This window comes from Chryseobacterium gambrini (genome assembly GCF_900156825.1).
Taxonomy (GTDB): domain Bacteria; phylum Bacteroidota; class Bacteroidia; order Flavobacteriales; family Weeksellaceae; genus Chryseobacterium; species Chryseobacterium gambrini.
The window spans coordinates 1-57,671 of the sequence record NZ_FTOV01000018.1; the positions used below are offsets into that span (position 1 = coordinate 1).

The 57,671-nt window shown below is 38.9% G+C and carries 38 protein-coding genes (1 of these 38 running past the window's edge); 1 reads left to right on the forward strand and 37 read right to left on the reverse strand.

Going from position 1 to position 57,671, the window contains the following annotated elements; translation table 11 throughout:
* Nucleotides 1-436: 436 nt before the first annotated feature.
* The 11 genes from BW951_RS20170 to BW951_RS20220 form a co-directional block, all read right to left on the reverse strand.
* Nucleotides 437-1,492 (reverse strand): UDP-glucose--hexose-1-phosphate uridylyltransferase, encoded by a 1,056-nt coding sequence (locus tag BW951_RS20170; RefSeq protein WP_076396212.1) that lies wholly within the window; start codon nucleotides 1,490-1,492, stop codon nucleotides 437-439.
* On the reverse strand, nucleotides 1,476-2,660 hold the full coding sequence (galK, locus tag BW951_RS20175) for a galactokinase (protein ID WP_076396122.1): 1,185 nt from the start codon (nucleotides 2,658-2,660) through the stop codon (nucleotides 1,476-1,478). Before galK ends, BW951_RS20170 begins: the two co-directional genes overlap by 17 nt.
* A 112-nt stretch (nucleotides 2,661-2,772) precedes the next feature.
* Nucleotides 2,773-3,726: a transketolase family protein gene (locus BW951_RS20180; RefSeq protein WP_076396124.1), complete on the reverse strand. Its 954-nt coding sequence runs from the start codon at nucleotides 3,724-3,726 to the stop codon at nucleotides 2,773-2,775.
* A 544-nt stretch (nucleotides 3,727-4,270) separates the two neighbouring features.
* The gene (locus tag BW951_RS20185) at nucleotides 4,271-5,116 is read right to left on the reverse strand and encodes a transketolase (protein WP_076396126.1); all 846 of its coding nucleotides are present in this window, start codon (nucleotides 5,114-5,116) and stop codon (nucleotides 4,271-4,273) included.
* A gap of 5 nt (nucleotides 5,117-5,121) precedes the next feature.
* Complete coding sequence (gene fsa / locus BW951_RS20190) at nucleotides 5,122-5,775, reverse strand: fructose-6-phosphate aldolase (protein WP_076396128.1); 654 nt, start codon at nucleotides 5,773-5,775, stop codon at nucleotides 5,122-5,124.
* 289 nt (nucleotides 5,776-6,064) lie between these two features.
* On the reverse strand, nucleotides 6,065-8,095 hold the full coding sequence (locus BW951_RS20195) for an alpha-glucuronidase (RefSeq protein WP_076396130.1): 2,031 nt from the start codon (nucleotides 8,093-8,095) through the stop codon (nucleotides 6,065-6,067).
* 168 nt (nucleotides 8,096-8,263) lie between these two features.
* Complete coding sequence (locus tag BW951_RS20200; protein ID WP_076396132.1) at nucleotides 8,264-9,238, reverse strand: glycoside hydrolase family 43 protein; 975 nt, start codon at nucleotides 9,236-9,238, stop codon at nucleotides 8,264-8,266.
* A 182-nt stretch (nucleotides 9,239-9,420) separates the two neighbouring features.
* The gene (locus BW951_RS20205) at nucleotides 9,421-10,542 is read right to left on the reverse strand and encodes an endo-1,4-beta-xylanase (RefSeq protein WP_076396134.1); all 1,122 of its coding nucleotides are present in this window, start codon (nucleotides 10,540-10,542) and stop codon (nucleotides 9,421-9,423) included.
* A 261-nt stretch (nucleotides 10,543-10,803) separates the two neighbouring features.
* Nucleotides 10,804-12,258: an MFS transporter gene (locus tag BW951_RS20210; RefSeq protein WP_076396136.1), complete on the reverse strand. Its 1,455-nt coding sequence runs from the start codon at nucleotides 12,256-12,258 to the stop codon at nucleotides 10,804-10,806.
* Nucleotides 12,259-12,381: 123 nt separating this feature from the next.
* On the reverse strand, nucleotides 12,382-14,295 hold the full coding sequence (locus BW951_RS20215; RefSeq protein ID WP_084196499.1) for a sialate O-acetylesterase: 1,914 nt from the start codon (nucleotides 14,293-14,295) through the stop codon (nucleotides 12,382-12,384).
* A 138-nt stretch (nucleotides 14,296-14,433) separates the two neighbouring features.
* Entirely contained in the window at nucleotides 14,434-16,809 is a 2,376-nt protein-coding gene (locus BW951_RS20220) for a glycoside hydrolase family 127 protein (protein ID WP_076396140.1), read from the reverse strand.
* A gap of 541 nt (nucleotides 16,810-17,350) precedes the next feature.
* On the opposite strand from BW951_RS20220, the gene BW951_RS20225 reads away from it, so the two are divergent.
* Nucleotides 17,351-18,037 carry an NUDIX hydrolase gene (locus BW951_RS20225; protein ID WP_076396142.1) on the forward strand — a complete coding sequence of 229 codons (687 nt, stop codon included), beginning with the start codon at nucleotides 17,351-17,353 and terminating at the stop codon, nucleotides 18,035-18,037.
* 5 nt (nucleotides 18,038-18,042) lie between these two features.
* Here BW951_RS20225 and BW951_RS20230 read toward each other — a convergent pair whose 3' ends face one another.
* From BW951_RS20230 to xylA, 26 genes are all read right to left on the reverse strand, one after another.
* Entirely contained in the window at nucleotides 18,043-18,369 is a 327-nt protein-coding gene (locus tag BW951_RS20230) for a DUF4260 domain-containing protein (protein ID WP_228427578.1), read from the reverse strand.
* A gap of 85 nt (nucleotides 18,370-18,454) precedes the next feature.
* Nucleotides 18,455-19,036: a Crp/Fnr family transcriptional regulator gene (locus BW951_RS20235; RefSeq protein ID WP_076396144.1), complete on the reverse strand. Its 582-nt coding sequence runs from the start codon at nucleotides 19,034-19,036 to the stop codon at nucleotides 18,455-18,457.
* Nucleotides 19,037-19,122: 86 nt separating this feature from the next.
* The gene (locus BW951_RS20240; RefSeq protein ID WP_076396146.1) at nucleotides 19,123-20,850 is read right to left on the reverse strand and encodes a sodium:solute symporter family transporter; all 1,728 of its coding nucleotides are present in this window, start codon (nucleotides 20,848-20,850) and stop codon (nucleotides 19,123-19,125) included.
* A 3-nt stretch (nucleotides 20,851-20,853) separates the two neighbouring features.
* A complete protein-coding gene (locus tag BW951_RS20245; protein ID WP_076396149.1) occupies nucleotides 20,854-22,014 on the reverse strand; it encodes an aldose epimerase family protein in 1,161 nt (386 codons plus the stop codon).
* Nucleotides 22,015-22,034: 20 nt separating this feature from the next.
* On the reverse strand, nucleotides 22,035-23,531 hold the full coding sequence (gene araA / locus BW951_RS20250) for an L-arabinose isomerase (protein WP_076396151.1): 1,497 nt from the start codon (nucleotides 23,529-23,531) through the stop codon (nucleotides 22,035-22,037).
* 225 nt (nucleotides 23,532-23,756) lie between these two features.
* Nucleotides 23,757-24,455 (reverse strand): L-ribulose-5-phosphate 4-epimerase, encoded by a 699-nt coding sequence (locus tag BW951_RS20255; protein ID WP_076396153.1) that lies wholly within the window; start codon nucleotides 24,453-24,455, stop codon nucleotides 23,757-23,759.
* A 362-nt stretch (nucleotides 24,456-24,817) separates the two neighbouring features.
* Nucleotides 24,818-26,515, reverse strand: coding sequence for a ribulokinase (locus BW951_RS20260; protein WP_076396154.1), 1,698 nt, complete (start codon nucleotides 26,513-26,515; stop codon nucleotides 24,818-24,820).
* Nucleotides 26,516-26,733: 218 nt separating this feature from the next.
* Nucleotides 26,734-28,716 carry an alpha-L-arabinofuranosidase C-terminal domain-containing protein gene (locus BW951_RS20265; protein ID WP_076396156.1) on the reverse strand — a complete coding sequence of 661 codons (1,983 nt, stop codon included), beginning with the start codon at nucleotides 28,714-28,716 and terminating at the stop codon, nucleotides 26,734-26,736.
* Nucleotides 28,717-28,762: 46 nt separating this feature from the next.
* Nucleotides 28,763-31,399, reverse strand: a complete 2,637-nt coding sequence (locus BW951_RS20270; protein ID WP_076396158.1) for a beta-glucosidase — start codon at nucleotides 31,397-31,399, stop codon at nucleotides 28,763-28,765.
* A 200-nt stretch (nucleotides 31,400-31,599) separates the two neighbouring features.
* Nucleotides 31,600-34,329 carry a T9SS type A sorting domain-containing protein gene (locus BW951_RS20275; RefSeq protein ID WP_076396160.1) on the reverse strand — a complete coding sequence of 910 codons (2,730 nt, stop codon included), beginning with the start codon at nucleotides 34,327-34,329 and terminating at the stop codon, nucleotides 31,600-31,602.
* Between the two features lie 262 nt (nucleotides 34,330-34,591).
* A complete protein-coding gene (locus BW951_RS20280) occupies nucleotides 34,592-37,114 on the reverse strand; it encodes a glycosyl hydrolase 115 family protein (RefSeq protein WP_076396162.1) in 2,523 nt (840 codons plus the stop codon).
* A gap of 243 nt (nucleotides 37,115-37,357) precedes the next feature.
* The gene (locus tag BW951_RS20285; protein WP_076396164.1) at nucleotides 37,358-39,295 is read right to left on the reverse strand and encodes a glycoside hydrolase family 97 protein; all 1,938 of its coding nucleotides are present in this window, start codon (nucleotides 39,293-39,295) and stop codon (nucleotides 37,358-37,360) included.
* 2 nt (nucleotides 39,296-39,297) lie between these two features.
* Nucleotides 39,298-40,665 (reverse strand): glycoside hydrolase family 43 protein, encoded by a 1,368-nt coding sequence (locus BW951_RS20290; protein ID WP_076396166.1) that lies wholly within the window; start codon nucleotides 40,663-40,665, stop codon nucleotides 39,298-39,300.
* 81 nt (nucleotides 40,666-40,746) lie between these two features.
* On the reverse strand, nucleotides 40,747-41,832 hold the full coding sequence (locus BW951_RS20295) for an alpha/beta hydrolase-fold protein (protein WP_076396168.1): 1,086 nt from the start codon (nucleotides 41,830-41,832) through the stop codon (nucleotides 40,747-40,749).
* 298 nt (nucleotides 41,833-42,130) lie between these two features.
* The gene (locus BW951_RS20300) at nucleotides 42,131-43,741 is read right to left on the reverse strand and encodes a glycoside hydrolase family 43 protein (RefSeq protein ID WP_076396170.1); all 1,611 of its coding nucleotides are present in this window, start codon (nucleotides 43,739-43,741) and stop codon (nucleotides 42,131-42,133) included.
* A gap of 64 nt (nucleotides 43,742-43,805) precedes the next feature.
* A complete protein-coding gene (locus BW951_RS23155; protein ID WP_262487845.1) occupies nucleotides 43,806-43,931 on the reverse strand; it encodes a hypothetical protein in 126 nt (41 codons plus the stop codon).
* 23 nt (nucleotides 43,932-43,954) lie between these two features.
* On the reverse strand, nucleotides 43,955-45,673 hold the full coding sequence (locus tag BW951_RS20305; RefSeq protein ID WP_076396172.1) for a glycoside hydrolase family 43 protein: 1,719 nt from the start codon (nucleotides 45,671-45,673) through the stop codon (nucleotides 43,955-43,957).
* 128 nt (nucleotides 45,674-45,801) lie between these two features.
* Nucleotides 45,802-47,091, reverse strand: coding sequence for an MFS transporter (locus tag BW951_RS20310; protein WP_076396174.1), 1,290 nt, complete (start codon nucleotides 47,089-47,091; stop codon nucleotides 45,802-45,804).
* 1 nt (nucleotide 47,092) lies between these two features.
* Nucleotides 47,093-47,731: a bifunctional 4-hydroxy-2-oxoglutarate aldolase/2-dehydro-3-deoxy-phosphogluconate aldolase gene (locus tag BW951_RS20315; RefSeq protein ID WP_076396176.1), complete on the reverse strand. Its 639-nt coding sequence runs from the start codon at nucleotides 47,729-47,731 to the stop codon at nucleotides 47,093-47,095.
* Nucleotides 47,728-48,735, reverse strand: coding sequence for a sugar kinase (locus tag BW951_RS20320; RefSeq protein WP_076396178.1), 1,008 nt, complete (start codon nucleotides 48,733-48,735; stop codon nucleotides 47,728-47,730). The genes BW951_RS20315 and BW951_RS20320 overlap by 4 nt, the downstream gene beginning before the upstream one ends.
* Nucleotides 48,736-48,737: 2 nt before the next feature.
* Nucleotides 48,738-50,156, reverse strand: coding sequence for a glucuronate isomerase (gene uxaC / locus BW951_RS20325; protein ID WP_076396180.1), 1,419 nt, complete (start codon nucleotides 50,154-50,156; stop codon nucleotides 48,738-48,740).
* Nucleotides 50,157-50,174: 18 nt separating this feature from the next.
* Entirely contained in the window at nucleotides 50,175-50,990 is an 816-nt protein-coding gene (locus tag BW951_RS20330; RefSeq protein WP_076396182.1) for an SDR family oxidoreductase, read from the reverse strand.
* Nucleotides 50,991-51,109: 119 nt separating this feature from the next.
* Nucleotides 51,110-52,288, reverse strand: a complete 1,179-nt coding sequence (gene uxuA, locus BW951_RS20335) for a mannonate dehydratase (RefSeq protein WP_076396184.1) — start codon at nucleotides 52,286-52,288, stop codon at nucleotides 51,110-51,112.
* An 89-nt stretch (nucleotides 52,289-52,377) separates the two neighbouring features.
* Nucleotides 52,378-54,321, reverse strand: a complete 1,944-nt coding sequence (locus tag BW951_RS20340) for a RagB/SusD family nutrient uptake outer membrane protein (RefSeq protein ID WP_076396186.1) — start codon at nucleotides 54,319-54,321, stop codon at nucleotides 52,378-52,380.
* 11 nt (nucleotides 54,322-54,332) lie between these two features.
* Entirely contained in the window at nucleotides 54,333-57,212 is a 2,880-nt protein-coding gene (locus BW951_RS20345) for a SusC/RagA family TonB-linked outer membrane protein (protein WP_076396188.1), read from the reverse strand.
* Nucleotides 57,213-57,306: 94 nt separating this feature from the next.
* Nucleotides 57,307-57,671 carry the 3' portion of a xylose isomerase gene (gene xylA, locus BW951_RS20350; RefSeq protein ID WP_076396190.1) on the reverse strand. It continues 964 nt past the right edge of the window, so the window shows 365 of its 1,329 coding nt (coding positions 965-1,329); the start codon falls outside the window, past its right edge; it ends in the stop codon at nucleotides 57,307-57,309.

The following is a 57,671-nucleotide window of genomic DNA, read 5'->3' on the forward strand; positions in this document are numbered from 1 at the left end:
TTTTCCTGTTCTTTTATTTTAAACACTTGTTTACGAAAATCTAAACTATAACTCATACAGCTAAGATAAGACTTTTTATAATGAGTCCGCTATATTAATACATGAAAATCCCTTATTTATTTTTCCATTCATGACGGAAGATGTTTGCATTCCATAGAAAGACTATCCTTAGAGCATCTGTCGAAATTCTACGGATTGATTGATTCTTATTTCTACACAGATTCTGCTCTTAAAGAAGCAACATTCTTTTTACTTTAAACAATTTTACTCTTAAGTTTTTTAGGCAATAATCTGTTTAAAAGCTAATTCTCCCAATATAATATCGCTTACAAATTCATTCCGAACTATAAATGGATGCTATTTACTTATTCATGATTTCCAGCAATTTACAAAAATAGCTTTGCGCATAAATTCCTTTTAAGAAATATGATCTTTTTTAATCAAAATTTTTATTGTTCTTCGTACAGGAAAGACTTTTTAATATCTCTGCACTTTGCTCCGGTGTGATATCACGCTGAGCTTCGGCGAGCATTTCATAACCGACCATAAATTTTTTCACTTCTGCACTTCTCAGCAAAGGCGGATAAAAATGCATATGAAAATGCCACTCCGGATGAGATTCTCCGTCGGTTGGCGATTGATGAATTCCCGCTGAATAAGGAAAGGAAACATTAAAAAGGCGATCGTATTTCGTCGTTAGATCTTTTAAAATTGATGCTAAAGATAATTTTTCGTTTTCGGAAAACTCAAGTAAATTTTCAGTTTTTCTTTTGCTTACAATCATCGTTTCGTAAGGCCATATTGCCCAGAACGGAACTAATGCAGCAAAATCTTCATTTTCTAAAATGACTCTTTCATCGGCTTCCAACTCTTTTTTTACATAATCTTCTAAAAGAGAAGCACCGTTTTTTTCAAAATATCTTTTAAGATTTTCCTGCGTTTTTAATACAATAGAAGGAATTGAAGACTGTGCCCAGATCTGACCATGCGGATGCGGATTGCTGCAACCCATCACCTGACCTTTATTTTCAAAAATCTGAACGTGATTGATGTAATCGAGATTTCCCAGTTCCTCATACTGTTTCTGCCACACATCAACAACAGTTTTAATGTCATTAACTTCCATATCGGGCAACGTAAGACTATGATTTTCCGAAAAGCAGATAACCCGGTTAATACCTCGTTCAGGTTTTAATAAAAAGAAATCTGAAGTTTCACCAGAAAATTCAACATCATCTTTCATTAAGGAACCAAAATCATTATCAAAAACATAAACTCCCTGATAATCCGGATTTTTTTCCCCATTAATCCGAATGTTTCCCGAGCATAAATAACAATTCGGATCATGAGACGGAAGCTGTTCCCATGACGTTTTTTCGGTCTGTCCCTGCCAAGGTCGGTTCGCTCTTTGCGGAGAAACCAGAATCCATTCATCCAAAAGCGGATTGTATCTTCTGTGAGGATGATTTTTTTGATTAAATGATGATTTCATTTCTCTGGTATTCATTAATTCCGTCCGATATTTTTACTTTGTAAATTTTCATCTCGATATTGTACGCCTCTTTATATTGAACAGTGATATTTTCAATAACCTGATTTACATTTTCATCTTTAATAAGATTGATGCTGCAGCCGCCAAAACCGCCTCCCATAATTCTTGCGCCTAAAACGCCTTCTTCTTTCAACGTTTGTTCAACCATAAAGTCGAGTTCATCACAGCTTACTTCAAATTCAGTCGAAAGTCCGGAGTGGGTTTCGTTCAAAAGCTGTCCAAGATATTCTATATTGCCTTCTGACAAAGCTTTTGCTGCTTTTTTCACCCTTTTAATTTCCTTGAGAAGATAAAAGCATCTTCTGTAGGAAATCTCCCCCATTTCTTCTCTTGCCTCATTCAGCATTTCAAAACTGAAATCTCTGAATTTCTGTACTTCAGGAAATTTTTCACCCAAGATTTTTTTACCGTTGTCAACATCTCTTCTTCTGTCATTGTAGCCGGAAGTAAGATGGGTATGTTTTACACAACTGTCGAAAAGAACCAGACTGCAACCTTCCATATTGGCTTCAAAATACTGATGTTCCAGAGAGTTACAATCCAGCATCATCACCTGATGCTCTTTTCCGAAGACTGACGAAAACTGATCCATAATTCCGCATTTTACCCCTACAAAGGTATATTCAGATTGCTGACCAATGACCGCTATTTCTTTTTTATTTAAATTTAAATCGAAAATTTCGTTGAGAAGATAAGCAAATCCACATTCTAAAGCTGCTGAAGAAGATAAGCCTGAACCCATCGGAATCGTACTGCTAAAAGCAATCTGTAATCCTCCGACTTCTTTTCCAGATTCCTGAATGACATTGAAAACACCCAACAGATAATTCACCCAGGTTTGCGAAACCGGAAACTGCTTTTTATGAATGTCAAAACTGAAAGAATCATTAAAATCCTTCGCAAAAAAAGAAATTTCGGCATCCTCTGTTTTTTTTACAGCAAAACAAATGTACTTATCAATAGCTGCAGGAAGAACGAAGCCGTCGCTGTAATCTACGTGTTCTCCAATGATATTGATTCGTCCCGGCGCGAGAAAAATTCTTTCAGGTTCTGACTGAAAAAATGCCCGAAATGCGTCTTTTGTGTGATTGATTAAATTATCCTGCATACCTGACTGCAATTTATGATTTTAAATTTTTTTGTCGCGAATTCACGAATAAAATTTGTCTTTTTCTCTAAAAAATCGTGAGTTGTGCCAAAAATTTAAATCAAGCAATTGTCTATTTTCTCTTCATTACTTTTTTCACCGCTTTAACAATATCATTGGCAGTTAATCCGTATTTTTCCATCAGCTGATCCGGTGTTCCGCTTTCCCCGAAGCTGTCGTTTACAGCAACATATTCCTGAGGAGCAAGGTATTCTGTAATCAAGAGCTGAGCGACACTGTCTCCCAATCCGCCTAATCTGTTGTGTTCTTCCGCAGTTACCACACAGCCCGTTTTTTTAACGGAGTTAAGAATTGCTTCTGTATCTAATGGTTTAATGGTGTGAATGTTAATAATTTCAGCATCGATTCCCTGCTCTTCCAGAATTTCTCCGGCTTTAATGGCTTCCCAAACCAAATATCCTGTTGCAATGATGGTTACATCTTTTCCTTCATTCACCATCCATGCTTTTCCAATTTCAAATTTTTGATTTTCCTCCGTAAAAACCGGAATTACGGGACGTCCAAAACGCAGATAAACAGGACCTTCGTAATCTGCAATAGCAATGGTCGCCGCTTTCGTCTGGTTGTAATCGCAGGTATTGATCACCGTCATTCCCGGAAGCATTTTCATTAATCCGATATCTTCCAGAATCTGGTGGGTTGCACCGTCTTCACCTAACGTTAAACCGGCATGGGAAGCACAAATCTTCACATTTTTTCCGGAGTAAGCCACCGACTGACGAATCTGATCGTACACTCTTCCTGTAGAAAAGTTGGCAAAAGTTCCCGTGAAAGGTATTTTTCCTTCCGTTGCAAGACCTGCTGCCATACCAATCATATTGGCTTCCGCGATTCCGATCTGGAAAAAACGCTCTGGAGCTTTTTCGATGAATTTTTCAAATTTTAAAGAACCGATAAGGTCTGCGCAAAGCCCGACAACATTGGGATTTTTATCAGCCAGTTCTGCCATTCCTGCTCCGAAGCCGCTTCGGGTGTCTTTTTTCTCTGTGTAGGTATATTTTTTCATTTGTATATTAATTGTGGATATTTTTTTAACGCAAAAAGCGCAAAGATTTTTTCATCTTATTGAGGATATTTCCGGTCGCAAAGGCGCTTTGCTCAGCTAAAAGTGGATTTCTCAAGTAAATTTTATCCGATGTTTTTACAAAATATTTTTTTTGTGAATACTAAAAGCTTTACAGGTCACCTCTACGATGTTTTGTGATGCCGAATTATTTTGATCTATTATCACTTTGCTCCTACGGAGCATTTTTTATTCTAAAGCGTATTTAAATGGAGCCACAGCGTGGCGAACTGTTTGTTAATAGAAAAATTAATTCTAGAGAATCCAGCTCCGTAGGAGCGACCTGTAATTTAACATCACAATAAATTCTATTGTTATTTCCGAAAACTTTTTCTCTTTAATGCTTTGTTCGTTGATTGATTTGGAACGGCGAATCTCTCGCAGCCCGGCTTGAGTGGAGCTCTTTTTGCAAATTTCCGCGGTGGAAAAGCCTTGGAAATTTGCAAAAAAGCGGGAGCGGAAGACGGATAAAGCTGCCCAAATAATTTTAATAATCACCCAAAGTTTCTTCGAGTTGATCTAAAGCTTTTTCTAATTGTTCATCATTCGGTGCTTTTCCGTGCCAAGCGTGAGTTCCCATCATATAATCAACGCCGTAACCCATTTCTGTTTTCAGGAGAATACAAATCGGCTGCCCTTTTCCTGTCAAAGATTTGGCTTCGTCCAGAATTTTTAGAATCTCTTCCATATCGTTTCCGTTTTCCACTTCAAGAACTTTCCAGTCAAAAGCTTCAAACTTGGTTTTAAGATTTCCCAGAGAAAGTACTTTGGATGTGGGGCCGTCAATCTGCTGTCCGTTATAATCTACGGTGGCGATGAGATTATCAACTCTGTTGTGAGAAGCATACATAATCGCTTCCCAGTTCTGCCCTTCCTGCAATTCGCCGTCGCCGTGAAGACTGAAAACCAAATTAGTATCTTTATCTAATTTCTTTCCGACCGCATGACCGACTGCCACAGACAATCCCTGTCCAAGTGAGCCTGAAGCAATGCGAACTCCGGGAAGATGTTCGTGCGTAGTCGGATGTCCCTGCAATCTGGAATTCAGTTTTCTGAACGTTGCCAGCTCAGATTTGTCGAAATATCCTGAGTGTGCTAAAACACTGTAAAAAACAGGGGAAATATGACCGTTGGAAAGATAAAATACATCTTCGCCTTTTCCCGTCATATCAAATCCTTCTTTTCTTTTCATTGCATCGAAGTAGAGCGCTACAAGAAAATCTGTACATCCCAATGAACCTCCCGGATGTCCCGACTGGCAGGCGTGAACCATTCTTACAATATCTCTGCGAACCTGTGAAGCAATATTTTTTAATTTTTGAATATCGTGCATATTTTTTATTGCATTTTTTGTGAATCTTTAATGAACTGCTCCAGACCGGAATCCGTTAAAGGATGCTTTAGCAATGACAAAATCGGAGGCAAAGGACAGGTTACCACATCAGCACCGATCTTTGCACAGTTAATGATATGCATCGCGTGGCGAACAGAAGCTGCCAAAATTTCAGTTTCAAAACCATAATTGTCGAAAATGGTTCTGATTTCCTGAATTAAATTAAGACCATCGGTGGAAACATCATCCAGTCTTCCTAAAAATGGAGAAACATAAGCTGCTCCTGCTTTTGCCGCTAAAAGTGCCTGTCCTGATGAGAAAATTAAGGTACAATTAGTTCTGATTCCTTTTTGGGAAAAATATTTGATCGCCTTGATTCCGTCTTTAATAATAGGAACTTTTACTACAATATTAGGGTGAATTCCCGCCAACTCCTCGCCTTCTTTGATTATTTCCTCATAGGTTGTGGAAAGAACTTCTGCCGAAATATCGCCGTCTACAATTTCACAAATCTCTTTGTAGTGCTGCAAAACAGCTTCTTTCCCGCTGATTCCTTCTTTCGCCATAAGAGACGGATTGGTGGTAACTCCATCAAGAATTCCCAAATCCTGCGCTTCTCTGATCTGCTCTAAATTGGCAGTATCGATAAAAAATTTCATATGTAGATTATTATTGATTATTTTTTGGTTAAATGTTTTATTTTTAGTTTTAGTTGTTTCATCATCAACAGTCAGTTTATCATTCTGTAGGAATCTAAATCTTTTTTTTCCTGTTGAGATTCTTACGGAATGACAAACAAAACATTAAACGTCTGATTATTAACAAATAAGACATTCATTAAAGTTGAAACCATCAATTAAGTGTTAAATTCATACTTAATTCATAAAACAAACAACTACCTGTCTCAAAAAGATTTAGAAGTTATTTGTTTAAAATTAAATAGATTGATCAATTGTGATGTCCCATATTGAGTTTGATCTTCTTTAGATCTTCAAGCTGATGGACAGGTTTTTCAATATCAGACGGAATAGGTCTTTTGGAATAGGTCTGAAAATAAAGCAAACAGGCATCTTTCCACCAAACTGCATCTTTTGCCTGAATTTTCAGTTTGTCCCGAATCTCTGAAAACCTTTGACTATCAATATAGGGCTGTATTTGATCCCAGATTTTCTGATAGTTTCTTACATTCTGAACTCCCGAATCATATTTATAGCACAGCTCATCCCAAAGTGTTTTTCCGTCTTTCATTCTGTAATCCCACGGAACATGATGAAACCAGAGAATCAGGTTTTCAGGTGTTGTTTTAATGTTACCATAGATTTCGTTAAGCGGCGGAAAATACTGGGAAACGGCATTGCTTCCCGTTTTTGTTCTGTCGAAACCGAGTCCTTCTGCATCAGCCTGATGATAATAAACCGGCGACCAGTCGGGTCTTCCCCCTTTGTAATCGCCCCACGGTTCCGGACCGTAATGATGTCCTCCGGCGAAGATATGATGAAGACCAAGCGGCATCATATAATCTACTGCAGTTTCACGGGAAGTCAACATTATTTTTTTAACCGGATCTACAAAGTTTTGCTGATCTGTAAAAGTCATTTTAATCCATTCATCTGCAATCTGTTCCGAAGTTAAATTGTGATTCCATGCCAAACGTCCGAACGCATACCAATTGGCTTGGGCAAAATGATGTCCTGTCCAGTTTGTATCTTCTCCTATATTGGCAACTGCAGCAATGGCAGTAAGTTTTGCAGGTCTTAATGTTCCGTCTGTAATTTTAGCAATTGTGGAACCTTTTCCATCTGAAAAAGTATCGCTATCTAAAGTTTCTTTGAATAACGGTGCCAGAAAAACCAAATGATTTGCCTGTCCTAAATATTCCTGCGTAATCTGAAATTCAACCATTTCAGAAGTTTTTCTCAATGCTCCGAAAAGCGGGTTAAATGCTTCTCTCGGCTGAAAATCAATCGGTCCGTTTTTAATCTGAATAATCACATTGTCTCTGAATTTTCCATCTAACGGAACAAATTCCAGATGAGCTTGTTTTGCACGGTCATCTTTGCTTGGACTGTACACAAATGCTCTCCACATGACGATTCCGCCGTAGGGTTTCAGAACATCCGCCATCATATTCGCTCCGTCTGCATGTGTTCTTCCGTAATCCTGCGGTCCGGGTTGCCCTTCGGAATTGGCTTTTACCAAAAATCCTCCAAAATCAGGGATCAATCTGTAAATTTCTGCGGCTTTATCTTTCCACCATTTCTGAACCTCCTGATTCAACGGATCGGAATTCTGCAGTCCTCCCAAAACTTTCGGTGAAGAAAAATTAACTGACAGATAAATCTTAATTCCATAAGGTCTGAAAATATCGGCTAACACTTTGACTTTTTTAAGATAATCTTCTCGAAGCATATTTGGTGAAGCATTCACATTGTTAAGAACCGTTGCATTGATCCCGATGGACGCATTGGCTCTTGCATATTCTTCGTACCTCGGGGAAATCTTACCTGGTAAATCTTCCCATTTCCAAAGTGAATGACCGGCATAACCACGCTCAATCGTTCCGTCCAAGTTGTCCCAGTGATTGAGAATTCTTATGTCGTAGGAAGGTTTTTCTTCTAATTTCAAATTAGAGAAATTAGTGTTTTGCTGCTGCAAATTTAAAAGATGATAGCTTCCGTACAGTAATCCTAAATCTGTTTTTGCAAGAATGCTGATTTTTTTTGGAGTAGAAACTATTCTGTAACCGTCTTTAAAATTTTCCGGAAATTTATCAATCTTTAAATCAACAACCTGTCCTGCCCAATGTTGATTGAGTTCCTTTTTAGCGATTTCAATGGTAGGACTTTTACTGTTTGAATTCACAATATTTCTTGACTTGGGATTTACCGGATATCTTAGCCACAACTGACTCCCGTCTTCAGCCAAAGCCATGAATGGAATGATGAGAAACAGTAATATATAGTTTCGGAAATGTTGCATTATTTTAAATTTTTGCTTTAAATTTCATAGGTTTTAACTACGGCTGTTGAGATTGAACCCTTCGGGTTCGGCTTATCTTCGATAATATTCCATAGGTTTCACCTACGGCTACTTTTGTTGAACTCTTCGAGTTCTTTTAAGAAACAGACTTTGTCAAAGTTGTAGAAGTTACTGCTGGTCTTCCAGTCCTTCAATCGTTTTTATTTTTCCATTTACACCGTATTCCAATTCAACGACTTTCATGCTTCTCAGCCATGTTTTTCCGCCACTAGGAACAGAATCATGGAAGAACAGATACCATTTTCCTTCAAATTCTACAATGCTGTGATGAGTTGTCCATCCTACAACCGGGGTTAAAATTTCACCCTGAAAAGTGAACGGACCGTAAGGATTATCACCCACTGCATAGCAAATCAAGTGCGTATCTCCTGTGGAATACGAAAAATAATATTTCCCGTTGTATTTATGTATCCATGATGCTTCGAAAAAACGATGTTTATCACCATGAAGCAATGGGTTTCCGTTTTCGTCAATAATCACAACATCTTTTGGCTCTTCGCCAAATTCAAGCATATCATCGCTGAGCATTACCACTTTTGATGAAATGGCAGGTTCATTATCGTTAGGAAGAATAGCAGATTCCAAGGCTTTATTGTTTCTGTAGCGTTGTAATTGTCCGCCCCAGATTCCTCCAAAATACATATAATGTTTTCCTTCGTCTTCAAAAAGACAGGGATCTATGCTGTAACTTCCCATCATCGGATGTTTCTCCGGAATGAATGGTCCGTAAGGTTTATCGCTCACCGCAACGCCGATTCTGAAAATATCGTTTTTATCCTTTAAAGGAAAGTACATATAGTATTTGTCATTTTTAAAAGCCACATCGCAATCCCACAACTGTCTTCCCGACCATGGAATATCTTGTACGGAAAGAACAACACCGTGGTCTGTAACTTCTCCGTTTTCTACGTCATCAAGAGAAAAAACATGGTAATCATTCATATCGAAATGGTCGCCATTGTCATTTTCTTCGATGCCGCTTTCGCGGTCGTGAGAGGGATAAATGTATAATTTTCCTTCAAAAACGTGTACGGAAGGATCTGCCATATAATCTTTCGGGAAAAGGTATTTTGCTTTGTTCATTTTATAGTTTAGATTTTTAGATGATAGATTTTATTTTTTAACCACAAAAGGCACAAAAGATTTTATTTCTTTTATTAAGTTTTCCAAAAGCTAAAAAAAGAATATGTCATAAACATTTCACTTTTTTGTTCTTTGGATAATTTTATTTCAATTTTTCCTTTGTGCCTTTTGTGGTTTAATAATTATTTTTCTTTGGTTAACTTAATGATTTTTTGCACAACAGGTTTTGCCTGATAATTTCTGTCGAATGGCAGCGGATAATCGGTTCTTCCTTTTACCGGAAAATCGTTTTTCCAGGATTGATTGTCGGTAACGCCCCAAAGTGTTACTCTCCGGATTTTATCCTGATGTTTGATGAATAGCCTGAAAAAATCCAGATAGCGGTTTTCCCATTCTTTCGTTACATTTTCAGGTAATCCTTTGGTGTAAGGGTTCATTTTGGCTTCATATTCCACTTTGTCGGCAACGTTGGCAGAAGTTCCCCATGGAGAAGGCAGCGCACTGATTTCCATTTCGGTAATATTGACTTTTACTCCTGCTGCTGCATAATCAGTGATTGCTTTTTCATATTCTTCCAGTTTTGGAGTGTCAAGTCCTACGTGCGTCTGCATTCCTACGCCGTCGATGCGGATTCCTCTGGATTTTAAATTTTCAACAATTTTGGTAACGGTTTTTACTTTTTCCGGAAACCATTCGTTGTAATCGTTGTAGTACAATTCGGCATTTGGATCTGCTTCCTGCGCATACTGAAAAGCCAACGGAATGAATTCTTCGCCCAGAATTTCGTAAAATTTGCTTTTGCGGTACGTTCCGTCTTCCATAATCGCTTCGTTCACAACATCCCAACCTTTTACACGACCTTTATATCTTCCGACCAAAGTTGAAATATGGCTTTTCATTCTCTGTTTCAGAATTTCGGGCGAAACGTTTTTTCCGTTATTGTCTACGAAAAACCATTTTGGTAACTGGGAATGCCAAATCAACGTGTGACCGATGATGAACATTTTATTTTTATCACCAAATTCTACAAATTTATCTGCATCGTCAAAGAAAAACTGCCCTTCCTGCGGTTGTATAAACATGGATTTCATACAGTTTTCTGCAACGATAGAACTGAATTGTTTTTTGATAATTTCATCCGACTTTACATCGGTACCGTTAATTTGAGGAAGGCTCATTGCTGTTCCGATGTAGAATTTATTTTTGAAAGCATCTTTCAGGGAATCTTTTGATGATGCCGAACTTGCGGTTTTGCAGGAAACGGTGAGGGTTAAAATTCCCAGTAATGCGGCTATTTTTTTCATTTTTAATTTTTATTATTTATTCTGAAACTTTAACAGGTCGCCTCTACGAGGCTCAATGGCTTGAATATATTGGCTATTAACAGTTCGCTCCTACGGAGCTTTGCTTTTCCTATTATATATTAAATCCTAAATCTAAAACATAACCGATATTATCTTTGAATCTCGCAGCCCGGCTTGAACGGAGCTCTTTTTGTGAAGCAAAGCGGAACAAAAAAGCGGGAGTGGAAGACGGATTAAGCTGCCCAAATGATGAAACCCATATTAATCTTCTTTTCTCCTTCTCTCTTTCAGATCCTGCTCGATTTGGGTTTCCATTTTTTTGTTGATTTCGTAGAACATTAGTAATCCACACGCTGCAAAAAACGGAATGGCCGGAAAAATACTGACCAGCATCTGAGCTCCATTCGCTACGGATTCCGGCTGGATCACCTTTTCCGTACCTTCCGAAGAAATGTAGCCGTAATGTCCGATAATAGAGGAAACCAGTGAACTTCCGATGCTTAAACCAACTTTTAGTCCGACCATCATTGCCGAGAAAATAATCGCGGTCGCGCGTCTGTTGTTTTTCCACTCGGAATAGTCGGCAACATCGGCAATCATTGCCCAAAGCAAAGGTGTGCTGATTCCGTAGAAAAAGCCGTGTAAAATTTGCGAAAGGAACATTAATCCCACCGATTTTGGCGGGTAAAAAATGAATGCCACAATGAATAAAGTTGAAATGAACAGAGAAGCAATGAACGCGTCCCTTTTTCCATATTTATCGGCAAATCTTTTTGAAAAGGTAATTCCGATGATCATCATGATAATTCCGCCTGCATTAAAGAGCCCGAAACCTGCTGAACGAGGATCTTCTCCGAAGAAATTCATCCCGATGGAGCTGAAGAATGCCGTAATTGGTGATATGAAATTTTTCAAGGAAGTTTCATCCACATAATTGTTGAAATAATAGACATAGGAACCTCCTTTCATTGCCAGAGTAATGAAAATCAGTGCCGTAACCACCAACATAATGATCCATGGTTTGTTTTTCTTTAAATCTTTTAAATCTGCTCCCAAAGTGGACTCCTGTTCCGGTTTTGGAATAACTCTTTCTTTGGTTATGAAAAATGTAATGAGCAACATTATGGTTCCTATAATCGCCAACCACGTCATTACGATTTCGATTCCGACTGCTTTATCGCCGTTTCCTGCTGATAAAATAATCGGCAACATAAAAACCTGCACGAAAAACTGTGCAAACATGACGGCTACGAAACGATAAGACGAAATACTGTTTCGCTCGCCCATATCGCCTGTAATCACGCCACTTAAAGCAGCATAAGGCAAATTATTAGCAGCATATAACAGCAGTAGAATCGTATATGTTGCCGCTGCATACATCATTTTTCCCTTATAAGAAAAATCTGGGGTGCTGAATGCAAAAAGGGCTGCAGCACCCAATGGAACCGCTGAAAATAATATCCACGGACGGAATTTCCCCCATTTGGTTCGTGTTCTGTCTGCCAAAGCACCCACCATCGGATTGAATCCAAAACCTGCAATCAGTCCGACAATCAAAGTGATAATGGAGGCATCTTCCGGTTTTAATCCGTAGATATCGGTGTAAAAGTAAGCTAAATACGTAACCAAAGTCTGGAAAACCAGATTGGCTGCTAAATCTCCCAAACTGTAGCCGATTTTTTCAACGACAGATATTTTTTGAGATGAATTGTTCATGTTATAATTGATAAATGATTATTGATAAATGATCGTTTCTAAACGCAAAATCCGCAAAGATTTTTTTGAATGTTAATACTTTTTAAGGTTCGCTCAGCAAAGATTAAAAATCAAATTAAATGTTTATTCTGTGGTGAAAGGAGATGCAGGAAGTCCGGTTTTGTTTTTTAGGTTTCCATCGGGATTATCTGCCCAATCGTAACGGACTGCAACTGGATCCGTCACGGAATCATTCCAGACTACAATTGTTTTGCCTTGGATTTTTGCTTTTGCCCAAGACCAGTTTCCGCCGGCGTTTTTGATAGCAAACCCTTTTAGTTCAGCAGCGGGAGCAAAATCATCGGTTCCGTTTTTAAAAGAAAGAACAATTTTATTTCCGTCGATTTTCATTGACTGATAAACCGGTCCGTCTGCAACGATGTTTTTTTCGTAAGCCAATTTCATTGCCTGCAAAGCAAGCCTGTCTCCTACTGTTTTTTTATTCAGCGGATGAATGTCATTCCATTCTCCTATATCGATGATCACGGCAAGTCCTGCATTTGAAACCTGTAATGAAACTTTACGCTGCTGGTCTCTTAGCTCCGCCCAGTTGCTTTCGACCGGTTGCGCTTTCGCCTCCATAAAATTAGCCAATTGAACGGTGATGAAAGGCATTTCTTTATTATTGAATTTATTTCTCCAGTCTGAAATCATCTTGGTTAATAAATCGCCGTATTCTTTCGGTTTTCCGGTGTTGCTTTCTCCTTGATACCAGATTGCTCCTGTGATATTATAATTGATTAAAGGATTGATCATGGCATTGTACAATCCTGTAGGTTTCCAGCGGATAAACGTTGTTCCGGGTGCCATTTTTGCCATTTTTGTTCCGATTTTATATTTCCATTCGGATTTTAAATCGATTTTCTGTCCGTCGATTTCAAGATAATAGGGTTTGTCTGCAATGAATTGTCCTTTTCCGCTTCCATTGGAAATTCTTACCGCAATTACATTTTTACCTTCCTTAAGAATTCCTACCGGAACATCGTACCAACGCGGAGGATATTCGTAGGTTACGTTTCCTACTTTTGTTCCGTTAATGTACGTTACATCGGCGTCTTTTATTCTTCCAAGATTCAAAAATGCAGCTTTTCCTGCCTGATTTTTTGTTAAAATAATTTCTTTTCTGAACCAGACTGAACCTTCAAAAGAGCCTTCCGTATCTTCCCAAGAACCTGGAATTTTCATGGTTTTCCAGTCAGAATCATTCAGATCAAATTTTTCCCAATGTTGGTTTAAACCTATGTCGCTCTGATCCAATTCTGTATACCAGGCTTTGCTTAATGCCTGTTCCGAAGATTCTGTTGATTTTATTAAATCATCATTCTGCCATTTTTTAGCCTCATCCAAATATTCAGGATATTTTTTCAGTGAATTTTCATCCATCCAAGACTGAATTGGAGAGCCTCCCAAACTCGCGTGAATAATTCCTACCGGAACTTTATTTTTTTCACTTACATCTTTAGCAAAAAAATACGCAACTCCAGAAAAATTCAGAATGGTTTGAGGATTTGTCGCTTCCCATTTCCCTCCGCCCAATTCCGTCTGAGGTGATTTGAAGTTATATTTCTGAGGAACCGTAAAAAAACGGATGTTCTGATTGTTTGCATTTTTGATTTCGTTCGAATACAACGGTGTCAGTCTGCGCATGGGCAGTTCCATATTCGACTGTCCGGAAGCGAGCCATACATCGCCAATCAGAATATCTTTTAAGGTAATTTCATTGATGGTCATGGTGTACGGACCGCCTGCTTTTTGTTCAGGAAGAACGATTTTCCAGTTGCCGTTTTGATCTGCAGTGGTTTTGTAGCTTTTATTGAGGAACTTCACTTCTACTTTTTCATTGGCATCGGCTTTCCCCCAAATATTCAGTTTTTGATTTCTCTGCAACACCATTCCGTCTGAAACTAAGTTGGGAAGCGTAACCTTTGCCTGAAAAAGCATATTGCAGAATATGCAAAGCATTAAGGTAATCGTTCTGGTAATATTTTTATGGTTCATAATTTTTTATACTTTAAACGCTAATTGCAAATTTGTTCTTTCTTAGATTGAACTCCTACGGAGTTCTGTTTTCTTCGGTCAATTGTATTTCTACACAGATATTGCTCCTATGGAGCAGATTTAATTCTGCAGTTGTTTTTAGTTTTTATCTGGCGTTTGATTCAGTAATCTTACTTCGATGATTTTCGGCGTTAATGATTTTTCACCAGAAATAAATTTTACGGTGAGTGTTTCTTTATTCTTTTCCGATTCGGGAATAGGGATTAACAATGTTTGCGGTGAGCTTCCCATTTTTCCTTCAAAATCTTGGGAAAACACTTTAATTCCATTGATTTCGGCATTCAGGGTACGATTGCTATTGGCATCGAAATAGAGAAGATAAAGGTATTCTGCATTTCTGTCCTTGTTTTTCATCTGATAGCTAAACCAGCCTTTGGAGTCGCGGAAATGATGGTCTTCCATATAGCCTTCGTAGGCATCTTTGCTATCAAAAAAATGGTCCGATTCCGGCTGTTGTTCTCCTAACTGGATTTTGTCTGCTGTGATAATATCCAGTTTTCGGATCGCCTCTTCTTCCTTCGCTTTTTTCTGCTGAATCATTTCGATTTTATCCTGAGTTGCCTGAGGAAAATAAATGATGTAGCGTTCTTCCTGAATCTGGTAAAACGGAACAAGCTCCAATCCGTTGCTTAATTTATTCTGAGGATAAAGTCCGCTAATTTTAAATTTTAAATCTTTTTCATTAACAGGTTGAAGATGATTCAAAACCGTTGTTGAAGATCCTAAAATTGTCGGAATGTCGTTCAAAGGAATCTGCGGTCCGTGTGCAATATGTCCGCCGCGGCTGTCATCGGCAAAAAGCCCTGTCTGATTTTCTTTACCGTATTTTGCTGCCAGAACAATGGGTCCGTATCTGAATGCATAATAATCAGAATTGTCCGGAAGCTGTTCTGCAGAAAGATGCATTGGCATTTTCATCTCAATCACATCGCCTTTTTTCCATTTTCTGCTGATGTTGATATAACCTTCGGAATCTAAAGAAGTACTGATCTTTTTAGAATTCACTGAAACTGTTATCTGTGAAACATCCGTCCATTCGGGAACTCTAATTTTTAGGTTAACTTCGGGTTTTGGAGCAAGATCAAAGATCAATTTTGTGGAAGGTTTCTGCGGGAAATTATTTTCCTGTCTTATGACCAATTTTTTTTCTGACCATTTTAAAACAGACGGAATAAAAAGATTCACGTATAAATCCTTCTCAGAATGCGCATAAATCATTTCGCCGTATTTGGCGTGATTTTCCATTCCTGAACCAACGCAGCACCAGAAGCTGGTTTCCGGCTGGGAATATACTCTGTAATGACCGGGACGCATGGGTGTAAAATAAACAAACCCGCCTTTTTCCTGATTTTGGGTGGAAAGTATATGATTGTATAAAGCTCTTTCGTAATAATCCAGATAAGAGGATTTTGGATTAGTGGCGAAAAGTTCTCTGGTCAGTTTCAGCATGTTGTAGGTATTGCAGGTTTCGGGTCCTTCAATACTTTTAATCATCCCGCTGAAATCTCCGGTAGGATTGAAATGTTCGCTTACACTGTTTCCGCCGATAATGGCTGAACGTTTTTGGGTTACATTATTCCAGAAAAAAACTGCGGCGCTGTTCCACTCTTTGTTATGTTCCAGATCTGCAATTTTCTTAAAGCCAATTACTTTCGGGATTTGCGTATTGGCGTGAATTCCCGTCAGTTTATCTTCGTGAATCAACAATGGATTTAAAATTGCCAAATGCGAGAACCGATGTGCTAATTTTAGATATTTTTCATTTTTGGTAATGTCATAAACGTCGGCAAAAACTTCGTTCAGTCCGCCGTGTTCGCTTTTCAGCATCTCCTGAATCTGCTCATCGGTAAGTCCGGAAACTTCATCTGCCATCCAGTCGGTAAGCTTAATGAGCATTTTTTTCGCCTTTTCGCTGTCTGCATACCAATACGCATCACGCAAACCGGAATATATTTTGTGAATATTATATAAAGGAACCCAACGGTCGTTCAGTCCGAAAGCGGATGCACGAATATTGCCGTCAGAGATTTCTTTCCATATCTTTTTGCCATCCGGAACGCCGGAAATATAACCGTTTCCTGAAAGATTCTGGCAACGTTCCAACTCGTCGATCATATAATCCAGTCGTTGTTTTACTTTTGCATCGCCTGTAGAAGCGTACATCAAAGCCAAAGCAGAAATGTAATGGCCGCCGATATGACCATCCAATCCTGTATTTTCCCAGTTCGGATAATTCGGTTTTTTAGGATTAAGTCCTGCCTCTTTTAAATAGGGAGCCAACAAACGATCGGCATCCATCGACATTATGTAATTTTTATCCGTCTGCATTGCCCTGCTGAAAATACTTTCAGACAAAGCGACTTTGTTCAGCGGAAAATAGCTGACTGTTTTGCTCACATGCCCAAAAGCAAATGTGCTTAAACCTAAAAATACTATCAGCGATTTTTTATTCATTAATAAATGTCTATTCAACATTTCTAAAAATAAAAGAAAGAATCAATATGACAAAGAATTTTGCAGAATGAGCCGCTGAAATCAAAAAAAAGTCTATTTTAAAGTCTTAGAAAAAAATTAAAAACAACAGGAGCTTATCATAAAAATTAAGATTATGAAAAATAGCGATAATCAGAACCATACAGCGAAATTACGTGTATAAAAAATGAATACGGAATATACAGTATGAACGCTGATATTTTATATTAATAGCTTATCGTATTTTTAAGACTAAGCCCTGATCGGAGTTTTAAGGTAAATTTAAAATGAAAGGAAAATTAATTTTAACATATTTTTAACATTAAGTTCATCTGTTTTTAATGTTTTAGATGAATAAAATGTAAGTTTCGAAGGTGTAAACTGCTCCCAAAATGATAAGGAAGATGATGAAATCCTGAGAAATTCAAAATAAAAAGTAAAATAAAGTGTATAAAATACATTTATATTGATTAAGCCGTAAAATCAAAGGCTAAAAGCATTAACTTTGTATAAAATATAATCGATGACACAAGACTATTCTCATTTTCCACGACATTTGGTAGCTGTAGACTGTATTATTTTCGGGTTCGACGGCGAAAATCTTAAAATTCTTCTGGTACAAAGGAATTTTGAGCCTAAAATGGGAGAATGGTCCTTGATGGGCGGATTTATAGGAAACGAAGAAACCTCCGATGAAGCAGCGCACCGTGTCCTGAATACCCTCACAGGATTGGAAAACATCTATCTGGAACAACTGAATTCTTATACGCGGATTGACCGTGAACCTACGGCAAGAATTATGTCAATTTCCTATTATGCACTGATTAATATTGAAAAGAATATCCAGATCAATGAAAAATACAGCGCAAAATGGTTTGATCTTCAGGATTTTCCAAGTCTTATCTTTGATCATAACGAAATGGTAGAAGATGCCGTTCTGAGATTGCGCAGAAGAGCTTCTACAAGACCTATCGGCTTCGAGCTTCTGCCGGAAAAATTTACGATGAAAGATTTGCAAAATTTATACGAGGCGATTTTTAATGAACAGTTTGACAAGCGGAATTTCATCAGCAAAATTAATGCGCTGGATATTCTTGTGAAAACGGAGGGTAAAGATATGACTTCTTCTAAAAAAGGATCTTTTCTGTATCGTTTTGATGAAGCAAAATATGAGAAAAAGCTTGCGGAAGGATTTATGTTTAAGATTTAAACGGTTTATTTCTTTCCTATTGAATCCAGATGGGTATGTTTGAAATCGTCTTCAAATTTTAATCCGTATCCGAAAATCCTGTCCATCGCAGAGTGTGCGAATAAAATAATTCCGGCAAATTCTACGATAGAAATTTTAAGCCAAAATCCGAGAATCAAAACAAGGATTGCGAGCATTTTATGATGAAAAAAATTGTAGATCCGGGCTCCGACTTTTGGATTGATTAAGTAGCCGATCATCGAAACATCCGGAAGCAAAAGGCAAAGCAGAAAAAGCCACCACTGAAATTCTAACTGTGTAAACAGGAAAACGGCTAAACCAAATTGTCCCAATTCTTAGAGCTGCAAGAGATTTTTCATTGTCTGAGATTTATCTTACAAATGTCTGACAACAGAAAATAGGTTCTCTTGACAAAAATCAAGAATTTTCTGCCTGTCGTTTCCTGATTCTGCTGAAAGTTTCGGGCGTCATTCCCAAAACCGAAGCGACATATTGCAACGGAACCTGATGAAATAATTCTCTGTTCTGCTCAAAATACTGGTTATATCTTTCTTCTGCGGTCATGGAAAGATGGGAAAAAATCCGGTCTTCCATCATTGCAAAGCATTTAATCATAAATCTTTTCTCAATTTCGGTCCATTTGGGGAATTCCCTGCAAAGTTGTAAATAATCTGTTTTGGAGATGGTAAGCAATTCGGCTTCGGTAAAAGCCTGTATTGTCCATCGGTTGTGTTGATTAAAGAAAAATCCCATCACATCGGTAATGAAAAAATCTTTCGTAGAAAGCCATTGCGTAATCTCTTTTCCATCTTCGGACAAAGCAAAAACACGCAAAACTCCGGATTTCACCAAACTTAATCTGTGACAAATTTCGCCCGAATTTGTAAATATTTCATTTTTTTCTAATTGTTCTTTTTTAAAATAAGATTGAATAACAGAGAGTTCCTGAGAATTCAGCGGTCCAAAATGGGTTTGTATCAATTCATTAAAATCTTTCATTTAATTCTTTCTAAATGCTGAATTAAAGTTAAAGAAAAACAGGACTCCAAAACGGAATCCTGTCTTTATTTTATTGTATTCAAATTTTACCAGAATCTCACGTAAAGTGCAGTGAGCAGGAGTAACGTTACAACGATTAAAACCAATGTTCTGTTGTCTACCCGGAACATTGTTGCATCGATTGCGAATGCTTTCGGATTCACTTTCGGTCCTGCAAAACTGATTAAGACCATGGCTGCAATGGTGATTACAAAAGACCATCCCATATTAATTAAAAACGGGATTTCTGTAATCGTGTGCACAACTCCGTTTTCCAGTTTTTCATAGGTGAAAGCGGTATATAACCAGGTTTCTTTTCCAAAAATATCGACGGCAAAACTGTTGAAGAAAATTGCCAGAACGAATCCTAAAATTACACCGACCAAAGCCGCTGTTCCGGTGGTTCTTTTCCAGAACATTCCCAAAAGGAACATGGCAAAAACTCCGGGACTTATAAATCCTGTATATTTCTGAATGAAGGTAAATCCTCCTTCGCCGCCGATTCCCAAAACATCGGTCCAGGTAAATGCCAAAGCCACAAACATGGCAATGATAATCGCCCATCTTCCGGTTCTCACCATCTGGATTTCCGTTGCATCAGCTTTTAAATATTTTTTATAAATGTCTAATGTAAAGATCGTTGAAATACTGTTTACTTTTCCTGCCAAAGAAGCAACGATTGCCGCCGTTAAAGCCGCTACAGCAAGACCTTTCAGACCAACCGGCAGAAATCCTAAGATTGCAGAATAAGCGCCATCTTTTACGCCATTAAAGCCTGTTAAATGCCCTTTTGAATACAAAACGTACGCTGCGATTCCCGGAAGCATTACGATAATCGGCATAAATAATTTTAAGAATCCTGCGAATAAAATTCCTGTTCTTGCGGTTTTCAGATCAGCTCCCAATGCTCTTTGGGTGATGTATTGGTTACAGCCCCAATAATTCAGGTTTACAATCCATTGTCCTGCGAAATACATTGCCAAGCCTGGTAAAACAACATATTTCTGAACATCAAGATTTTCAGGCATTGCCAAAGTGGTGGTGGTCTTCACCGGCTTTTCCAGCATCAGTTTAAAGTGTTGCGGTGCTTCGTTCATCAAAGTCTGAAAACCTGTTAAAGCATTCCCGACTGCCGCTCCGTTAATCCTCTGATCAACAATCTGAAGCGCCATATAAACGGTGGCAAAACCTCCGATAATTAAAACCGCTACCTGAATAACGTCTGTGTAACCGATTACTTTCATACCGCCAAGACCGATTAAAAGAGCCATTAAAAGCAATCCAATCATGATGATGTGAAGATTGTCGCCTCCCAGCAATGTATCAATTGCCAATGCACCTAAATAAAGAATGGAAGTTAAATTGACAATGACATATAAAAAAAGCCAGAACACAGCCATAATCAGGGAAACCGATTTATTGTAACGGGTTTCCAGAAATTGTGGCATCGTATAAATCTTGTTTTTAAGATAAATCGGAATGAACCATACCGCAATAATAATCAATGCAATTGCAGCAATCCACTCATAAGCAGCCACGGCAATTCCTACAAAAAATCCTTCACCGGACATTCCTATGAACTGTTCTGCAGAAATGTTTGAAGCAATTAAACTGGCTCCAATCGCCCACCATGTAAGTGAACCTTCCGCCAGAAAATAATCTTTACTGCCTGTTGCTGCAGATTTCTTTCTATTATAAATCCAGATTCCGTAGCCTGCAACCACCACAAAATAGATAAGAAATATAATGATATCAAGAGTTGCCAAATTTCCCATATTTTATTTTTTAACTGAGAATTTATAAATTGTTTTCGACTGGTATTTCTGTCCCGGCTTCAGTTCTGTAGAAGGGAAGGAAGATTGGTTTGGTGAATCCGGAAAATGTTGAGTTTCTAAACAGAACCCCGTTCTGAATTCATTTTTTCCGCCAGTTTTAGTATCGAATTTTCCATCCAGAAAGTTTCCGGAATAAAACTGCACTCCCGGTTCATCAGTTAAAACTTCCATTACTCTGCCTGATTCGGGATGGTACACTTTCGCAATACTTCTCAATCCGTTTCCGTTCAGAATCCAGTTATGATCGTAGCCTTTTCCTTTTTTCAGTTGATCGTCATCAGCACTGATGTCTTTTCCAATGGGTTTTGAAGCTGTGAAATCGAATGCACTTCCTTTCACCGCTTTTTGCTCACCGGTCGGAATCAGAGTTTCATTCACCGGCAAAAATTTATCGGCATTGATCTGCATTTCGTGGTCAAGAATTGTTTTTGAGAAATTTCCGGAAAGGTTGAAATATGAATGCTGAGTCAAATTCACAACAGTCGGTTTATCTGTTTCCGCTTCGTAAGAAATTTCAAGGGCATTTTCGTCGGTTAAAGTGTAAAAAACTGTTGTCGTCAGTTTTCCCGGATAGCCTTCTTCCCCATCTGCGCTGGTATAAGTCAGTTTCAAAGTTGGAAATTTAGCATCTTTAACAGATTCAATATTCCAGAATTTGGTATGGAATCCGTCTTTTCCGCCATGAAGGCTGTTGGATCCGTCATTTTTATCGATGTCATAGGATGTGCCTTCAAGCGTAAATTTTGCATTGGCAATCCGGTTTCCGTAACGTCCGATTAACGCTCCGAAATAATAAGAATTTCCGTTGAAATAATCTTCAGGCCGGGTAAATCCTAAAACGACATCTTCGTATTTTCCGTTTTTATCGGGAGCCGTAAGTGAAGTGATGATTCCGCCGAAGTTGATGATTTCCACTTTCATCCCGTTTTTATTGGCTAAAGTATATTTTTTAACGGAATCGCCTTTTGACGTTACTCCGTAATCTGAAATCCGTATGTTTTCCATTGTTTCCTGTTGAGCTTTTGATTGATTTTCTTTTTTATTGCAGCCGAAAATACATAAAACAGCAAAAAGAATTATCAGGTTGATACTTGTTTTTCTCATTTTTTAGAAGTTTTGCAAGTTTAACGATAATATATTTCATTCCAGCGAAGCGTGTTCTTAAAATCTCGGATTTTTGTATTTTCATCAATTACTAATGATTCGATACCTGCAATCTCCGCAAAATCTTCCAACTGCTCTGCGCTGATATTTTCGCTGTAACAGGTATGATGGGCTCCACCTGCTAAAATCCATGCTTCAGCCGCCGTGTATAAGTCCGGAAGTGGTTTCCAAAGCACTCTTGCAACAGGAAGTTTAGGAAGTTCCTCGGTGATTTCCAACGCTTTTGTTTTGTTGATTAGCAGTCTGAAATGATTTCCGAAATCCATTAAAGCTGCATTTAAAGAATCGATATTTCCTCTTGAATTGAAAACCAGACGAACAGGATCTGCTTTTCCGCCAATTCCGAGTGGATGAATTTCACAAGAAGGCTTGTTAACCGCCAAAACAGGGTCCACTTCAAGCATATGCGAACCCAGAACCGATGGATTTGATGGATTCAAATGGTAGGTATAATCTTCCATAAAAGCATTTCCGCCTTCTAAATCCTGTCCCATTGTTTTCATCGCACGAACCAAAGCGGCAGTTTTCCAGTCGCCTTCTCCTGCAAATCCATAACCTTTTTCCATTAATCTCTGAACGGCAATTCCCGGAAGCTGCTCCAATCCGTGAAGGTCTTCGAACGTATCCGAGAATCCTTTGAAATTTCCGTCTTTGAGGAATTTTTCCAAACCTAGTTCAATTCTTGCGGCAACTTCGAGGGATTTTCTGTTTGCTCCTCCGGAAAGAAGAGATTCTGCCATTTTGTATGATGCTTCATATTCTTCGATCAACGATTTGATTTCGCCTTCGCCAATTGAATTGACAACACTTACTAAATCTCCGATTCCCCAAGTGTTTACAGAAAATCCAAACTTGGTTTCCGCTTCCACTTTATCACCGTCTGTCACGGCAACGTATCTCATATTGTCTCCGAAACGGGCAAATTTTGCACCCTGCCAATCGTCCCAGCCAGCAGCAACTCTACTCCATTCCCCAATCTGTTTCTGAACTCTTTCCTCTGCCCAATGTCCAACCACTACTTTCCTGTTTTTACGAAGACGGCTTACCATAAATCCAAATTCACGGTCGCCATGCGCTGCCTGATTCAGGTTCATGAAATCCATATCCATCGTAGACCACGGAATATCCTGATTGAACTGGGTATGAAGGTGCAACATTGGTTTTTGTAATGCAGTAAGACCACGAATCCACATTTTTGCAGGGGAAAATGTATGCATCCACGTTACGATCCCGATACAGTTTTTTGCAAAATTGGCAGCCGTTAATGTTTCGAAAATTTCTTCCGTTGTTTTTACGGTTGGCTTTAAAACGACTTTTACAGGAATCTGTGACGAAGCATTGAACGCTTCCACGATTTTTGCCGAATGTTCCGCAACCTGTGCTAATGTTTCAGGACCGTATAAATGCTGGCTTCCGGTGATGAACCAGATTTCTTTCGTATTGAGAGGTGTTAACATATTTGATGATTGATAAATGATGATTTATAATTGATATTTGATTTTATTTATTTCATAGGTTTCACCTACGGCTATTAATATTGAATCCTCCGGATTCTGTAGGATTTGTGCGTTTTTTTCCATAGGTTTCACCCACGGCTACTGATATTGAACCCTTCGGGTTCGCAGTCTTCTATTGAACGATGACAATTTCCAAAAGCTAAAAGCCATTCGCCAAAAGCAAAACTATTGTCCGTAATAAGCGTTTTTGCCATGTTTGCGTTCGTAATGTTTTTTGATGAGTGAATTTTTTAAACGAGTTACGTTCGGATTAATTTGTTTGGTGAGATACGCCATTTCAGCGATGGTTTCCAAAACTTTGCTATTGTAAACAGCTTTTTCAGCATTTTTTCCCCAAGTGAACGGTCCGTGATTTCCGATGAGCACCATTTCTACTTCTTCATAAGACAGTTTTTTTTCCTTGAAACAATCCAGAATCTGGATTCCGGTATTATATTCATAATTGCCTTCGATTAAATCGTCATGCATCGGGGGCGCACAAGGAATGTCTGTTGTAAGATGGTCTGCGTGCGTTGTCCCGAAAATCGGGATGTCTAACTGCGCCTGTGCCCAAGCTACTGAATAAACAGAATGTGTATGTGAAATGCCACCGACATTTTCCCAGTTTTTATAAAGATAAGCATGGGTTTTGGTGTCTGAAGAAGGTCTTAAATTCCCTTCCACCACATTGGCGTCATAATCTAAAATCACCATATCTTCCGGTTTCAGTAATTCGTAAGGAACACCGCTGGGTTTGATGGCAAAAATTCCTTTGTCACGATCAACGGCGCTTACGTTTCCGAATGTGTAGACCACCAATTTTAAGGCATCGAGCTGCATATTGGCTTCGTAACATTCTCGTTTTAATTCTTTATAGATGCTCATTTTTATTTACATATTTTTTTCAAATTCATAGGTTTGACCTACGGCTAATCCTATTGAATCCTTCGGGTTCTCTCCTACGTATCCATCGCAGCCCGGCTTAAGCGGAAATCCTTTTTCTGCACAGGGAAAAGCCTTGGCGAAAAAGATTGGGAGCCCTTCGACAAGCTCAGGATAAACTACAGATGGATAAAGCTGCCATGATTGTTTTAGTTGATGGTTTTTGGTTGATCGTTGATCGTTCTTTAATTAATGTAAATATTTAACAGGTCGCCTCTACGAGGCTCTTTTTGTGATGATAATATTTACATTATTTACGATTAACAGGACGCTCCTAACGGAGCTTTTTTAAACCTAATTAATTACTATAAACTGTCAACCGTCAACTTTTTCTTAGATTTGATATTATTTTCGATGAAATCTGCTAAAATCTGATAGTGCTGCATCAATTCTTCGTATTGTTCTACATGTTCTTTCTGCGGGAAGTATTCAGCTTCGAAATCAGAGCCCATTTTTTGGCTTGCTTCCTGGACGTTGGGATAAATTCCTGCGGCAACAGCGGCATAAATAGCTGCCCCTAAAGCCGGAGCCTGATCTGATGCAGCTACAACAATCGGCATATTCAGGACATTTGCCAGAGTCTGCATGATGAATGGTGATTTTCTGGCAACGCCGCCAATTCCTATGACTTTATCGATTTTAACGCCTTCATCTTCGAAGCGGTCGACAATTTTTTTGGAACCAAAGCAAATGGCATTCACCAACGCTTTGAAAATATGTGGTGCTTTTGTTCCCAAAGAAAGGTTGCTGATCGCCATTTTCAGTTCCTGACTTGCATCCGGTGTTCTTCGTCCGTTGATCCAGTCCAACGCAATGGGAACGGTTTCCGAAAGAGGAATTTTTTCTGCTTCCAGAGTGAGATTGCGAATCATGCTTTTTTCTATTTCTTCTTTCAGTAAGTGTTTTTGGTTTTCGTCAATCGCTTCAGAGTTCATTATAATATTGATTGTCGGTTCTGTGAGAATATCTTTATACCACGCCAAAACATCTCCGAATGCAGATTGCCCGGCTTCCAATCCCATTAATCCCGGAATGACGGAACCATCGACCTGTCCGCAAATTCCTTTTACTGTTCTGTCGCCGATAATTTCATTGGGAGCCACCATGATATCACAAGTGGATGTTCCCATAATCCTGATGAGCGTGTTCTCTTCTACTTTTGCACCTATTGCTCCGGAATGTGCATCGAAAGTTCCGACAGCAATGACTGTATTGATCGTTAAGCCTAATTTTGCCGCCCATTCTTCGTTCAGATTTCCGGCAACTTTGTTGGAAGTATAGGTTTTATCATATAATCTATCGCGAAGTTCTGCCAATGACGAATCTAATTGACCAAGAAATTCTTTGGAAGGAAGTCCTTTCCACGACTCGTGCCACATTGCTTTATGTCCGGCTGCACAACGGCTTCTTCTGAATGTTGCTAAATCCTGATGATCGGAAAGCAGAAACGTAAGGTAATCACAATGTTCCATCCAACTGTACGCTGCGTTTTTTACGGCTTCATCTTCTCTGTTGATATGAAGAATTTTTGCCCAAAACCATTCTGAGGAATAAATTCCGCCTTCAAATTTTGTATAATCTTCGCCACCCCAATTTTTCGCCAGATCATTGATTTCTTCAGCTTCACGGATGGAAGTATGGTCTTTCCATAATACCATCATTGCATTGGGATTTTCTGAAAATTCGGGCAAAAGGGATAAGGCAATTCCATCTTTATTTACTGGAAGGGGTGAAGAACCCGTAGTATCAATACAAATGCTGACAATATTTTCGGGTGCAACTCCACTTTCTTTCACGACATCGGAAACGGTTTTTTCCAGTCCTTCGATGTGATCCAGCGGATGCTGACGAAATTGATTGTTTTCCGGTCTGCAGAACCTGCCTTTTTTCCATCTTTGATAGTAGCTTACGGAAGCTGCCAATTCTGCCCCGCTTTCAGTATCAATCAAAACGGCGCGAACAGAATCTGTTCCATAGTCTAAGCCGATAACGTACTTTTTCATTAACGAAAGTGATTTATTTGATTATAGTTTTGGCTCTTTTTTAAAATAACGGATGTATTGGATTACATTATGCAAAGATTTCCTTTTAAGATTTCATTTACCTTAACAAATTCTCCTGTTTTTTATTGAAGAGATAAAACAAATATAAGATTCTATTTTAAATAAATGTAATATTTACACTTAATTTTAAATTTTCTTTTATTGATGTGGATTTGGAGCTATTTAAGCTTTAAAATAACGAGAGAATTTGCCGGAATTTCTACTGAAAATTTTCCCTTTTTAATGGTCTGCGTTTCTTCTTTGGGTGTGATGGTCTCCGTTTGAAAGTTATTTTCATCGGAAAGTCCTGATGAAGTCAGTAAGATTTTGGTGAGCTTACTGGCACGTTTAATGTTTTTGGGATTGATTTCAACTGAAATTTTTTCATCATCCGTACTAACAATTTTAATGATTGTTTCATTTTTTTCAAGGTCATGTACGGCGGATGCATAAAGATGGTTTTCGCCCTTCATCGGCTTTCCGTTCTCGGAAATTTTAATTAAATCTGTTCCTTTATTGTTTGAAAATAATTTCTGAACATAATAATTGGGAGTTGCATAAGATGTGAGATTATTAAACCAGATTAAATCGGGCGTCCATTGCCAACCGTCTGCGTGAGCGAAAAGCGGTGCGTAGGAAGTCATGGTTACAACATCTGCATTGCGTTCCAATCCAGTCATAAAAGCGGCTTCGGAAAGTGCGGTCAACCAGTTGTTTTTATTGTCCGGCATTACAACACCCACCGATTGTGCGGCGTATTCCCCGGCAAAAACCTTAGGTCCTGAACGGTCGTATTCATCATATCTTCCGGCGTTTTTCATAAACCATTCCGGAGAATTATAATAATGCTCATCCACAACCTGCGCATTCAGTTTTTTAAGTTCTTTCCAGCCGTAATCGAAAAATTCGCCATCGGGAGACGGTCCGCTTCCAGAAATAATTTTAATATCAGGATATTTGGTGTGAATTGCTTTTTCAAAAACTTTGTACCGTTCTATATAATCTGCTCCCCATTGTTCGTTTCCTACACCGATGAATTTCATGTTAAAAGGTTTCGAATGTCCCATTTCAGTACGGATTTTACCCCATTTCGTATTGGAATCTCCGTTTGCAAATTCAATTAAATCTAAAGCATCCTGAACATAAGGATCTAAATCTTCCATTTTTACAAGTTCTGCCGTGTTGAACTGGCATGCCATTCCGCAACTCAGAATCGGAAGCGGCTCAGCTCCCAGATCTTCCGCCAACTGGAAATATTCGAAAAAGCCAAGACCGAAAGACTGCCAGTAATCCGGAGTTAAACGATGAGCAAAACCATTGTTCCACTTATTAATCAAATTTTCACGGTCTTCCACTTTTCCGATTGTTTTTTTCCATTGATAACGTTCTGCCAACGTTCGACCTTCAACAATACATCCGCCGGGAAAACGTAAAAACCCGGGTTGTAAATCATATAATTTCTGAACCAAATCCTTCCGTAAACCGCCTTTTCTTCCTTTCCATGTGTTTTGCGGAAAAAGAGAAATCATATCCATATTCACAACGCCCTTCCCTGTAAAAGTGATTTGAAGTTTAGCCTTTTCAATGGTTTTGGAAGGTATAAAAACGGTGCTATATTTTTGCCATCCTGCTCCCTTGATTATGGATGAGACAGAAGAAATCACCATTCCGTTTTCATCAATCAGTTTTGTATTGACCGCAGAAATATTTCCTGAAACGTTTTCTAAATTGAAACTAAAATCATACTTTTCACCCTGATGCAATCCAATTCCCCGGAAACCTTCGTTTTCAAGTACATAATTTTCGTCGTTCCAAACGGTGATTCTTGCGAAATTTTTATTGGTTTTGGATTTGTCGGTTATAATTGTCAAAAATCCGGAATCCAAGTTGGGTGAAAGCGTTTTGGTATTGGATTGCTTCCAGCCTGTCAAAGGTTCATCAAATTCGAAACTTCGGTTTTTAATTAATTCTGCATACAATCCTCCGTCTGCTGCAAAGTTGATGTCCTCGAAGAAAATTCCGTACATCGTTGGCTGGATTTTGATGTTGGTTGAGGTTCCGTCCAAATCGAGAACGTGCTTTTTAACCTTCCCATTTTGTGCTGAAAGGAAAGCTATGCTTAGAGAAAATGCGGTGACGAATATTTTGGTTTTCGTTTTCATTTTTTGAGTTGAAAAGTTGAATTTTGATTGATAAACCTTATAGGTTTTATGGCTGATTATTGACTTTTATCGCAAGGCTTTTTAACCCGGATTCATGAGAAGTTCCGCCGTAGAAAATGGTATAATCTCCTGCTTTTGGAGCCAGATCATCCACTTTTTCATCATAAAATTTGAAAGAATCATTAGAAATAGTTAACCGGATATTTTTTGTTTCTTTAGATTTAATCAGGGTTCTTTCAAATGACCGTAAAGTCTTTACTGGCGCCAAAGCATCATTATTTCTTTTCACATACACCTGAATCACTTCCTCACCATCTCTTTCCGAATTATTGGTGACAGGAACTGTAATCGTTACATTTTCATTGGATTGGAGAGAATTTTTATCCAAATAAGCATTTCCATAAACAAACTCCGAATAACTCAGCCCATGTCCAAATGTGTACAATGGTTTTTCGGTCATATAACGGTAGGTTCTTCCCTGCATATCATAGTTTTCAAAACCCTTATGTTTAGCTGTTTTAGAAAGATTATTATCGAGCTGTTCCAGATTTTTGTAGAATGTAACCGGCAATCTTCCCGCCGGATTGTAATCTCCCGCCAGAACATCTGCAACCGCCGTTCCGCCCGATTGTCCGCCATACCATGCATTCAGTAAAGCATCATAATTTTTTTCGTCCTGCGCTAAACCTAATGAACTTCCTGTACAAAGCACAAAAACGACTGGTTTTCCTGTCTTGCGCAATTCAGCTAATAAATCACGCTGAACTTTCGGTAAATCAATGGACGTTTTATCGCCTCCTTTGAAGCCTTCTGCATTCACCATCATTTCTTCACCTTCCAGACTTGGCGAAAGTCCACCCGCAAAAATAATGACCTCTGCATCTTTCACTTTTTCCCGAACGGCAGCAAAATTGACCGGATCTTTTCTGTATACATCGAAAGTGATGCTTACATATTTTCCTTTTTGGGTGTGACGTAATTCAATTTGATATTCTCTGCCTTTTTCCATTTGTATAGGAAATTCAGAAGGATGCCTTGCATCGGGACCTTTTCTTGTGGCAATTTCTTTTCCGTCAACAAAAAGTGTGTAAATATCTGATGTGGAAGGTGAAAAAATGACATCGCCGGTGTAAGAACTTTTGAAAACGCCGGAAATAATTGCCGATGTATTTTCCCTTCCCACATTGGGAGCAAGCTGGGTTCCGCCAAAACTGTTGTAATTGATTCCGCTTTTATTGACTGAAATATTAGCCGGAGTTCCTTTGAATTCATTATTGTTGAAAAATGCTACTTTCATTCCTTTTTCGCCGTTTTTCCGGCTTAAAAAATTCTGATAAAGCGAAGTTCTGGAAGATGGATCAGCAACTTCGGTTCCTTTTTCATAAATAATTTCAGCATTTGGAAATTTGTTTTTAATTCCATCTAAAATTGTTACAATAGATGAAGGTGTTCCGTTATAATTTCCCAACTGCATCAGTCCGTCATCTGCATTTGGACCAACGACTGCGATTTTTTTGATGTTTTTATTCAAAGGCAAAACATTCTTCTCATTTTTCATCAATACAATTGATTTATGAGCCATTTTTAAAGCCTGTTTTTGATGCTCCTCAGAATCCACAACCGAATATGGAATGGAGTTCCAGTGAACAGAAGCTTTTGGATCGAGCATTCCGAGCTCAAACCAACCTTTCAGAATTCTGCGCATAGAAACATCCAAGTCTTTTTCTGTAATCAATCCGCTTGCTAAAGATTTGTTTAAATTATTGTAGGTGTCGCCACATTCTAAATCCGTGGAGTGTTTCAGGGCATCTGCAGCGGTGCTTTTCTCATCGGGATGTGTTCCGTGGTATTGTTTCTGATAGAAATCCGCCAATGCCCAGCAATCGGAAACGACCATTCCGTCGTAGTTCCATTTTCCGCGGAGAATTTCTGTCAATAAAGTATTGTTCGCACAGCAAGGCTGACCATCGAACGCATTGTAAGCACACATCACTTCCCTTACATTTCCTTCTAAAACCAAGGCTTTGAAAGCCGGAAGATAAGTTTCATACAAATCTCGTCTGGAAACTTCTGCGTTGTACGAATGCCTGTTCCATTCGGGACCGCTGTGTACAGCGAAGTGTTTTGCGCAGGCATGGGTTTTAAAATATTTCGGATCATTTCCCTGAAGACCTTTTACGGCTGCAACGCCCAGTACAGAAGTCAGATAAGGATCTTCGCCATAGGTTTCCTGACCTCTTCCCCATCTCGGATCACGGAAAATATTAATATTCGGAGTCCAGAACGTCAAACCTTCATAACGTCCGGTTTTTTGAGACTCATCAAAAGATCTGTTGTATTTTGCTCTCGCTTCGTCGGAAATCATTTCAAAAGTTTTAAAATGTTCCGGAACATCCCACGCTGCTGCCATTCCGATTGCCTGAGGAAAAACCGTTGCGGTTCCTGCTCTTGCAACACCGTGAAGCGCCTCGTTCCACCAACCATAACCGGGAATTTCCAGCCTGGGAACTGCTTTGGAATTATCCATCATCATTCCGATTTTTTCATCAACCGTTAATAACCCGAGCAGATTTTCGATTCTTTGTTCTACCGGAAGATCAGGGTTTTGGAAAGGGTATTTTAAATTCTGTGTGTACGAGAAAGCAGAGATGACGATTGATATATTGAACAGGAGTTTTTTCATTTAATCAAAACAAAATATTTTATGATTAGAAATCTTTAATTATTACATCATCCAATTAAGAATTTTGTAATGAAAACAAATATAAGATTCTCCGTTAAATAAATGTAAAAAAAACACTTATTATTTTTTTATCGGAGAAAACAAAGCCATCAAAATATTATACTGATGATGGCTTTGAATGAAATTAACTGATATACAGATTATTGTTTAATAAATTTCTGTGATCCTATTTTCTGGTTTCCGGATGAAATTTCAATAAAATAGGTTCCTGCAGAAAAGTTGCTGATTCCGATACGATTTTTTCCGGCATTCATTTTCAATCCCGATTTTACCAAGCCCCCTCTTGCATCATAAATTTTAGCCGTTGCATCCTGAGTTTTTAATTCAACAAAAATTTCCGTTTTTGCAGGATTAGGATAAAGCTTTATTGCATCTTTCTGCAGACTGTTTTCCTGTGCAGCCAATACTGAGAAATTTAGAGGAAGCATATTTGCGGAATACAGATTTTCTTCGGTAAGATATGCTCTGAAAGGATTAATCATCGGCTCGTTTCCTGCAACAACTTTGTAAAATCCTGTTACTCCGCCTTCTGTTTTCAAGACATAACTATTAGCCGGAACTTTTATGGTATGATATACTCCGTTCATCTGATTTACGGTAATGGCTTTTGGTGTAGAAACGTTACCTGTCCCTGTAAAAGTATAGTTTCCTGTCGCATTCACAAGTACCGGAGTATTGGCAGGAATTGTTCCGCCAGAAATCTGGGTTCCCGAAACTGCTGTTGCGCCCGGCGACATAAGATATACCGCTACTCCTGAAGGAATATTGGCTTCAAAAGGTAACAGCAAAGTTTCATACCCGTTAAAAGTTCTGCTGTAAGAAGCTGATGTCGTGCTGAAATTAAACGGAACCTGAAAATCTTTGCCCAAATCTGAAAGGACAAGGCTGGAACAAGCTGTTCCGGAAATTACATTGTTTGAGGTAGAATTTACATTAGAATTCACATAAAAAATGTTATTTGAATTTACGCTTAGAGGCTGCCAGTTATTTGAAGGGGTAATTCCTGCAGTTGTCCTGAAATCCAGTGAGGTAAAGTAGCCGTTTTCCAATGCGTCCATTAGATTGCTGTCGTTGTCTGAATAGGTTCCGCCAAATTTTAAAGCAATTTCGTTGCCTATATTAAAATAAACATCTCCTAAATTTAAGGTAAGAACGGAACTATAATTTGAATTTCTAAGTCCTAAAATTCCTTTGCAACCGTCGGAAAGCACCTGTCTCGAAATATCGAGGGTAATATCAAAATTTCCTCCTGTCGGAAAATTGATCCTTCCGTAGTTGAAAGATTTTGCAATACCCTGACTGTTGATATAATACAGAGTCGTATTATCTGAATAGCTCTGTCCGGCTGTAGTGTAACTGTTAACGTGTAAAATCAGCTTGTTGTATCTGTCATTCAACTGAAGATAACCGTTTGAAGCAGTCATATTATTACTGATCAAAGGACTTGGATTGGAAAATGTTACCGTTGTATTACTGATGTTAAAAGCAGTTCCGAAAGCGGAATTGGTGGTTGTTTGTGTCTCGATTTTATTGTAATGGATATTTCCGCCTGTCATCAGAGAAACCGGTCTGTCGCCACTTTTATTGAATACGAAAGTCATGACGCTGGATGGAGCGATATCCGCTCCGGGACGGAAAGTGGGTGTACTGAATGAAATCGGCGTGGTCACCATATTGGAAGAAGCATTTGTGAGTACTTTTGTTCCCGATGTGGTATAAAAAGGCAGATCGACCTTCAGATTATAAGTATTGGCAGAAGAATTAATGACCATCAAAACAATCTGGTTACCATCTGCGGAAATATAGGAAGATCCCTGTAAAGCTCCGGTTTTATCTTCCCATTTGGCATCAATTCTTGTTTTTCCTGTTACGTATTTTGCATAATGGGAAAGGATATAACCTCTTTTAGACATCACTCCTGTTGGTGTTCCGTAGGTTCCGTCGCCCATTAATCCGTAATATCTTTTTGAAGCATAATGAATCCACGCATTGATATTTCCGAGCATGGAATTATTGATGCTTGAAGCAAAGTTAAAAGCATCAAGGTTCCAGCTAAAATCACGCGGAGTCTGGCTGCCTGAGTTCCAATTAATCAGATATTCTGTCTGCCAGATTTCTTTATTGTAATTCTGGAACTGTTTGTAAGCCGACTGCATTAATCCGTACTGATGCCCTCCGTAAACTTCAAAATTTGCCATAGTAGCAGTATTCAACATTGCATTGGCAAAATTATCGGTAAAGCCTACACTTTCCGGTGCAATCACTTTGCAGTTGATGAGATGCCCGTAATCTTTTACAAAAGTCGCTATCTGAGTAGGAGTCCAGATACATCCCTGATATTGAGCCATTTCGTCCGGTTCATTCTGAATAGAAATATAATCCAGATCCACTCCATTTGTTTGTAAATAGGTAACGAAACTGTTGAGATACAATGCATAATCCTGATAATTTTCAGGCTTTAAATATCCGATCTGCTGGACTCCGTTGGCGTCTGTATACACGGCATTCACATGGTTATTGGTTTTCCAGGCTGCAGGCATCGTCCACGGACTTGCGAAAATGGTAAGCCCTATTGATTTTGCCAACTGTGCCGTTGGTAATACAGCGCTCCAGTTGTTGCTGTCTTCCGGAATATAAAGCCTCATGATATTATAGCCTCCTTCGCTTCCTGATCCCCAAAGCGTCTGAATTTCGGAAGTCGTCATGTGATTGTAAGCGAACTGCGGACTGCAGACAAATCCTCCGAATCCTTTTATTTTCTGATACGAGGTATTTTTATCGATTTTAACGGTGGTAAGCTGTCCGTAAAAAAAACAGCTAAAAAGCAGAAAAACAGATTGAATTGCTAAAAAGTTTAAACGTTTTTTCATAATGTTTTAGTTTTAATTTTGATCATTTTTCAGTAAAGTATGGAATAAACAATCCCCTTCAAGACGGTTTATTATTGAAAAACCATCAAGAAAATTCCCTGAACTGTATCAGGCAGCGGATTTTAAATAAAGTTTTGTTACAAAGCTTCTGCTGTTTTCCTTGTCCTATATTTGCTGAAAACAATATTTAAAGAAAGAGAATGATAAATTAGATTAATGTTTCATAAGCAAAGCATTGATTGTTATTACTATTTGCTGATTTTCAGTGAAGAATTTCACTTTCGGGTGCCCCCAGATAAGAAGGCTGTAAACCTCCCGTATCGATCAGTATTTTTTCAAGAACGATTCCCGGCTCAAGAACTCTGAATCGCAGCGTATGTTTTCCGGGTTGTGAAATCTGGTGTCTCGTTGCAGATTTAATAATATGTTCGGATTGCCATCTTCCCAATTCGCCTCTGTAATGACCATTGAAATTAACTATCTGCGGCGTTCCGCCATCAAAGGAAATCTCATAACGCAATCCTTTATTGTGATTAAAATTCAAAGTCGGCGCCAATAACAACTGGACTTCGAATTCACCTTTGGATTCAAAATTCATATCATATTCCAGATAAATATTTTCATCCGCTTTTGGATAGGCATTCTGTGGAAAGGTAGTCACGCCGGATTTAGTTTTCCCAAAATCCGGAATCACTTCCCAATGAATTCGGTCTGAATGGCTGGTTCTCGCAAAATTTTCCGCTTCTATCGAAATATAGCCATTTTTCTCCTGAAATATTTTTTCTTTGGAAGCGTTATCATCATATACATAGGTTACTTCAGGCATTATATTTTCTTTTCCGTCTGCCCAGGTTTTGTATCCTATTCTCATCTGATCCATCATGTGTTTCCATTTCCCACCGGCAATTTCATTATTGTATTTATGATCCAGATATGCATTTCTCTCAAAGCATTCTTTTACCTTGTCCGCAAAATAATTTGCTTTTAAATCGTATCTGGCAGCCAATTCCTTGTTTTTGGCAATGGCATAATACATTTCATACAAATTACTGCATGCATCAATGGGATAAAGAACTAACTGATAATAGGCATCCTGATATTCTGCAGGGATCTGTTCTTTCAGGCGCAATGCATCAACAGCCAATGCTCTGTAATCATTTAAAACAGTTTCGAATTCATGGTAGTTTTCAAGACTGTATGTTTTGCTGTCCAGTGTTTCGGGTGTAACGCGACGGTTGTATTTCGCATACAGATTAATCATTCTCGCAATTTCTTTGGCGTGCTTTTCACCAAACTGCTGTGCTGACCATCTTTCGGTATATTCTAAAAGATTTTTTGAATTGAACTGCTTCGGATTCCAGGCCATTTCAAGGAAAAAACTGATGGGAAATTCCATCGGTTTCAAATCTCCGACATTTACCACCCAAACTTTATCCACTTTATGTTCGTAGGAAAGATTCATCTGTTCCCAAACTCTTTGAATCGGATTGATATTGATCCATTTTGAATTTCTCGGTCCGCCTACATAATCGAAGTGGTAATACATCCCGTAACCGCCTTTGTGTAAAGGTTTTGAAAGATCGGGAAGTTTTCTCACATTGCCCCAGTTATCATCACAGAATAATAGAATTACATCATCCGGAACCCGCATTCCTTTGTCATAATACTCCTGAACTTCTTTGTACAAAGCCCAAACCTGCGGTGTTTTTTCTACTTTTTTACCGGTCACCTCAGCGATGATTTTTCGTTGGTTTTTCACTACTTTTTCGAGAAGGGAGATATTCGTTCCCTCTCCCATCGCTTCATCACCATCGCCGCGCATTCCGACTGTTACTAATTTTTCCCAGTTTTTACTTCTTTCAAGCCCCAATTTCCAAAATTCCTGCAAAACTTTTTCATTTTTGGAATAATCCCAGACATTCGGTAAATTATTCTTCTTAATATACCGATGCCAATCGGTCTGAGCCTGAGCCATTGGTTCATGATGCGAAGTTCCCATAACAATTCCCATTTCATCGGCTAAAGATCCGTTTAAAGGATCATCGCCATAGAAAGCTTTTCCCCACATGGCAGGCCAGATGTAATTTCCTTTCAGCCTTAAAATCAGCTCAAAAACTTTTTCGTAAAATTTAGAATTGATTCCTCCAAAAGTTGCTCTTGCCCATCCTCCCAATGAAGGTTCTTCATCATTCAGAAAAATACCACGGTATTCTACTGCGGGCTCTCCGTCTGTATACATTCCTTTTTTGAAGTATACATTTTCTTTTTTCTCAACCGGAACATCTGCCCAGTAATACCATGGCGAAACCCCGATTTGCTGAGACATTTCGTAGATGCCGTAAATGGTTCCTCTTTTGTCGCTTCCGGCAATGACGATTGCTTCAGAAACGCCGGGAAATGGATGGCTTACATTCTGAATGATGTATTTTTCATTTTTCCCTGTTAAAGATTTTCCATCAATTTTTTTCTGTTTAATGAGATCATCAATTACAGATTTTGTTCCGACTGTCCCGATGATGATTAAAGGAGAATTCATTTCCGAAACCTGATTCAATATATTGGGTTCACTTCCTGTTACTTTCTGAAAATCGGACTGCAGATTTTTAACTGCTTTCAAAATTCCTGTATCTATTCCGGAACTGATAAGAATCGAAAGGCTAACTGATTTTTCTTTCAATACGATTGTTTCCGCATTTTTTTCTGTGCTGATGAAAGGTTCTGTTGCATTGAGCTGTAAACAGCATCCGAATACCATGACGAGAAAAAATATTTTTATCTGATTCATAATCTTTTATTTTCTATTTAAATAAAATTTGAATGGCTTATTAAATTGAACCCTTTCAGGGTTCGGATTTTATTCATATTTCTTTCCATAGGTTTGTACCTATGGCTATTGATATTGAATCCTTCGGATTCTTTGAGTGCAGCGAATCTCTTCGCAGCCCGACTTGAACGGAGCTCTTTTTGCCGCAGCAAAGCGGAGGCAAAAAAGCGGGAGTGGAAGGCGGAAAAAGCTGCCCAAAACCAATTAATTTCTCAAAACAAATCCTCCGTTTGGCTGAATTTCCACACTAAAATTACCTTTTGCATTCACTTTCACTTCTTTTTCCGATGAATTTCCGTGAGCATCGTCGTTGATGAATTTCACCGTTTTTCCGGCAAACACAGGAAGACTGATTTTCAATTTTTTTACCGTTTTTTCTGCATTAATTCCGGCAACATACCATTGATTCTGATGTCTTCTTGCGATCACGGAATATTTTCCGGGATAACCGTCTACAAAAACCGTTTCATCCCAAAGTGTGGGAATTTCCTTCATAAAATCAAGCTGAAATTTTGGGGCATCGTTCAGATTGTTCGGTGTTACTCCAAACATCTGAACCGGATTCTGAAACAGAACCGCCGTTGCCAACTGAAAACCGTCTGTTGTGTATCTTTTATTTTTGTCTTTGTTGGATTTCGATAAATATTTATTGAGAAAAGTCCCGCCAAACTCCATACTTCCGACCGTATTTCTGATGAAGGGATGCAGCGAGGCGAAAAAAGCTTCCTGCTTGCGGATGTCTTCGGAAAAATAGAGCATTTCGGATGCTAAAACAGCTTCGCTTCCGGCATAATTTGGGTACATTACTTCCCAGCCTCTCGGTAATGTTGCTCCGTGAAAAATAATCTTTAACCCAAAATCATTGGCATCGGAAAGGATGTCTTCATACAGACGCATTGTTTCCTGCTTATCGCCACCGAAAAAATCGACTTTCAGCCCTTGTACACCTGCTTCTTTCAGCCATTTCATTTCTTTTTTGCGTTCTATGGAGGAACTCATTTTGTTTCTCGGTCCCATCGGCGCATCATTGGAAGCACCGTTGGAATTGTACCAAAGCAATACGCCTACATTTTTGGATCTGGCATATTGAATGAGATCTTTCATTCTTTCTTTGCCGATGTTTTTGTCCCAAAGCGCATCGATCAGAATGTATTCATACCCCATTTCTGATGCCAAATCGATAAAAAGGCTTTGATCTTCATAATTCATGCTGTTGTCCTGCCACAAAATCCAGCTCCAGGTTGATCTTCCGAAAGTATATTTCTGTGAGGGTTCATACATTGGTTCCACAACATCAAAAGGAATCGTTGTTTCCACAATCGGTTTTAAAGAATCGCCAATGGTGATGGTTCTCCAAGGTGTTTTTCCGGGAAGTGAAATGGATGCTCCTGTACTTCCGAATCCATTGTTTTCAGCCTTATTCGGGTAAGCTATCCGATAAAGATTTTTTTCTGGGGTTGTATCCAAATGAGAAGCGCAGTAGAGACTGTTTACACCAGTTTCGGACAATAAAATCCATCCATCGTTTCCGACATGAAAAAATCCTGGAAAAACGTAACCATAATCAGATTTTATTCCTAATTCTGCATCAGCTTTATAACCACTTTCGTAGCTTGGTGCCGTTCTGGCAAAACCTGTCATCGGTTTCATCATTGGAGAAAGGAAAGTTGTGGTTTGAGCCGGGAATCTGTAACCTGTAGTTTCTGACTGTACGACCGCGCTCAGACGGTCTTTCATAGGCTGAATTTCATATCTGAAAGCCAGATTGTTATTGCTCAACTGAAATTCAATCCCAATATTAAAGTTATCTGCATTGGTAAAATTGACTATTAAAGTATTTGCCGTATAACTGACTTGTGATTTTTTAATTTTTTCGTTGGTATAATTTTTAGAAATTTTATCTTTTTTGTTGTCGACGAATTTCAAATTTTCAGAAAAATCAGATTCATTGGTAATTAGACCTAAAGGTGATTTTTCCAACATTATTTTTCCCTGAAAACTAAGATTGTAAAGAGCTTTTCCGTTTTCAGCAAAGACATTTAATTTTAATTTTCCATCGGGACTTGAGATTTCTGCGACCTGTGCAAAACCTGAAATTCCGGTGAGGAACAACAATATGGATAGGTAGAATATTTTAATCATAATCAGTTATTTTCAAGAAAAGTCCAATAATCGAAAAACATAATATCTTTAGGTACTTTTCCATTAAATACAAAGTACACATCGTGAACGCCGGTAATTTTTTCCTTCAGTTCTGTTTTCACGGTTTCCCAACGGTCGTCTCCGCCGGTTAAAGGGACTTTTACCGTGGTCACCAATGGTCCGTTAATACCGTCCAGACGAACATCCATTGTCACGTCAGTGTTGTGTGTTGTTCCCACTCTTGCTGAAAATGTAGTGGCACCTTTTCTGCCAAAATCCACATTTTTCACACTGGTGTAAGCGCCGCTTTTTTTTGCTTTGATAAAAACCCCTGCTGCTTTGTTCTGATAAGATTTTACATTTTCAGACCATGCAATTGTTTCCGCCTGATTAAATGAGTAAGGATTAATGGCTGCAATGGCTTTGGAAATTCCATTCGTCATTTTGATGGGTACAACCGAACCGTCTTTATTAAAACTGAGTTCCTCCACACTTACGGATCTTGTAAATCCGCTTCCTCCCGGCAAAGCACCGTTGTGATAAAAGAAATAGGTTTTTCCTCTGAAATCAACAATTCCGGGATGATTGGTGAACGATTTTCCTTCGGCTGGCATTACAATTCCGCCGTATTTCCATGGTCCTTTTGCGCTTTTGCTTGTGGAGTAGCCTATGAATTCCGGAAGCGGTCCGCCCGGCCAGAAGAGATAATACAGATCTTTTCTTTTATATAACCAAGGTCCTTCTTCATATTTCGTCGGTCTTTCAGGATTTTCTTTTCCGTCTCTTTTCCCGAAAGATTCTGCTGTCATGGGAACTTCAACAATCTCGCCGGAGTAAGAAATCATGTCCTGATTTAGCTTTACATATTTGAGTTTCGGATTTCCCCAGTACATATGCGCCTGTCCGTCGTCATCAATAAAAACCGTCGGATCGATGTCGCCCCATTCGCTTTGCACAAGAGGTTTTCCAAGCGGATCATGAAACGGCCCGAACGGACTGTCTCCCACCGCAACACCAATCGCTCCTTTATTATTGGTTTTAGACCACATCGGAACGTATATAAAAAATTTACCGTTTCTTTCCACGCACTGTGCCGCCCACGCATCACGTTTTGCCCAGTCGAAATCGCTGTAGGAAAGAATGGTTCCATAATCGGTCCAGTTCACCATATCGTTGGTGGAATAGACTTTCCAGTCGTTCATCGTAAACCATGTGGAATCATCTTCATCATGGGTTGTGTAAACGTAAAGCCTGTCGTTGTACACCATCGGAGCCGGATCGGCAGTATAGCTGGTCTGAATAATGGGATTCTGCGAATATAATATTCCCGAAAAGCCTACCAGACAGAGATTGAGTATTATTTTTTTCATATTTTAATGACTTTGGAATAAAAATTTTTAATTCTGATATCATCATGGGGAACGTCTTTTAAGGCATAAAAATCATCGCCTTCAAAAGGAATATCGATTCGAATAGTAATGAAAACTTCCGCTTTGAGGATCTGTTGTACCAATCCAAAAACTATCTGATTCTTTTTTCAGGGCAGCTTTTTTTCCTAAATCGATCTGTACTTTTTGCGCTTCCGGAGCTTTGATTTTAAACATCACTCTTTCGTCGGGAAGAATTTTGGGATACTGTGCATTCCTGATATTGGTTGCTTCGGGTTTTCCCAAAACCGTAAAATTACTGAACTGAGATTTATCGATAGGCTTAAATAAAAGCTGTGAAAAGATATATAAATCATTTTTCCAGACCTTGAAGTCGTGACCGCCCGGTTCGATGTAAAAAATATGGGGGATTTTATTTTTTTTGAGATAGTCGCTGGTTCTCTTACTTAAAGGCATCAGTCCGTCTGCATCTCCACAGGAAATAAAAATAAGTTTCAGCTTCAGGGCATCCTGCGGATTGGGTAAAAGCTTATCGGGATCTTTGGTGTTGGGCGCTGAAGAAAATGAACCCAACCATGCAAACTTATCCATATTTCCGAAGGCAAAATTCTGTGTTTGTCCGCCTCCCATTGAAAGCCCTGCCAAAGCCCTGCTTTCTCTGTCTTTTTTAACAGGATATTTTTTTTCTACAAAGGGAATCAGGTCATTCAGCAGATCTTTTTCGAAGGTTGTAAAGGCTTCTACTTTATCCGGAGCCATAATATTTCCTGTTGCTCTGTCATTCTTCATTGCTCTTCCGTTCGGTAAAACAACAATCATCGGCTGCAGTTTTCCCTGTGCGTAGAGATTATCGAGAATAACATTTGGTTTTCCCTGATTGAACCATTCTTTTTCGTCTCCGCCAATACCGTGAAGAAGATAAAGAACAGGGTATTTATTTCCTTTTTTGAATCCGGGTGGTGTGTAAATCAGTGCTTTTCTAGTCGTTCCTACCGTTTTTGAAACATATTGAACCGTATCGATTTTTCCGTGAGAAATTGTAGGATTTTCCACATCAAAACCTTGTGGTGCCTGTTTATCGGAAGTCTGTGCAGAAAAAAGGACTCCGGATAACGTGAAAGTGACTGTTAATATGATGGATTTGTTCATGATTTTTATTTATAAGTTTTACACTTATTGATTTTGATAAAAAAAATATTCATTCAAATGGATTTGTTTTTTTAATTTTATCGTCTGTTTTTATTAACAGTTCGCCTCTACGAGGCTTTGTTTTGGTTACGCAAATTTTTTCTATTAACAGAATACTCCTACAGAGCTCATATTTCTTTTTAAACAGCGAATCTCTCGTAGCCCGGCTTGAACGGAGCTCTTTTTGTGAGGAGAAACGACGAATAAAAAAGCGGGAGTGGAAGACGGATAAGCTACCCAAAAAATAATCCCACATTCATTACTCTGAAATGGTATTGACTCTGAAAAAATCGACATCTACAAAACCATCCAGATTCCTGGTTGCATAATTGAAGATTGCAAACTTGGAACCCATAAAAAACCTTCGGTAATCGAAAATCATTTTGTATCCTTTTTCCATTTCGGTCCAGTTTTTCTGATCGGTACTGTAATAGAAATCTGCCAGATCTTTTCCGAGGTTGAAATCTGCATCAATTCTAAAATAAATGGTATCGGAATTCAGGGGAATACGCTTTTTCTCTTCTTTTTTAACGCTTATAACTGACTTGGTTTTATTATCTAAACTGACCGCATCGGCTGAAAAAACAATAAATTTTTCACCACCTTCCATTATGACAGACAAAATGCCTGAGTCACCGTTGAAAGCACTGAAACCTGCAACATCGCCGTCTTTCATTCCCTTTACATTTAAAGAGACAATGCCGCTGGATTTAGGACCTTCCATTCTCTGCGTTAAGGTGTTTGGAGCGAGGTACAAATTATCCACTACTCTGCTTGTTTTCAACCTTAGGAAGCCTTTTCTTTCGGATAAAGACCATGCTGAATTGACAGGATTATGATTCCACTGCCATTGAATTTTCATTTTTTTGCCGGAAAATTCGTCGCTTTCTATTAAATGATTTTTTGGTTTGAAGGTGGGAAGCGGAATTTCACCCGTTAAAGGTACTTTTCCGTTGTCGCCCAAAACAGGCCAGTTGTTTTCCCATTTCACGGGAAGCAAAATCGGAACTCTTCCTACTCCATTTCTGTCCTGAAAGATCATGGAATACCAGTTGCCATTCTTATCGTCAATCAAAGCGCCCTGTCCGGCGTAAGAAAATCCAAGAAAGTTGTCTTCCAAAACAATCTTTTTTTCGTACGGTCCGGTAACTTTATCGGCTCTGTACACTTCCTGACGGCGTTTTCCGCCTCTTGGCCATGAAATCATCATCATATAATATTTTCCGTCTTTTTTAATGATCTGGTTGCCTTCCAAAAGTCCAGTTTCTGATTCATCTTTCTGAAAGACTTCTGTTCCGTCCTGATTTCCGATAATGGTTTTAAAATCGGGACTCAGCTCAAAAACTTTGTTTGAGGTGAATACATACACCCGATCATCATCATCAAACAGCAAAGACGCATCATGAAAATGCCGGGTTCTCGTGATGAGTTTCCAGTTTCCTTTTTCAGGATTGTCGGTAACATAAAAATAGGATTTGAAAGGTTCGTCGTTCGGGGAAAACAAAACGTAGTATTTTCCTTTGTGATAACGGATGGAAGAGGCCCATTGTCCACGTCCGTAAACAGTTCCGTTAAGCAAGTCATATTTAGAATTATCATTCAGTGTATCAAAAACATAGCTCGACATTTCCCAGTGTACCAAATCTCTGGAATGCATTACCGGAGCTCCCGGCATCAGATGCATGGTCGTGCTTATCAGATAAAAATCGTCACCGTTTCTCGTGATTGATAAATCCGGAGCATCCGCCCAAATGATGGGATTGGTAAAGTGCGTTGTTGCCTTTTCAGAATGATTTATCTGGGCCGAAAGTGGATTCAGCCCGATAAATCCCAAAAAAGAAACTATATAAAATGGTGTATTAATTTTCACGGTTTTGCTATTTTGGTTTGGTTTTAATCAATCTAAAAAATTCTTTGACAAACTCAGTTTGACATTACTGATAATCAATCTGTTGTAAATTCGAATTAGCCTTTTTAAAGCCTGTATGATCTTTTATTTTGGCTAAAGCCGAATTGGCTGTTCTTTTTTGAAAAACGGGCTGAAGTCCGTTCCTATTCATATTCCGGGTGATTGCTTTTACTATTAATTCGGCACAATATCATTAGACAAAGTGCTGTACAACCCAATCAGACTGCCTGTAAATCCACTTGCCACATCAGTAGAAAGGATATCTCCCGAAACCGGACCGCCAAGGTTTTTAAAGTTTCTGCCATCCAAAGAATAGCTGAAGCTGATTTCATCTTTTTCTCCTGTAACCTGAATTTTAATATTTTTTGAAAGTGAAATTTTTTCGCTTGCTAACAGTCTGGATTCCCCTTTTTCTGTTCTTTCCAAAACAATGTAGAAATCTTTGTCTTTTTTTGTAATTCCGAAAACGTAGTTGAATCTTTCACTCTGGTAGCAAGTGATTCCTGCCAGTTCTTTTTCGGATTTAGGTTTAAAATCAAGCGTTACGGATGTTTCAAAATCTTCGTGCTGCAATCTGTGGAATAATGCAGAAACAGGAGCTAAAGCTTTGATATTCGTCTCCATAGGATTCACTTTTACCCCCGCTTTTGTAGTGGTGATAAAATTTTCGCGCGATCCACGCATTGCAATCCAACGGAAATCCAGATTTTTATCGGTTAATTTATCATTATAGGTAAAATTTCCGTTCGGGAAAAATCCGTTTTGTCCGGTCTGATTTTTCACCCCTTCCTGCATTTTCAATTTAGGCTTCATCGGAACCAGACCATTTTGAAATACAGGATATGTTCCGCTCCAGTCAACAGGAAGAATGAAGGTTTCCCTGCCTTTATTGACGCGGTTATTTACATTAGGACGAATAGCTAAAAATACGCCGTACCATTGCCCATTCGGACCTTCCACCAAATCTGCATGACCTGCCCAATCTACTTTTTCTTTTCTGTCTCTTGGAAAGTATCTTTGGGTAAGAATTGGATTGTTTTTAGCCGGAACAAACGGACCTTTTGGAGAATCTGCCATAAAAATAACTTCGCTGTGGTTGCCTCCGGTTCCGCCTTCTGCACACATCAGGTAATATTTTTCTTTGTATTTGTATAAATGAGGACCTTCGATCCAGATTGGTTTTTGGGAAAGGTCTACTCCTCCGTTCACAATAATTTTGTCTGAACCTGCGACAACCTGGTCTTTTTCCAGATCGTAATCCCACATTTTAATGACGCGGTGACCTTGATACTGCTCGGTTCCTTTTGGCGGCGCATCGTTATGAACGATGTAGGCTTTTCCGTCATCATCAAAGAAAATGGCAGGATCAATCCCGTCAAAATTCAGCTTTTGTACTTCACTCCATCCTTTTGCAGGGTCTTTGGTTTTCACGACCATATTCCCGACTCCACCTGCAATCTGGGTGGTAATCATATAAAATGTATCGTTGAATTTGTTGTATTTGATATCCGGTGCATAAATTCCCTGTGAAACACCGCCTTTTTCTACCTTAAGCTGGGAAGGTCTGTCCAAAACGTGACCGACCTGCTTCCAATTCACCAGATCCTTGGAAGTGAAAATAGGAACTCCGGGAAACATTGAGAAAGAAGAGTTTACTAAATAATAGTCATCTCCTTTTTTTGTAATACTTGGATCGGGATAACAGCCCTGAAGAATCGGGGAGTAAAACTCGTCCGGTTTCAGGGGATTGTCGTTGTATATTTTGTCGTTTCCACGATAGGTAAAATCTGAGAAAGTCTGTGCAGAAAAATGACTTACAGAAAGCAAAGAGGCAGCAGCCAACAAAGTAAGTTTATTTCTTAAAAAAATCGAATGCATTATTCTCTGTCTCATTATTATATTTTTAGATTATTGTTTAATATGGTATTTATGCTTTTTAATCTTGTCAGAAAAATATTGAATCTGACCTTTTTAAATCTTTCAAAGCTGCATTTTATTCCTCATTAAAAGCAGATGCAATTTTAATTCTTGTTTAACTCTTCAGTTACAGATTTCCTATTAATCAGTTTTATGATCAGCCATGCGGCAACATAAGAGATTCCTGCAATGAAGAAAATGATGTTATATCCTCCATTAATATTTCCTGATTTTTTAAATGTATCCAGAACAACACCAATGAACAGAGGGAAAATGATTCCTGCCGCCGAACCGAGCATTCCGCCAAATCCGATCACGGAACTTACATGGCTATTGGGTAATCTGTCGCCAACAGTTGTCATCAGATTTGCTCCCCAACCTTGATGCGCAGCGGTTGCAAAAGCTATAATAACCGTTATTATCCACATATTTTCTACATATTTTGAAAACATTACCGGTACTACCATTAATGCAAACAACAGCATCACGATGCTTCTCGCTCTTCCGATCGCCCAGCCTTTTTTAATTAAAAAAGATGAAAGATAACCGCCGCCAATGCTTCCGATGGTGGTTCCGCTGTAAATAACGATTAATGGAATAGAAGGTTTGGTTAAATCCATTTTGAAAACATCGGAAAAATAAGCGGGCAGCCAAAACATGAAGAAATACCAGATGGGGTCTGTCATTATTTTTCCGATGGCAAATGACCATGTTACTTTGTATTTCAATAATTCTGACAAGGGAATTTTTTCATGAGACTCAGACTGGGTTTGCTGGTCACTTTTAATGTATTGAAGTTCTTCCTGACTTAAAAGCTTCGATTTTTCCGGTGTGTAATAGAATTTCCACCAAAGAATAATCCATAATAATCCCAATGCGCCAATCCAGACAAAGGTCTGCTGCCATCCGTAATGCCCCAGAATAAAAGGAACAAGAACAGGAGCAAGAATTGCCCCGACCGTTGCTCCCGAATTAAAAATTCCTGTTGCTAAAGCTCTCTCTTTTTTTGGGAACCACTCTGCAACAGATTTTATAGCCGCGGGAAAATTTCCGGCTTCGCTAAGCCCTAAAGCCATTCTTGCTATGATAAATCCTACTGTACTCTTCACAAAGCCATGTCCTATAGAAGCCAGACTCCATACAATTAAAGAAACCGCATAACCAATTTTAGTTCCCACTCTGTCAATAAAACGTCCCATTGCCAGATAACCTAATGCATATGTTGCGGTAAAAGCCATCACAATATAGCTGTAATCTTTTTCGTCCCAATGAAATTCGGTTTCTAATGTTGGTTTCAGCAATCCCATCACCTGACGATCAAGATAATTGATGGTTGTAGCGAGGAAAACCAAAGACAGCATCCACCATCTGAGATTCGTTTTAGGTATCTGCATTTTATTTTGATTTTAACTGAATTAGTAATTTCTCCATCTTATCTTTTAATTCTTCGGAAGAAAGATTGGGATTAATCAGAGAACTTCCGAGTCCTACCGCAACTGCTCCACTTTCCATCCAACTGAGAATATCTTCACAATCGGAGCTGATTCCGCCGGTAAGCATAAATTCCATTTCGGGGAAAACCGGCCGGATCGATCTGATGTATTTTTTCCCTACGACATCCGCAGGAAATATTTTTACCATTCTAAGTCCGTTCTGATAAGCAAGATTTATTTCTGAAGGCGTAAAACATCCCGGAATCAGTAAAATATTTCTTTCCGAGGCATTTTTCACAATAGACTCATCAATCACCGGTGTAATGATAAAGTCTGCACCCGCATTTACGTATTCATTCATCTCTGCTACATTTTTTACGGTTCCTATTCCTAAGAAGAGTTCCGGAAATTCTGTCGCTGACAGTTCTTTCAGTTTTCTGAAATTTTGTAAAGCAGATGCTCCACGGTTGGTATATTCTACAACGCGGATTCCTGCTTTATAAAGCGATTCTACAATGGATTTTGAAACCTCGAAAGATTCATTGTAAAACAATGGAACGATCTTCTGACCTTTTATTTTTTGTATGATTAGTAAATTCATAAATTCTCGATATTAATCGTTTCGTTGATGGTGTCGCCCTGTACAAAAAGTTTTCTGAAAGCGACTTTTACAGCATCATTCAGGATCTTTTGGGTTGTATTTCCTTTGATGATTCCGTGAATAAGAGCCGCCATGAAAGAATCTCCGCTGCCTACTCTTTCCAGAATTTTATCAGAATAGTAGTGTTCTGATATGAATAATTTCCCTTCGGAATAAAGGGTTGCAAAATAATGAACTTCATCTCCTTTTGTGAATCTGAAAGTATTGGCAATGCTTTCTACATTGGGATAAGATTTCTGAATTTCCAAAGCTGATTTTTCAGCCTGTTTTAAAAGGTTTTCATCATCAAAATTTCCGTTCAGATCGTATTGGATTGAAATGTCCAGAAATGCCTGAATTGACCATATATTTCCCATTAAAACATTCACAAACGGCATCAGCTTTGAGATTTTATCAAAAGGATTCTGATTCTGCCAAAGAGAAGCACGGTAATTCAGATCCAGAGAAACTTTGATATTCCGGGCATTGGCTTTCTTCATCAAATCAAAACATTTTTGAAAAGCATTCTCGCTCAAAGCCGGCGTAATTGTGCTTATATGAAGCCATGTAATATCCTGAAAAACTTTATCATCGGAAAATCCTGAAAAATCTGATTCTGAAAAAACGGAAGGAAAACGATCGTAGATCACTTTGGCATTTTGCATATCGCCATCAAAAGGAAGATAAAAGGTTCCCAGTCTGCCATTGGATCTTTCTGCGAGGATTTCCATTTTTTCTTGATTTAATTTTAATTCCAGTTGATCACCCAGATAATTTTCCGGTAATGCAGAATACAGAGAAACCTTATTTCCCCATTTGGAAAGAGCGGAAGCCACATTATATTCAGCTCCGCCTATATAAATTTTAACGGACTGATTTTCCAGCCAATTTCCATGAGAATCCGGAGCAAAGTGCAAAAGCAGTTCTCCGAAGCATAAAATTTTATTTGAATTTCCCTGATTCATTCTTAAAAATTGAAATAATTTTTGGCGTTGTAATAACAGATATCCTGAATTATCGCTCCAACCCATTTTTCGTCATCGGGAAGAAGCCCTTCTTCCATTTCTCTTCCGAACATATTACAAAGCAATCTCCTGAAATATTCATGTCTGGAAAACGAAAGGAAGCTTCTGGAATCGGTAAGCATTCCGACAAATGTGCTTATTAATCCAATATTCGAAAGGGTGTTCATCTGCTTCTGCATTCCATCCAACTGATCCAGAAACCACCATGCAGCACCGAACTGTATTTTTGACCGGATTCCTGACTGGTTGAAATTGCCTGCAAGAGAAGCCAGAACTTCATTATAAGCCGGATTTAAATTGTAAATAATTGTCTTTGCAAGTTTGTCTTCGGAATTGAGTTCATCAAAAAGAACACTCATCCTTTGAGCAAAATACCGCTCTCCGATTGCATCAAAACCTGTATTGACGCCAAGATTTCTCAGCATGAGGGAATTGTTATTTCTTGTTGCCCCTACGTGGAACTGCTGAACCCAGCCTTTATCAGAATACATTTTGCAAAGTTCTTTCAGAAGAAATCCGCAAAGCGCATCCGGATTGGAAAATGCAGGTTTGTTGCCTTTCAGAAATTCTGAAAACTCTTTTTCCAGATCTGAATTCCATTTCGTTGTGTCCGGAAAATATTCAAATCCATGATCAGAAACTTTAGCTCCAACCTCATCAAAATAATTGATTCTTGACTGAAGTGCATTCAACAAATCGGAAACAGAACTGATATTGATTCCGGAAGCTTTTTCGAGTTTTTTAAGGTTGAGAATATACGATTCGGGATCAATAATATTAATGTAGATATCCGGCCGGAAACTCGGCAGAGCGACTGTACTGAAACCGCCTGCTCTTAGTTTTTTATGATGTTCCAGCTCATCCGAAGGATCATCTGTTGTACAAAGTGCTTCCACTTTATAATTTCTGAGTAAATTCTGTGGTGTAAAATCAGGTTTCTGTAAGGAATCCAGCATTGAGCTGTAAACATCTGCCGCATTTTTACCGGACAAATATTCCTTAATTCCGAAAGTATTTTTTAGCTCAAGATGAGTCCAGTGAAATAGCGGATTCCGAAGCGTATAAGGAACGGTTTCTGCCCACTTAAGGAATTTTTCATTATCGGCTGCTTTTCCTGAAATGAAATGTTCATCAATCCCGAAATTCCGCATCGCGCGCCATTTGTAATGGTCGCCATCCAGCCAGATCGCCGTAGGGGAACGGAAATTATGGTTATGTGAAATGACATCAGGTTCCAGATGATTGTGATAATCGATGATGGGCATTCCTTCCGCATAGCCAAAATAGAGGTTCTCTGCTTTTGATGATCCCAACAAAAACGAATCTCCGAAAACGTCTTTATTTTTAATGAAATGACTCATTATTCAATTTAAAAAAAATTAAACTCCGCTGAAAGCACTAAAACCTCCATCAACGGGAATTAAAGCTCCGGTAATGAAGCTTGCGGCATCTGAACAGAGAAACTGTACAGTTCCGTTTAACTCTTCCACTTCCCCGAATCTCTGCATGGGTGTTTTGGCAATTACTTTTTTGCTTCTGTCCGTTAAAGATCCATCAGGATTCAGTAAAATGGCACGGTTCTGATCTCCGATGAAAAATCCCGGTGCTACTGCATTTACACGGACTTTATCTCCGAATTTTAAAGCCAGATCGGAAGCCAGCCATTGGGTAAAATTGGTAATTGCTGATTTTGCCGCTGAATATCCGGCGACTCTTGTAATTGCAGAATACGCTGCCATTGATGAAATATTAACAATGCTGCCGCTTTTCTGTTCCGCCATTATTTTTCCGAAAACATAGCTCGGATAAACAGTTCCGTTGATATTAAGGGCGGTTACCTCATCCCATCCGCTGATATTCATGTCGAAAAATGACTGTTCAGGAGATAAGGTTGCTGAAGGAATATTTCCTCCGGCGATGTTCAGCAAAATATCTATTTTACCATATTTTTCGATGATTTTTTCTGATGCATTTTCCAGACTTTCAATGTTCATTACATTGGCTTCCACGGCAAATGCATTATCTTCTGAACCTGCAAGTTCCTTCACACGGGACTGCAGTGTTTCGTGATTTCTTCCTAACATCACCACTTTTGCACCGGCTTCGATAAAACTTTTGGCAAGGCTTCCTCCCAAAACGCCGGAAGCTCCTGTAATGACTGCGACTTTATCTTTTATACTGAATATTTCGTTCATTTTTTATTTTTGATGAATGATGGTTGATATTGAACCCTTCGGGTTCGCTGTTCATTGTATTCTGTTTGCCATAGGTTTCACCTACGGTTATTTGTATTGAACCCTTCGGGTTCTTTCTCCTAAAGTTTTTTGTTCATTTCATTTTGTACGGCTGCCATTGCTCCTTCTATCTGTCCTAAAGCCAACATTCTTCCCAGGAAAGAGTATCCCGGATTATATCCTTTATCTTTATCTTCCGATAATAATCTTCCGTGATCGATTCTCATGGGCAGATCGGGATTTTCTTTTTCAAATACTCTTATTACATCGATTAACTTTCCTCTTCCGCCTAAATGATGTGCTTCAATAAAGTCTCCGTTTTCAAAAACATTGGTGCTTCTGAGATGAACAAATTTTGTTCTGTGAGCAAATTTCTGAGCCAGTTTCGGAACATCATTTTGTAGATTGGCACTAAGCGAACCTGCGCAGAAAGTGAGTCCGTTATGGGGATTGTCTACTGCATTCAGAAACCAGTCGATGTCTTCTTCGTTGGTGACAATTCTTGGTAAACCGAGTAAAGCGAAAGGCGGATCATCGGGATGAATACACATCTGGATATTCCATTCTTCACAAACCGGCATTATTTTTTCGAGGAAATATTTCAGGTTTTCGCGAAGCTTATTTTTATCTATACCATTATATAATGACAGTAAATTGTTAAATTTTTCTACGGGATTTAATTCGCCTTCTCTTATGTTTCCGTTGACGAATCCCTGTGTTTTCACAATAACTGAATCGATCAGATCATGGTTATCTTTTTCCGTGAGTGTATTTTTAAGTTCTTCAACTTTTTGAAGAATTTCCTCGATGTAGTCCTTTTCTGCTCCTTCTCTTTTAAGAATATGAATTTCAAAATACGCAAATCTTGCTTTATTAAAGTACAATGATGATGAACCGTCTTCCCATTCGTGGAAAAGATCTGTTCTTGCCCAATCTAAAACCGGCATAAAGTTGTAGCAAACCGTAGTAATGCCTGCTTTTCCTAAGTTTTCGAGACTTTTAATATAATTTTCTATTAAAAAATCACGGTCTTCACCTCCGTATTTGATCGCTTCGCTTACGGGAAGACTCTCCACAACAGACCAGCGAAGACCGTGACTCTCTATATAATTTTTGTAATCGTTAACAGCCTCTAAGCTCCAGATTTCTCCATTAGGAATATCGTGTAAGGCAGATACAATACCTTCCACCCCAATTTGTAAAAGGGTTTGTAATTTAATTTTATCGTTCTTCCCAAACCAACGCCATGTTTTTTCCATACCATTTAAAATTTTTAATTAAAAAACAAGGCAGATATTTTTTAGGATCTGCCCTGTGAACTATATATGAATGTGAAACTAACCGATTTCTAATAACCAGGATTCTGATATTTTGCTTTTTCATCAGCAGTTGCACCACTCATTGCATCGATTTGTCCTTGCGGAATCGGTCTCAGATAATGGAACGGCTGAATATTACGTGTTACGGTCTGCGGTGTATGGTTTCCATAAGCAGTACCTCCGATTTTATAAGTAGCTGCATATTCGCCCCACTTCTGTGTACGCACCAAATCGTACCATCTGTAGAATTCTCCGTAGTATTCACGGGATCTTTCTGCCAGAATATAATCAATAGTAATTACCGAAGGCGTTGCGGCTGTCATTGCGGCACTATTATCTGCAATGTACGTAGTGTTTTGAGCGTTATTAAATTTCCATTTACCTGCTCTTGCACGGATTACGTTAATTAAATCTCTCGCCGTCATAGAACCAGATGCTCCTTTTACGGCTGCTTCTGCTGCGATAAAGTAGAACTCTGAGAATTTTGCGACATTGAAAGGTCTTGTTAAACCTGCATTAGGATATCCTAATCCATTTGGATCATCCGTACGGTACGTACCGATTTTCCATAATCCCGGATAAACGATTCTGCTGATTCCGTTTGGTGCAACTACCCAATCTGCTCTTCCCGGCAAAGTACCTGCACCCACACCGTTTTGCCCTGCTCCTGAAGGATAAGTTGGCGTCTGGGAATCATCATTAAGGAAGCTCAGAATAGCTCCTCCCGGCTGTACAGGTAAATTATTGGCATTATACAGAACAGGGTTTGTAACACCTGCTTTGTCCCAGTTACCTCTGTAAGTCGTAACAAAAGTACCGTCATATCTAGAATCAGTAGTTTTATCAGCAAATGTATTCTGAATAACCCCAATCGGAGGAGCCATACGAACCCATGGACGTCCTAAAGACTGAGTAGCAGCACGCTGTACAGAACTTACAGCATTAAAGGTTGTTGCAGAACTGCTGCTCTTCAGGTTGGTGTAGTTCCAGGTCTGCATCCACGCAGCGAAGTTATCAGGAGCCCATCCTGAACCAAAACCTACAGGATCTGATTCGTTATAAAATGCACTTGCCTGAGTATGATCTGCATACAGCATACACTCGTTGTTTCTGTCGTTTGATCCTACATTTACATCGTAAAATGTAGGCTGCAAAGAATATGGACCGGGATTAGTTATTCCCTGCATAGCTGTGTCATAAGCCTGCTGGAAATACCATTGTGCATTATGTCCGTCCGGATCGGTTCTGGGAGTGTCCGGATACGTTGGAATGCTATTGGGATTCTGCAGCCACCATCCGTATGTAAGGTAGGCTTTTGCTAAAAATAATCTTGCAACATTTTTCGTTACTCCTCCTGTTACTCTTGGTGAAGCGGGTAAATTATCTATTGCTTTTCTGAGATCAGGAAAAATTCCTCTGGTATAAACTTCCGGAACGGTATTTCTCTTAGAAGTTGTTATCGCATTTGTATTCAGTGCAAGTTCTCCTGCTCCCAAATCTAACGGGACTCCTCCATACGTCTGAACCAGCATAAAGTAATCAAATGCTCTGAAGAATCTTGCTTCGGAAATTAATGATTCTGCCACGCCAAACTGCGGACCTCTTTCTACAATTCCGTTTGCGGTATTAATTGATGGGAATACAGATCCCCAAATCATACTCGGAGGGAAAGAAGATGGTGTAACGTTACCATTTCCTGAAAAGTCCAATTCTTTAAAGTTTCCGTCTGCACTCTGTGCAAAAGTAGATTCGTCGGTTCCGTTCTGGCAGTTACTCATGAAGTAGCCGTTACCATACAATAAACGCAAACTTCTGTATAAAGATGTTACCCCTGCTGTTACCCCATCCGGCGTATTAAAATAATCCACCGTATAGTTAGATCTTGGCTGTTCGTCCAGAATTTCATTACAACTGGATAAGCAAAGCGAGAAGAAAAACGCTCCTAAAACTATTTTTTTATTAAACTTGATCATGATTTTGTAATTTAAAAAGATAAATTGATTCCCATTAGATAATTACGTGTAGACGGGTTATTGGTTCCTATAATCAGCTGACGCGCGTTATAAGGAAGACTGCTGTTTACCGCCTGATTCTGGTTACCGTAAGAGTTCGGTTCCGGATCCATCCCGGATTCTTTATGATATGGAGAGAAAAGAACGAGAGGATTAGTTACGGTTACATAAATTCTTAAACTATTTAATTTCAGATCATCTAAAAATTCTTTCTTCAAATTATAACCTAGTGTTATTGTTCTCAGTTTAAGATATGATCCATCGAAGTAAGCAAGAGTAGAACCGTATTTCGGGTTGTCTCCACTCATTATTCCTCCGGGTTTAGGATATCTTACATTCGGGTTTTCTGCCGTCCAGTAATCTACATCCACGTTATTCCCTCTTCCCGTTAATCTGTTAAGATATCCCGAAGAACCATAAATCGAGCTGATTAAAACACCACCGTGCTGAAATGCACCTACAGTACTCAATTCAAAATTTTTGTAAGCGAATCTCATGTTGAAACCACCCTGCCAATCCGGAGCAGTATCGATAATTTGTCTGTCGTCCGGACCAATTGCTCTTACCGGAGTACCATCTGCATTGTAACCGCCGGTGTAAAGGACTTTAATCATTCCTACATTACCCCCCGGTTCCAATATATTCAGGTAAGGATCTCCCTGCTGCCACAAACCAATGTTCTGATAGTCATAGATCGCGTTGATATTATGTCCTACAAACCAATTGTTCGCTACATCACGGATAGTCCCTGAATTCAAAGCTAAAATCTGATTTCTGTTGGCATACCAGTTAACCCCTGCATCCCAGCTGAATCCATCAGGATTGTTTATAATCGTACCATTAAGTGAAACTTCCCAACCTTTGTTTTCTATCTGTCCTATGTTGTTCGTTACACTCGCAATACCTCCGGATATAGGAAGATTTGTCGGAGATAAAACCTGTTCTGTTTTAGTTCTGTAATACTCTACAGTACCTGTCAATCTATTATTAAATAATCCGAAATCCAAACCGAAGTTATTGGTTTTAGAGTATTCCCAGCCCAGCTCTGGATTTGGTGCAGTAGTAATATAAACCCCTGTCGTATTGGTATTTCCGAAATTATACGGAACAACCCCTAAAGTTCCTTTGGTAGTGTACGGACCAACCGCCTGATTGGAAGTCTGCCCCCATCCGTATCTTAATTTGAACTGGTTGATGGCTTTGAGACTCTGCATGAAAGATTCATTCGCCAAATTCCAGCCTAACGATATTGCGGGATAGGTATGCCATTTGTTACCCGGTGCCAAAACAGATGCACCATCTGCACGAAGCGTTGCCGTAATCATATACTTATTATCGTAGGTGTACATAGCACGTCCCATATACGATATAAGCCCTCTCTGTATATATATCTGATCTTCAGGCTTTACAGATATATCTGCTTGTGGAGACTGTCCCAAATTGTAATACTGGAAAAAGTCTGCCGGTACATTTTTGGCACTCATATAGCTGCTGATATACCGATTGCCTTCTGCAGAATATAAAGCTACAGCGTTGATCTTATGTTTTCCAAAAGTTTTGTCATAGGTTAATAAATTTTCTAAAGTCCAGTGATAAGTCTGACTGTTTCCTTTTCCTGCACTGGATGGAGCTGCCGCATTCACATTGAAAACCCCTACTCCTGTATAGTTTCCGCTGTTAGAAGTGGTATAATCCAAACCGACATTTAATCTGTATTTCAAACCGCTAATCGGTAAGCTTACTTCTCCATATAAATTATTGTATGAAGAAAGACCTTTGCTTTCATCTACATATTTATCCCCCAGATTTTCGAGGGTCTTTCTGATATATACCCAAGACTGATCAATATTCGATGCCGTACTGATGGTTCTTTTAATACTTCCATCTGCATTATAAGGGTTTGCTAAAGGAGAGTTGCCCAGAACCGGCGCTCCTGCCACTCCGTTACCATCCGACACGGTATAGTTGGTATTGGATGTAAATCCGAATTTGAAGCTTTTACCAACCTGCTGATCCAGAGCGATCCTTAATGAGAATCTTTCATAACTCTGGATCGGAATTAAAGCATCCTGTTTAAAATAGGATAAACCTACGTTATAATTACCACCTTCTGTTCCACCTGAAACCCCTACATCATGACTGGTCATCATCGCTGGTTTATAATACAGCTTTTGCCAGTCTGTATTGGTGTCTAACGTTTCATCTTTTCCTAATCCGTAAATATTTCCTGCATCAGCTCTTAATTTAGCCAATTTAGGACCATCCATCATCGGAAACCTTGAAAACAAGGTCTGAACTCCTGTAAAAGAATTGTACGTAAATCTCGGCTTCTGACCTTTGGAGCCTCTGTTGGTTGTTACCAAAATAACTCCATTTGCTCCTCTGGAACCATAAATTGCAGTTGCAGAAGCATCTTTCAGGATATCTATACTTTTAATGTCACTGGAACTGATATCACCAAGTGATCCCACAAACGGAATTCCATCAAGAACAATTAACGGATCATTAGCATTGGGTGTTAAAGATCTTGTTCCTCTGATGCGAATTTGCATGCTGGCTCCTGGCTTGGTAGAGGTCTGGCTAATATCGACACCTGCTGTTCTTCCCTGCAATGCCTGAGTAATGTTAGCAGTAGGTACTTCTCTTAAAACATCACCTTTTACGGATGCCACAGAGCCTGTTACCGCTTCTTTTCTTTGGGTTCCGTACCCGATTACCACTACTTCTTCTATTTTTTTCTCCTTAGCAACAGTATCTTTTTTACTCTGAGAATAGGCTAAACCGGAAGGTAATAAAGCCATCGCAAAAAAGAGCGCTGCTTTATTGGTTTTAGCTAAATAAGATCGATTCATAATTATTACGTTTAATATTAGGGTTGAATAAAAAGGCTATTAATAATTATCGTATTGAAAAATCCTTAGTGTTTAGCAGCCTTTTTATGTTTATTTAGATATACATATTCACAATCGCTTCAAACAGTTCCTGCTTTCCGCTTTTTGGCTGTGGTTCCCCAATTTCATGAGCTATCCTCTGAAGATCTTCCAAAGTAAGCGTTCCTGCTTCAAAAGCCTTTCCGTTTCCGTTATCGAAAGATGCGTAACGGTCTGTTCTCAGTTTTTTATAATCTGAATTTTCAAGAATATCTGCTGCGGCTAATAATCCTTTCGCAAAAACATCCATTCCCGAAATATGAGAAATAAATAAATCTTCAGGATCAATAGAGTTTCTTCTGATTTTAGCATCGAAATTTACTCCTCCGTTTCCTAAACCTCCTGCAGGAAGTAATACCAGCCATGCCTGAACCATATCTA

Coding starts and splice junctions, on each gene's coding strand:
- BW951_RS20170 (WP_076396212.1), bottom strand. CDS start 1,492: ATGAAATCATCATTTAATCAAAAAAATCATCCTCACAGAAGATACAAT.
- galK (WP_076396122.1), bottom strand. CDS start 2,660: ATGCAGGATAATTTAATCAATCACACAAAAGACGCATTTCGGGCATTT.
- BW951_RS20180 (WP_076396124.1), bottom strand. CDS start 3,726: ATGAAAAAATATACCTACACAGAGAAAAAAGACACCCGAAGCGGCTTC.
- BW951_RS20185 (WP_076396126.1), bottom strand. CDS start 5,116: ATGCACGATATTCAAAAATTAAAAAATATTGCTTCACAGGTTCGCAGA.
- fsa (WP_076396128.1), bottom strand. CDS start 5,775: ATGAAATTTTTTATCGATACTGCCAATTTAGAGCAGATCAGAGAAGCG.
- BW951_RS20195 (WP_076396130.1), bottom strand. CDS start 8,095: ATGCAACATTTCCGAAACTATATATTACTGTTTCTCATCATTCCATTC.
- BW951_RS20200 (WP_076396132.1), bottom strand. CDS start 9,238: ATGAACAAAGCAAAATACCTTTTCCCGAAAGATTATATGGCAGATCCT.
- BW951_RS20205 (WP_076396134.1), bottom strand. CDS start 10,542: ATGAAAAAAATAGCCGCATTACTGGGAATTTTAACCCTCACCGTTTCC.
- BW951_RS20210 (WP_076396136.1), bottom strand. CDS start 12,258: ATGAACAATTCATCTCAAAAAATATCTGTCGTTGAAAAAATCGGCTAC.
- BW951_RS20215 (WP_084196499.1), bottom strand. CDS start 14,295: ATGAACCATAAAAATATTACCAGAACGATTACCTTAATGCTTTGCATA.
- BW951_RS20220 (WP_076396140.1), bottom strand. CDS start 16,809: ATGAATAAAAAATCGCTGATAGTATTTTTAGGTTTAAGCACATTTGCT.
- BW951_RS20225 (WP_076396142.1), top strand. CDS start 17,351: ATGACACAAGACTATTCTCATTTTCCACGACATTTGGTAGCTGTAGAC.
- BW951_RS20235 (WP_076396144.1), bottom strand. CDS start 19,036: ATGAAAGATTTTAATGAATTGATACAAACCCATTTTGGACCGCTGAAT.
- BW951_RS20240 (WP_076396146.1), bottom strand. CDS start 20,850: ATGGGAAATTTGGCAACTCTTGATATCATTATATTTCTTATCTATTTT.
- BW951_RS20245 (WP_076396149.1), bottom strand. CDS start 22,014: ATGAGAAAAACAAGTATCAACCTGATAATTCTTTTTGCTGTTTTATGT.
- araA (WP_076396151.1), bottom strand. CDS start 23,531: ATGTTAACACCTCTCAATACGAAAGAAATCTGGTTCATCACCGGAAGC.
- BW951_RS20255 (WP_076396153.1), bottom strand. CDS start 24,455: ATGAGCATCTATAAAGAATTAAAACGAGAATGTTACGAAGCCAATATG.
- BW951_RS20260 (WP_076396154.1), bottom strand. CDS start 26,515: ATGAAAAAGTACGTTATCGGCTTAGACTATGGAACAGATTCTGTTCGC.
- BW951_RS20265 (WP_076396156.1), bottom strand. CDS start 28,716: ATGAAAACGAAAACCAAAATATTCGTCACCGCATTTTCTCTAAGCATA.
- BW951_RS20270 (WP_076396158.1), bottom strand. CDS start 31,399: ATGAAAAAACTCCTGTTCAATATATCAATCGTCATCTCTGCTTTCTCG.
- BW951_RS20275 (WP_076396160.1), bottom strand. CDS start 34,329: ATGAAAAAACGTTTAAACTTTTTAGCAATTCAATCTGTTTTTCTGCTT.
- BW951_RS20280 (WP_076396162.1), bottom strand. CDS start 37,114: ATGAATCAGATAAAAATATTTTTTCTCGTCATGGTATTCGGATGCTGT.
- BW951_RS20285 (WP_076396164.1), bottom strand. CDS start 39,295: ATGATTAAAATATTCTACCTATCCATATTGTTGTTCCTCACCGGAATT.
- BW951_RS20290 (WP_076396166.1), bottom strand. CDS start 40,665: ATGAAAAAAATAATACTCAATCTCTGTCTGGTAGGCTTTTCGGGAATA.
- BW951_RS20295 (WP_076396168.1), bottom strand. CDS start 41,832: ATGAACAAATCCATCATATTAACAGTCACTTTCACGTTATCCGGAGTC.
- BW951_RS23155 (WP_262487845.1), bottom strand. CDS start 43,931: ATGAATAGGAACGGACTTCAGCCCGTTTTTCAAAAAAGAACAGCCAAT.
- BW951_RS20305 (WP_076396172.1), bottom strand. CDS start 45,673: ATGAGACAGAGAATAATGCATTCGATTTTTTTAAGAAATAAACTTACT.
- BW951_RS20310 (WP_076396174.1), bottom strand. CDS start 47,091: ATGCAGATACCTAAAACGAATCTCAGATGGTGGATGCTGTCTTTGGTT.
- BW951_RS20315 (WP_076396176.1), bottom strand. CDS start 47,731: ATGAATTTACTAATCATACAAAAAATAAAAGGTCAGAAGATCGTTCCA.
- BW951_RS20320 (WP_076396178.1), bottom strand. CDS start 48,735: ATGAATCAGGGAAATTCAAATAAAATTTTATGCTTCGGAGAACTGCTT.
- uxaC (WP_076396180.1), bottom strand. CDS start 50,156: ATGAGTCATTTCATTAAAAATAAAGACGTTTTCGGAGATTCGTTTTTG.
- BW951_RS20330 (WP_076396182.1), bottom strand. CDS start 50,990: ATGAACGAAATATTCAGTATAAAAGATAAAGTCGCAGTCATTACAGGA.
- uxuA (WP_076396184.1), bottom strand. CDS start 52,288: ATGGAAAAAACATGGCGTTGGTTTGGGAAGAACGATAAAATTAAATTA.
- BW951_RS20340 (WP_076396186.1), bottom strand. CDS start 54,321: ATGATCAAGTTTAATAAAAAAATAGTTTTAGGAGCGTTTTTCTTCTCG.
- BW951_RS20345 (WP_076396188.1), bottom strand. CDS start 57,212: ATGAATCGATCTTATTTAGCTAAAACCAATAAAGCAGCGCTCTTTTTT.